This window comes from Rhodopseudomonas sp. P1, from assembly GCF_039642825.1.
GTDB classification, from domain to species: domain Bacteria; phylum Pseudomonadota; class Alphaproteobacteria; order Rhizobiales; family Xanthobacteraceae; genus Rhodopseudomonas; species Rhodopseudomonas palustris_H.
The window spans coordinates 1-56,732 of record NZ_CP088006.1 but is presented as its reverse complement, the minus strand read 5'-3'; the positions used below and the strand labels follow the sequence as shown (position 1 = coordinate 56,732).

The window sequence follows — 56,732 nt, the reverse complement described above, 5'->3', positions numbered from 1 at the left end:
AGGTAAAGCCGGCGCACATCCGGATCGTTGACGATGTCTTCGGGCGTACCTTCGGTCAGGATCTCGCCCGCATAGACGATGTAGGCGCGATCGGTGAGGCCGAGCGTTTCGCGAACGTTGTGATCGGTGATCAGCACGCCGATGCCGCGATTGGTCAGGTGTCGCACCAGGTCCTGAATGTCGCCGACCGCGATCGGGTCGATACCGGCGAACGGCTCGTCGAGCAGCATGTAGTTCGGGCGGCTGGCGAGTGCGCGGGCGATTTCGACGCGGCGGCGTTCACCGCCCGACAGCGCGATTGACGGTGATTTGCGCAGCCGTTCGATGTTGAATTCCTGCAACAGATTGTCGAGCTGCGCTTCGCGCTTGCGCTTGTCCGGCTCGACCGCTTCCAGCACCGCGCGGATGTTCTGCTCGACGGTGAGGCCGCGGAAGATCGAGGCTTCCTGCGGCAGGTAACCGATACCGAGCCGGGCGCGCTGATACATCGGCAGCTTGGTGACGTCGTGGCCGTCGAGTTCGATCGCGCCGTTGTCGGCCTTGATCAGCCCGGTGATCATGTAGAACACGGTGGTCTTGCCGGCGCCGTTGGGGCCGAGCAGGCCGACCGCTTCACCGCGGCGAACATAGATGCTGACGCCGCGCACGATCTTGCGGGTGCCGAAGCTCTTCTCGACGCCGTGCACCGCCAAGTAACTGGATGCCGGTGCGGCCTGCGGCGCAGCCGCCTGCGGGGCGACGGTGCGGCGCGGTGCTGCAGCCGCGGCCGGTTGTCGCGGCGGAGCCGCGTACGACTCGCTGCGTGCGATCGGCGGTGCGTCGCGCACCGGCGTAGCGAGCAGATCGCCGACGTCGTCGCTGTATCCGGTAATGTCGTTGCGCGCGCTGCCGAACCCGGGAGCTTTCGGGCGCCGACGGAACATGCCGCGAAGATCCACCATGCGCTACCGAACCTGTCCCGTGAGGTGCGCCCCCGCAAGGCTCGCGGTGACGTCATTGGCGTTTGCCGAGGCCGTGCGGACGCGGCAAAGCGACGCTTCGCCGGCGCTGTTACAGGCGGCCGCCGTCCGGTTCAACACTCGCGGTGCGTGCTGGTGATCCGGTACGATCACTTCGGCTTGCCCGAACTGGTCGGCGGGCCGAGCGGCAGCGGACCGCCGCCATTCGCGCCCGAGGATTGAAACAGGCCCTGCACCCGGCCGCTGTCCGATTCCACGCGCGACACGCCGGTGGTCATGTCGACCAGCAGCCGGTCGCCGCGCACCACGTTGCGGGCCTGGGTCAGCACCACGTTGCCGGTCATCGTCACCAGGTTGGTCTTGGTCTCGAACACCGCCTTGTCGCCGGTGACGACCTGATCCTTCTGGGTGACCACGACATGGCCCTTGGCTTCGAGTCGCCGGATCGAGGAGGCGCCGTCCGGGCCCGGCGCGGCCGCCGGCATCGGCTTGCCCTTGGCGCCCTTCGCCGGAGTCTGATCCTGGTCGTAGAACACCACCAGCGTCTGCGACGTCATGGTGGTGTCGCCCTGCACGACTTTGACGTTGCCGGTGAAGGTCGCTTCCTTGTTCTTGTCGCGCACTTCCAGGGTGTCGGATTCGATCTGGATCGGCTTGTCGCGGTTCTGCGAGAAGCCCTGCATCGCGTTGGGCACGCCCTGCACGGCGCTCTGCGCCGCCGCCGGCACCGTGCCAGCAACCGACAGAGCAACCAGCGCGGCACTGGCCAGCGCGGCCGGGCCACGAAGCCGGCGAAACCAAAAAGCAATGTGCATTGTCGAGATCACCTCGCGACGGCCCGCTGGCCGGAATTGGGAGCCGCCCGCGACTTGGTCGGGGCGGGCGGCGGCGCGGGCTGCGCGGCGGGCGCCGGCTCTCCGAGCGAGGCGTTGTCGATGTTCATCACCACGCCGCCTTCGAACCGGATCAGGTCGCCCTTTTCGGTAATCCGCATCCGCTGGCCGCGCAGCGTGCCGCCGTCCCATTTGACGTCTACCGGCGAGTCGGAGGTGACGGTGCCTTTGCCCATGTCGATGTCGGCCTGGGTCATCCAGGCCTCAGTGCCGGTCGAATTGTGCAGATAGACGTCCTTGTTCAGCTTCAAAAGCTGCGCCTTGGTCTCAAACTGGCCTTCGCGCGACTCGATGATGACGGTGGACTGGTCCTCCGACTGCACCTTGGCGCGCAGCGTGTGCAGATCGACGTGGTCCTGGCTGGTCAGATCCTGGGTGGCGGTGCGGGCCCACATCTCGTAGGGGCGGCCGTCATTGGTGAAGCCGGCCAGATGCGGCGACTCCATCGTGATCTTGGTGCCCGAAACCACCAGGTCGCCGACGTCGATCGGCAATTTCGACAGATAGCGGAACGGGTTGAACACCGAGATCGCGATGATCACGGCCATCGACAACACCACGACCAGCGGCACGGCGAGCCGCAGCGTGCGCACCAAACGGCTGTGGCGCGCCGCTGCCGCGAAGCGCGCCTCCATTCCGGTCTGATAGGACGACAACTGAACCGCTGTCACCGCTGCTCCCGAGCTCGTCTCGCGCGTGTTACGGAGCCGTGCGCTCCGTCCTCCGGAGCGCCGCTTCGAACGCGGTCTCCAGTCTGCAATACATCCTTAAGCTTATCTTAATCACCCCGGCAGGGGAGGGCCATGGCAGGCCCCGGCCCATCAGACCGAGGAGTATGACCGAAACGCGGCGCAGAGTGCCGCTCGACCGCAGGAACCGCCGGGCGGGCCGTCCAGCCGGTCACGAATGAGCGAAAATGTCCTCTTCGCTCCAGCCGTCGAGGTCGAGCCGGGCGCGGACTGGCAGGAAGCCGAAGCAGGCGGCCGCCAGCTCGGTGCGATTCTCCCGCGCCAGCATGGTGTCGAGCTTGTCGCGCAGCGCGTGCAGGTGGAGCACGTCGGAAGCGGCGTAAGCGAGCTGCGCGTCGGTCAGGGTATCGGCGCCCCAGTCGCTGGACTGCTGTTGCTTCGACAGATCGACGCCGAGCAGTTCGCGCACCAGGTCCTTCAGGCCATGCCGGTCGGTGTAGGTGCGAGTCAGACGCGAGGCGATCTTGGTGCAGTACACCGGTTGCGGCATCACGCCGAACGCCTTGTACAGCGCCGCCAGATCGAATCGGGCGAAGTGGAAGATCTTCACCACGGCCGGATCGCCGAGCAGCTTCTTCAGGTTCGGCGCATCGGTCGACCCCTGCGGGATCTGCACCACATCGGCGCTGCCGTCGCCGTTCGACAATTGCACCACGCACAGCCGGTCGCGATGCGGATGCAGCCCCATCGTCTCGGTGTCGATCGCCACCGAATTTGTATAGCGGGAAAGATCCGGCAGGTCGCCGCGATGCAGGCGGATCGTCATGTGTCGCAAACCTTTGGGCCATGGAGGAGAGCGCCGAACGCCCCGAATCGGCAGCCCAACCTATCGCCCCGATCCGCGCGACGCGAGGGGCGGCGCCACCTTGCGGTGGACGTCTCGAACCGATGTCGATGTGAAGAGATGCGGATACGAGAAGAAGGGCGTGGGCAATGGTGCCCAGGAGAGGACTCGAACCTCCACGGTGTTACCCACTGGTACCTGAAACCAGCGCGTCTACCAATTCCGCCACCTGGGCCCGGGGCGCTTGATAGGGAGGCGTTACGGAAAAGTCAAATGGCTTCCGCCAACCAAATCCGCTGTACACCGGAAGGTTGATGGCGTAACGCGAAACCGCCAGAATGTCCGCGAATTCCCGGACGTCTAAAGACGCTCCTCCGCGATCAGGATCAGCCCGCATGACTTCGAATATCGACACGCTCGTCACGGTTTTCGGTGGCTCCGGCTTCCTCGGCCGGCACGTCGTCAGCGCGCTGGCGCGGCGCGACTATCGGATTCGGGTCGCGGTGCGCCGGCCGGAGCTCTCTGGGCATCTGCAGCCGCTCGGCCGCGTCGGCCAGATCCACGCCGTGCAGGCGAATCTGCGTTACCCCGAATCGGTCGCGGCGGCGATGCGCGGCGCGCATGTGGCGGTCAACCTGGTCGGCATTCTCGCCGAAGGCGGCGCGCAGAAGTTCGACGCAGTGCAGGGCAGCGGCGCCGCCAACGTGGCGCAGGCCGCGGCGGCCGCCGGCGCCCGGATGGTGCATGTCTCGGCGATCGGCGCCGATCCGAACTCGCCCGCCCGCTACGCCCGCAGCAAGGCGGCCGGCGAACAAGCGGTGCTCGCCGCCGTTCCGCAGGCCACCATCTTCCGTCCGTCGGTGGTGTTCGGTCCCGAAGATCAGTTCACCAATCGATTCGCGGCGTTGGCGCGGTTGTTGCCGGTGTTGCCGCTGGTCGGGGCCGATACCAAGCTGCAGCCGGTCTATGTCGGCGATGTTGCGACCGCGATCGCCGATGCGGTCGACGGTCTGGCCAAGCCGGGCGCGACCTACGAACTCGGCGGCCCGGAACAGCTGACGATGCGCGAAATCATGCGCATCATTCTGCAGACCACCGATCGCAATCCGCTGCTGGTGCCGCTGCCGTTCGGCCTCGCCAGCCTGCAGGCGATGCTGCTGCAGTTCGCGCCGGGCGCCTTCAAGCTGACGCCCGATCAGGTGCGGATGCTCGAGGTCGACAACGTGGTGTCGGAAGCTGCCAAGTCGGCCGGGCTGACGCTGCAGGGCCTCGGCATTCAGCCCGATTCGCTGCAGGCGATCGTGCCGTCCTATCTGTGGCGGTTCCGCAAGACCGGCCAGTTCGCGCGCAAGACCGCGTAAGCGAACCGCAGCGGCGTCCGTCAAGGACGCCGCGTTCCGAGAGAGTTTGTTACCGCCCCAGCGCCAGCGCGATCAGGCCGAGCGTGCCGACGATCACGCGCCACCAGGCGAACAGCTCGAAGCCGTGGCGGGTGACGTAGCTGAGGAAGGTCTTCACCACGATGATCGCGGTGATGAACGACACCACGAAGCCGATCGCCACGATGATCAGGTTGTCGGCGGTCATGTCGGCGTGGTTCTTGTAGAGATCGTAGACGAACGCGCCGAGCATCGTCGGGATCGCCAGGAAGAACGAGAATTCGGCCGCCGAGCGCTTGTCGGTGCCGAGCAGCATCGCCGCCACAATGCTGGCGCCGGAGCGCGACACGCCCGGGATCATCGCGGTGCACTGTGCGCAGCCGATATAGAAATAGGTCAGCAGCGGGAACGCGGTGGCATCGTGATAGCGCGGCTTCAGGTCGAGCTGGTCGACCCACAGCAGGATCGCGCCGCCGACGATCAGCGAAAAGCACACCACCCACGGATTGAACAGGTAGTGCTTGATATAGCCGCCGAACGCCGCGCCGATCACCGCTGCCGGGAGAAACGCCACCAGCACCCCGATGACGAAACGGCGAGCGTTGGCATCGGTGAACATGCCGAGCGCGATTCGCCACAATTTCACGAAATACAGCGCCAGAATTGCCAGGATCGCTCCGAGCTGGATCAGCACCGCGAAGCTCTTCCAGAAGTTGCCTTCGCCGAGATTGAAGAACCGCTCCGCCAGCAACAGGTGGCCGGTCGAAGATACCGGCAGGAATTCAGTGACACCCTCGACGATGCCGAGAATGACGGCTCTGATGATATCGATGAGCATGGAATTGTCCGCTGCAAGGGATCGGGCGCCCGCGAGGCCGGACCTTGTCGCCTATTCCCCAAGGGGTCGCAACGTCAAAAATGCGCCTTTCGGTGCCTTGCGTCCGCGTCGCATGAGACTAGTTTGGCCGCCTCCCGAAGAGCCTTTTCGATGCGATCCGCCACGGTTTGTTAAGCTCTTCGAAACTATCTAGGTCAGCATGTACACCCTGTTCCACCACCCGTTCTGCCCGCTGTCGCGGTTCATCCGCCTTGCGCTCGGCGAACACGGTCTCGATCTCAGGTTGGTGGAGGAGCGGTCCTGGGAGCGGCGAACGGCCTTCCTGGCGCTCAATCCGGCGGGAACCACGCCGGTCCTGGTCGCAGAGGGGCGCCCCCCGATTCCCGGCGCCGGTGTGATCGCCGAGTTCCTCGACGAAGTGCACGGCGTTGAAATGGGTGACCGGCGGCTGCTGCCGCAGTCCACCGCCGAACGCATCGAAGTGCGGCGACTGCTGTCGTGGTTCAATGACAAGTTTTTCGAAGAGGCCTCCGGCCCGCTGATGACCGAGCGCATCTACAAGCGCTTCATGAGCGAAGAGGACGGCGGCGGGCCGCCGGCGATGGACGTGATCCGCGCCGCCAACGCCAATGTGCGCTATCATCTGGCCTATATCGGCTGGCTGGCGCGCACCCGGAACTTTCTCGCCGGCGATCGCATGACCTATGCGGATCTCGCCGCCGCGGCACACCTGTCGGCGATCGACTATCTGGGCGACGTGCCATGGATCGAGGACGAGGCGGCAAAGGCCTGGTACGCGCGGATCAAATCGCGCCCCTCGTTCCGTCCGCTGCTGAGCGAATGGCTCGCAGGCGTGCCGGCGTCGCGGACCTACGTGGATCTGGATTTCTGACCTTCGCCGACGGACAGCCCGCATCGGCCGCACCCGGCGATGCGTTGAAGGCGGAAATCGCCGACCAGGCACGCGCGCTCGGCTTTGATGCGTTCGGAATTTGCGCGCCGGACTCGATCCCCGAAGCACCGGCACGACTGCGCGCGTTTCTCGACGCCGGTTATCACGGCGACATGGCCTGGCTTGCCGATCGTCCCGAGCGCCGCTCCGATCCGCGGGTGATGTGGAGCGAAGTCCGAAGCGTCATCCTGCTCGGCTTCAATTATGGTCCTGATACCGATCCGCGCGCCGTGCTGACGCGAAAGGATCGCGGTGCGATCTCGGTCTATGCGCAGGGCGACGATTATCACGATGTCATCAAGGCCCGGCTGAAGCAGTTCGCGCGCTGGCTGGTCGCCACCGCCGGCGGCGACGTCAAGGTGTTCATCGATACCGCAGCGGTGATGGAAAAGCCGCTGGCGCAGGCCGCTGGCCTCGGCTGGCAGGGCCGGCACACCAATCTGGTGTCGAAAGGCCGCGGGTCCTGGATGTTTCTCGGCGCGGTGTTCACCACGCTCGATCTGCCGCGGGATGCGGCCGAGCACGATCATTGCGGCTCGTGCCGCGCCTGCCTGGACGCCTGTCCGACCGGCGCGTTTCCGGCGCCGTATCAGCTCGATGCCCGGCGCTGCATCTCGTATCTGACGATCGAACACAAAGGCCCGATCCCGCGCGAGTTTCGCGCGCGCCTCGGCAACCGGATCTACGGCTGCGACGATTGTCTCGCCGCCTGCCCCTGGAACAAGTTCGCCCAGGCCGGGCGCGAGGCCAAGCTCGCCGCCCGCGACGGCTTGCGCGCGCCGGCGCTCGGTGAGTTGGTGGCGCTCGATGACCCATCATTCCGGGCGCTGTTCACCAAATCACCGGTCAAGCGCATCGGCCGCGACCGCTTCATCCGCAACGTGCTGATCGCGATTGGCAATTCGGGCCATGGCGAGCTGGCGCCGGAGGCCGAGCGGCTGCTCGCCGATCCGAGCCCGACGATCCGCGGTGCTGCGGCTTGGGCGCTGGGGCAGCTTCTGCGGCCGGAGCGCTTCGCGGCCCTGAAGGCGGCGCATCTTGCAGCCGAGGCCGATGACGGCGTGCGGGCGGAGTGGGGCGGGGTCGCTGCTGAGTAGGGCGCTACCCCCCAACAGATCGTCATCCCTCGCGAAGGCGAGGGATCCAGTATCCCAGGGCGCCCACGACCCGATCTCTCTGGAATACTGGTTCGCCCGCCTGCGCGGGCGATGACGACTTATGATGCGGCTGGGCGACGCCGGGCGGCCCCTGCCGTCAGCTGATCTCCTCGACCGCGGCCAGCATCCGGGCGATGTCCTGCGGGCGGCTGAGCCGGTGGTCGCCGTCCTGGATCATGGTCAGGACCACGTCGTCGGTCGGCAGCCGCTCCGCCAGCTCGAAGGCGTGGCGCCACGGCACGTCTTCGTCCTGTTTGCCTTGCAGGATGCGCACCGGGCAGCCGACCTCGATCATGCCGCCGAGCACGAGGTGATTGCGGCCGTCTTCGATCAACGCCTTGGTGATCGGGTAGGGCTCGCCGTATTCCGAGGGGCGATGCCAGACGCCCTTGGTTTCGATCTCGGCGCGAATCTCGGGGGAAAACCCCTTCCACATCAGCGCTTCGGTAAAATCCGGCGCCGGCGCGATCAGCACCAATCCGGCCAGCTTGGCGGCCGACTCGCCGCCGCGGCGGCGCAGGGCGCGGGCCAGCAGCAGCGCCATCCAGCCGCCCATCGAGGAGCCGACCACGATTTGCGGACCGCGCGCGTAGGCGTCGAACACCGCCAGGCTTTCTTCCAGCCAGCGGCCGATGGTGCCGTCGGCGAAGCTGCCGGAGGACTCGCCATGGCCGGAATAATCGAACCGGACGCAGGCGCGGCCGCGCGCTTCGGCCCATTGGTCGAGCGCGGTCGCCTTGGTGCCGGTCATGTCGGAGTTGAAGCCGCCGAGCCAAAACAGCCCAGGGGAGGTGCCCGGCCGGGGGCGGACCGCAATCCGCCGCGCCGCAGCGCCATCGCCCACGGTGATGAAGTCCGGCGCCGGTTCGGATGGTTTTGTCATGGATCAACAACCTCGTTGCCGGGTTGGTTTGCAGTACACGGCGAGGCGCCGTCAATGCCGGCGCCTCAGGGCGTAGCGCGACGGAAGCCGCGCGGCGAATTGGCCGGCTTTGCGTTTATGCGGAAGTCGGCTTGCCGCTCGGCGGTTCTTCCGCCACACTGCGCGCGGATCAAAAAGGGCATTGACCCTGGTATCGACGCTGAGTGGTTTTGCGTCGGATCGCGCTTCGACCTATATGAAGCGCGCGGATCCGACCAGCAGCCGTACCTGCCTCGATCCCATCGTTCGCCGTCAACGTTCACAAGTGTGGAGAAGAACCCATTCGCCGTCCCAACAGAGCGCCGCCCCCCGTAGCCAAGGACGGGCCGCGCACCAACGATGAAATCCGCAATTTCGAGATCCAGCTGATCGACCAGACCGGTGTGAACCAGGGCAAGGTCGAGACCATTGTCGCGATCAAAATGGCAATGGACGCAGGCATGGATCTGGTCGAGATTTCGCCGACCTCGTCGCCGCCGGTCTGTAAGATCATGGACTACGGCAAGTACAAGTATTCGGCGCAGAAGAAGGCCGCCGAGGCGCGCAAGAAGCAAAAGATCGTCGAGATCAAGGAGATCAAGCTCCGCCCGATGATCGACGACCACGATTACAACGTGAAGATGAAGGCGATGCTGCGCTTCTTCGAGGAAGGCGACAAGGTCAAGATCACCTTGCGCTATCGGGGACGCGAAATGGCTCACCAGGAGATCGGCACCAAGCTGCTCGAAAAGGTGAAGAACGACGTCGCTGAAATCGCCAAGGTCGAGCAGGACCCCCGCTTCGAAGGCCGTCAGGTCGTGATGGTGCTGGCGCCGCGCTGACGCGGATCCGGGTTTTCGATTTCAGAACGAACAAGGCCCGCCAGCGATCTGACGGGCCTTTTTCTTTGCCGCTTTCTTTGCCTTGGCGTTCACCCGTCGTTCGGCAGGACGCGTCGGCGGCGCTCGATCTTCCGCCTTACACGTTGCCAACGGGCCTCCGCTCTGCCATAAGCGCAGCCTTCATCGCCCGGCTGATCAAGGGCTGCCGTGGCGATGGCCCTGCCGACCTGCCTCGATCTTGAGAATGGTCGTGCAATTTCAACGCTCTAACGAGCATGTCCGCCGCCGCAGAGCGCCCCCGGGGCGCTTTTCGCGCGTGGCAAAGGAGAGCCAAATGCCCAAGTTGAAGACCAAATCGGGCGCCAAAAAGCGCTTCAAAGTGACCGCCACCGGCAAGGTGATGTCCGCCCAGCGTGGCAAGCGCCACGGCATGATCAAGCGTACCAAGAAGCAGATCCGTCAGCTTCGCGGCACCCGCGCGATCTTCAAAACCGACGGCGACAACATCAAGAAGTATTTCTTGCCGAACGCCTGACCGTTCACGCCGCGCCCTGCGCGGCAGCCTCATCGGGCCGCATCGCGGCCGTCCAAACCAAATTCAGATGAAGGAGATCAGTCATGGCTCGCGTTAAACGCGGTGTGACGGCTCACGCCAAGCATAAGAAGGTCTACAAGCTCGCCAAGGGTTATCGCGGTCGTCGGAAGAACACGATCCGCACCGCCAAGGCTGCGGTCGACAAGGCCGGCCAGTACGCGTTCCGCGATCGCAAGCGCAAGAAGCGGACGTTCCGCGCGCTGTGGATCCAGCGCCTCAATGCCGCGGTGCGTCCGTTCGGCATGACCTACAGCGTGTTCATCAACGGCCTGTCGAAGTCCGGCATCGTCGTCGACCGCAAGGTGCTGTCGGATCTCGCGATCAACGAGCCGGCGGCGTTCCAGGCGATCGCCGAGAAGGCCAAGGCTGCGCTCGCGGCCTGAGGTTCATTCGAGGCCGCATCGGCGGCCCCGACGTTCAACGGGTTGACCGTCATCGCCGGGCTTGACCCGGCGATCCATCTTTCGAGAAGCGATGGATGCCCGGGTCAAGCCCGGGCATGACTTCTTGAGGGGAACGGCGGCTCATGTCCAATCTCGAAAACCTGCAATCCCAAATCCTCGCCGATATCGCGGCGGCTTCAGACGAGGCCGCGCTCGAAGCGGTCCGTGTCGGAGCGCTCGGCAAAAAGGGCTCGATCTCGGCACTGCTCGCCACGCTCGGCAAGATGGACCCCGAGCAGCGCAAGACCGAGGGCGCGGCGATCAATCGGGCCAAGGAAGCGGTGACCGAGGCGCTGACCGCCCGCCGCGACGTGCTGAAGGCAGCCGCGCTCGACGCCAAGCTCGCCGCCGAAACCATCGACGTCACCTTGCCGATGCGCGAGCCCGCCGCCGAGCAGGGCCGGCTGCATCCGCTCAGCCAGGTGTGGGATGAGCTCACCGCGATCTTCGCCGACATGGGCTTCTCGATCGCCGAAGGTCCGGACATCGAGACTGACGACTACAACTTCACCAAGCTGAACTTCCCCGAAGGCCATCCGGCCCGGGAGATGCACGACACCTTCTATTTCAACCCGAAGGAAGACGGCTCGCGCCTCTTGCTCCGCACCCACACCTCGCCGGTGCAGGTCCGGACCATGCTGTCGCAGCGGCCGCCGATCCGGGTGATTTGTCCCGGCCGCACCTATCGCAGCGACTCGGACCAGACCCACACGCCGATGTTCCATCAGGTCGAAGGCCTGGTGATCGACAAGGGCAGCCATCTCGGCCACCTGAAGTGGATTCTGCACGAGTTCTGCAAGGCGTTCTTCGAAGTCGACAACGTCAATATGCGGTTCCGGCCGTCGTTCTTCCCGTTCACCGAGCCGTCGTTGGAAGTCGATATCCAGTGCCGCCGCGGCAAGGACGAGATCCGGTTCGGCGAAGGCGAAGACTGGCTGGAGATTCTCGGCTGCGGCATGGTGCACCCGAACGTGCTCACTGCCTGCGGCCTCGATCCGGACGAGTATCAAGGCTTCGCCTGGGGCATGGGCATCGATCGCATCGCGATGCTGAAATACGGCATGAGCGACCTGCGGCAACTGTTCGAAGCCGACGTGCGCTGGCTCAATCACTACGGCTTCAAGCCGCTCGACATCCCGACGCTGGCGGGCGGATTGAGTTCGTGAGTTGGATGTGCGCTGGCGCCGTGCTCGGCGCAAGTGCCCTCACCCCAGCCCTCTCCCGCAAGCGGGAGAGGGGGCCGGCCGCGGCCTGTGGGAGCTACGCGGCTGAACTCGGACGCTGATAGTTGAAAACGATCTGTTGTTGAAATGATTGAAGCCCTCGCAACCCGGCACGGCGAACTCCCTCTCCCGCTTGCGGGAGAGGGTTGGGGTGAGGGCGAGGCGGGGACGGAGCTTGCGATGGACGATTCGAAGCAGCCGACGCCGAAACCGAGCTGGAACGTCTCCCCGGGCCAGCGCCGCCACGCGCGCGAGCTGCGCAAGAAATCCACCGATGCCGAGCGGCTGATGTGGGGCGAGCTGCGTGACAAGCGCCTCAACGGCTTCTCGTTCAAGCGCCAGGTGCCGATCGGGCCGTACATCGCCGACTTCGCCTGCCACGCGAAAAAGCTGGTGGTCGAGATCGACGGCGGGCAGCATTTCTCGGACGACAGTGAGCGCGAAGATGCCGCGCGCACTGCGGCGATCGAGGCGCGCGGATTTCGGGTAATCCGCTTCAGCAATGCCGAGGTGATGGGCAATCGTGAGGGCGTATTGCAGAGCATTGCGACCGAGCTTGCGGTAAGGGCCCTCACCCCAACCCTCTCCCGCAAGCGGGAGAGGGAGCGCGCCGAGCGCGAGGAGAAATCGCGGCCTACACAAAATGCTTCAAAGCGACGGCCTACACGCAGCACGCAGCACGCAGCACCCGTCATCCGACGATTCGGACTAACCATATGACCCGCAGCCCCTCCATTCGGCATGGCCGGCTCCCTCTCCCGCTTGCGGGAGAGGGGTGGGGTGAGGGTGACGCGGGCACGACCTTGAGCATTCAGCACGACGCGCGCACCGCGCTGCCAGACGGAAGTAACAACCGATGAAACTCACCCTCTCCTGGCTGAAAGATCATCTCGACACCGACGAGCCGCTGGAAAAGCTCGCCGACAAGCTCACCATGATCGGGCTCGAGGTCGAGGGCATCGAGGACAAGGCGAAGGTGCTGGCGCCGTTCATCATCGCCAAGGTGCTGACCGCCGCCAAGCACCCCAACGCCGACAAGCTGCAGGTCTGCACCGTGGACGTCGGTGACGGCGGCGCGCCCGTGCAGGTGGTTTGCGGCGCGCCGAATGCGCGCGCCGGCCTCGTCACCGTGTTCGCGCCGCCCGGCACCTATATTCCGGCCAAGGACTTCACGCTCGGCATCGGCAATATTCGCGGCGTCGAAAGCCGCGGCATGCTGTGCTCCGCGGCCGAGCTGGAAATCTCCGAAGATCACGACGGCATCATCGAGCTGCCGGCCGATGCGCCGGTCGGGACGCCTTATGCCGCCTGGGCCGGGCTCGGCGATCCGGTGCTCGACATCAACCTGACGCCGAACCGGCAGGACTGCGCCGGGGTGCATGGCATCGCGCGCGATCTCGCCGCCGCCGACATGGGCAAGTTCAAGGACCCGGGCATCAAGCAGATCAAGGGCGAATTCCCTTGCCCGGTCAGTGTCACGGTCGAAGACAGCAAGCTGTGCCCCGGCTTCGCGCTGCGGTTGGTGAAGGGCGTCAAGAACGGCCCGTCGCCGGAATGGCTGCAGAAGCGCCTGACGGCGATCGGGCTGCGCCCGATCAACGCACTGGTCGACATCACCAACTACCTGACGTTCGATCGCTCGCGCCCGCTGCATGTGTTCGACGCCGCCAAGGTGAAGGGCAATCTGGTGGTGCGCCGCGCCAAGGACGGCGAGACGCTGCTGGCGCTCGACGGCCGCACCTACACGCTCGATTCGTCAGTCTGCGTGATCGCCGACGATCACGGCGTCGAATCGCTCGCCGGCATCATGGGCGGTGAGGTGTCCGGCTGTTCGGCCGAGACCACCGACGTGCTGATCGAATCGGCGCTGTGGAACGAGATCAACATCGCCCAGTCGGGCCGCAAGCTCGGCATCAATACCGATGCGCGCTACCGCTTCGAGCGCGGCGTCGATCCGGCCTTCATGCTGCCCGGGCTCGAACTCGCCACCAAGCTGGTGATGGAGTTCTGCGGCGGCACGCCGTCGGACGTGGTCGTGGTCGGCAATCCGTTCGCCGACGACAAGATCATCGACTTCCCGCTCGCCGAGGTGAAGCGGCTGGCCGGCATTGAAGTGTCGCTCACCGAGATCCGCCGCATCCTCAATCATCTCGGCTTCACGGTCGTCGGTCAGGCGCCGGTGGTGAAGGTCGCGGTGCCGTCGTGGCGCAGCGACGTCCACGGTAAGGCCGATATCGTCGAGGAAATCGTCCGGATCGTCGGCGTCGACAAGGTGCCGCTGACGCCGTTCGAGCGTGGCGATGCCCCGCGCAAGCCGGTGCTCACCCAGATCCAGAACCGCACCCGCCGCGCCAAGCGTGCGCTGGCGGCGCGCGGCCTGACCGAGGCGGTGACCTGGTCGTTCATCTCCAAGCCGTTCGCCGAGGCGTTCGGTGGCGGCCAGCCGGAGCTTGCGCTCGCCAATCCGATCGCCTCCGATCTCTCCGACATGCGGCCGAGCCTGCTGCCCGGCCTGATCGCAGCCGCCCAGGCCAACGCCGATCGCGGTTCGGCCGATCTGGCGCTGTTCGAAGTTGGGCAGGTGTTCAAGGGCGACCGGCCGCAGGATCAGTTCATGGCTGCGAGCGGCGTCCGCCGCGGCGTTGCGTCCTCCGCAGGCCTCGGCCGGCATTGGTCGGGCTCGGCGCAGGCGACCGCGCTCGATGCCAAGGCCGATGCGTTCGCGGTGCTGGCTGCGGCCGGTGCGCCGATGGCGGGTCTGCAGATCGCCACCAACAAGCTGCCGGCCTGGCTGCATCCGGGCCGCTCTGGAGCGATCCAGATCGGGCCGCAGAACGTGCTCGGCTATTTCGGCGAGCTGCATCCGCGGGTGCTCGAACAGCTCGGGGCCGACGGCCCGCTGGTGGCGTTCGAGGTTATCCTGGAAAAGATCCCCGATCCGAAGCAGCGGCCGACCCGCGCCAAGCCGGCGCTGGAATTGTCTGCGTTCCACCCCGTGTCGCGCGACTTCGCCTTCATCGTCGATCGCAAGGTTGCGGTTGCCGATATCGTCCGCGCCGCGCAGGGCGTCGACAAGAAGCTGATCACTTCGGTCAGCGTGTTCGACGTCTATGAAGGCAAGGGCATCGATCCCGACAAAAAGTCGGTGGCGATCGCCGTGACGCTGCAGCCGCGCGACAAGACCATGACCGATCAGGAGATCGAAGCGGTCGCGGCCAAGATCGTGGCGGAAGTCACCAAGAAGACCGGCGGCAGCCTGCGCGGCTGAGGCCGCTCAGCGCCACCACGACGGCGTGCCGCTCGCGGTGGCGGGCGGGCGCTGCTCGCGCTGACGCTGCGGTTCGCGCCGCGGCTTCTGTTTGCGTGCGGGCTTCTCCGGCGCGGGCTCCTTGACGGCGCCGATCTTTTTCAGCGCAGCGTCGGCGGCGCGCTCGCCGGATTCCCAGGCGCCCTGCACCGTGCCGAACAGCGTTTCGTGGGTCGCTTCGCCGGCAAAGAACAGATTGCCGAGCGGCTCGCCCAGCACCTTGCGCGACGGCTGGCCGCCGGGCTCCGCAGCCGACATTGCGCCCAGCACGTAGGGCATCTCGTTCCAGCGCGTCACCGCCTTGCGCTCGACGGCGCCCGCGATGTCGCTGCCGAACAGCTTGCCGAGCCATTCGATCGCGAAATCCTGCATCGCGGCTTCGCCCTGCGCGGCGAGCTGGCGCCCGAACGAGCCGGCGACGTCGACCGTGCACAGCGAGGTCCCGCCGATATTGCCCATCAGCGTCGCGGTGCGGATGTCGTCGGCGCGTTCGATGATGGTCTCGTCCCGCGACAGCCCGAGCGGGTTACCTTTGAACTGCAGCGCGATCCGGTCGGTGCTGCCGAGGCTCAGCCGCGCTGCGGCGTCGAGCTGCCGTTTCGGCAGTTCGGGCGAGAACGCCAGATTGCCCGAGGTCAGCACGTTGGTCGATGCGGTGACGATGATGGCGCGCGCGCCAATCCGGCCGGCCGCGGTTTCGACCGCGAGGTCGCGCCCGCTCCAAACGATCCGTTTCACCGGCGTCGACAGTGCAATCGGCAGCGAGGAGGCGAGCTGAGTCAGCAGACTGCCGACGCCCTGCGGGCAGCCGAGCAGCGCGGTGCGGTCCAGCGTCCGCGCCGCATCCATCGCCGACAGCGCGCGCAGGTCCTTGCTGGTGGTCGCAGGGCCCAGCACATATTCGATCGTCGCGGCCCAATCGCCGAGATCATTCGGCAGCGCGGCTGCGCAAGAAATATCGGCCTTGCCGCGTGACGCATCGCTGATGGCGCGGCTGGCACGGACGTAGGCCGCGAGAAAATCCTCGGTCTCGCGCGAGCGGGCGTTGCGGCGTCCGATCCTGACCTTCTGGCCGGGGGCGACCGGTGTCACCGCAAAGCCGGAGCTGCGTGCCAGCCGGACCAGCGGGTTGCTGTCGGGGTTGTGCAGCCAGCGCGCGCCGCGGTCGAACGGCGCTGCGAAGCTGGTGGTATCGGTGACGCAGCGGCCGCCGATCTCCGAGGCGGCCTCGACCACGACCACCTTGCGGCCGGCCGCCACGATCCGCCGCGCCGCCGCGATTCCGGCGGCGCCGGCGCCGACCACCACCACCTCCGCCTCGCGCGGCAGAGCGGCGTTCGCCCGCCCGCACAACACGGGCAGCAACGCAAGGCCGGCAGTGGCGCCGAGCAGGCCCTCGAGCAGGCTGCGTCGCGAAATCGTCATGGCATGGTTTCCGAAAGCTTGGAGGCGGCCGAGGCGATCGACCGAAGCGGCCAATGGCGGCCGGCGCGGCGACTATCCGGTGGGGCGACGGCACGGCGTCCCGCGACTGTGACCAATGTGTTGAACTCCGTCGCGTTTTGCGTCGTCCGCCGACTGTTTCGGCGGTGCCGCACTGCCCGGCCGACCGCGTCAACTTGCCGGAATCGCCTCCGACCGGCAACCGTTCGTGGTGAACGATGCGTAACTGCGCGAGGAACCAGATGAACTAAACTGCAACGGCTTTGCTCGACGATCGTCCACGAACGCGATGTGACGATGTCGCAGTAGGGATCCCGCAGGAGCGCAGCAATGGGTGTGGTGCTCGAGACCATCGGCAAGTTGATCGCCAGCTACTTGCAGAAGGAAGAGCCCGGCTATGAGCCGTTCACCCCGAGCGATCCCGACCATCTACGTACCATCATGGAGCCGGGCGATGTCCTGCTGGTCGAGGGCAACAGCCGGATCGCCGGCATCATCAAGTATCTGACTCAGTCGACCTGGTCGCACGCCGCGCTCTATGTCGGGCCGATCGATGGCGTGACCGAGCCGGACGGCGAGCCGCACGTGCTGGTCGAGGCCAATATCGGCGAAGGGGTGAGTTCGTCGCCGCTGTCGCGGCACCTTGCCTACCACACGCGGGTGTGTCGCCCCGTCGGCCTTTCTTATGAGGACCGCCACACGGTGTGCCGCTACGCGATCAATCGCATCGGCTTCGGTTACGACACCAAGAACATCATCGACCTGATGCGCTATCTGGTGCCACTGCCGCTGCCGCAGCGTTGGCGCCGCCGCATGATTGCGCTCGGTTCGGGTGACCCGACCAAGATCATCTGTTCGGCGCTGATCGCGCAGGCGTTCGAGGCCGTGCGCTATCCGATCCTGCCGAAGATCACCAAGGCCGGTAGCCGTGCCGCACGTCGCGAGATCCTGCACATCCGGCACTCGTCGCTGTACATGCCGCGCGATTTCGACATCTCGCCGTATTTCGAGGTGGTGAAGCCGACCATCGTCAACGGCTTCGACTACACCGCGCTGCATTGGGCCGACAAACCGAAGCCGGTCGCAGAGAATGACGGCCCGTTCACGCCACCGATCGATGAGTCCGAAACTGCGCCGTCGCTGGTGACGCAGACCGCCGAGGCCGATGCGACCCTCGATCTCGCCGGGCCGCAGCAGCTCGGCGCAGTCGCCTAAACCTCAGCGGCCGTCGCACCAGCCATCGCGATGTCCGCCGCCATAGGCGCGGGCATAGCCGCCGTCGAGCAGTGCGTTCGACACGCTGGCGGTGCGTTTGGTCGCAACGTCCGCCACGACGCGGCCCTGATATTTGTCGGGGCCGATGTTGTAGATCGCGACCTCGCCCTCGGCGAGCAGCCGGCGCAGCGCCTCGGCGGCGGCTTCGGCCATCCGCAATTCGCGGGCACATTGCGCCTTCAGCTCCGGCGCATCGATGCCGCGCAGCCGCACCCGCGTGCGCAGGTCCGTGCCCGGCCACAGATGCACCCGCGCATCGAAGGTGTCGCCGTCGATGGTGTACAGCACGTCGACCGGATGCCGGGTGGCCGGGTTGCCGGCGCGCCGCCACACCGTCTCGCTGTCGTTATCGATCCCCTGCGAGGCCGGCGGCTGCAGCCACGGCAGGTGCAGCCAATGCCGTGCAGGCAGCATCGTGCCGGCAGCAACGCCGAGAACGAACACCCACGGCCACAGCCGGCTGCGCCAGGGCAGCCGCGAAATCCGGACCGGATTCGTTCTCGGGTGTGGGGACATATTCCTATGATAGCCCGAGTCGGCAGATGCCGCAACAATCCCGCGCAATCACCGGTTGCGGTGGCCCGTGACGCCCTGCCAAAGCCTCAGAAGTCCGACGCGATGCCTTTGACTTCCCAGTCGCCGTAGCGGGTCGGCTCGGGCCCCTTCGGACCCTGGACTTCCTTGGCGCGCGCTTCGGCGTGCTTGGCGGCTTCGACGCGGCGGGCTTCGGCTTCGGCGAGGGCGCGCTTGGCCGCTTCGGGGAGATCCTTGCGCGGCGGGGCGGCATCCGTCGGGGCGGATTTCGGATCGGGGTTTGTCATCGGCGGACGCCTTTCTTCATCGCGCGGGGCGCAGGCCATCACCGGCAGGTGCGACGGCGATTCTTACATTTGGCATATTCGAATGCCATCCACGGCAGACCAGCGCGCGGCCTCGCGCGGCGTCTCTCCTCCTGCTGTGATACCCTCAATCCATGCCTGCTCCAAGATTCGCCCAAGCTTCCGAGGTGCCCGGCCTCGCTGCGCGCCGCATTGCCGCGGACATTCTGGATGGGGTGCTGCAGAAGCGCCGTATGCTCGACGACCAGCTCGAAGGCCCGGCTGCGCATCCGGGTCTGAAGACGCTGTCGGATCGTGACCGTGCGCTGATGCGCCGGCTGGTGGCGACCATCCTGCGCCGGCTCGGAACGCTGGAAGGGCTGCTCGCCAAGCTGCTCGATCGCGGCGTGCCGACCGACGCGCCGCGCGCCAAGAGCGCGTTGTTGATCGGCGCCGCGCAAATTCTCTGGATGGACGTGCCGGACCACGCCGCCGTCGATCTGTCGGTAAGGCTGGTGCAATCCGACCGTCGCGCCGCCAAATATGCCGGCCTCGTCAACGCCGTGCTGCGCCGTTGTGCGCGTGAGGGCCTGCCGCTGGTCGAGGAACTGGCGGCCGGCACGCCCGACGTGCCGCAATGGCTGCTGGCGCGCTGGAGCGAACATTATGGCGCCGACACCGCGCGCGCGATCGCGCAGGCGATCAGCCACGAACCTTCGCTCGACCTCACGGTGAAATCCGACCCGGCGCATTGGGCAACCCGGCTGCATGGCGAAGTGCTGCCGACCGGCACCGTGCGCACGCTGCTGCAGGGCTCGGTGCGGATGCTGCCGGGCTTTGATGAAGGCCAGTGGTGGGTGCAGGACGCTGCGGCCGCGCTTCCGGCCCGGCTGTTCGGCGATATCGTCGGCAAGAGCGTCGCCGACCTTTGTGCGGCCCCCGGCGGCAAGACGGCGCAACTCGCCGCTGCCGGTGCCCGGGTCACGGCGATCGACCGCTCGCCCGCGCGCGTGGCGCGGTTGCGCGAAAATCTGGCGCGGCTGTCGCTCGAGGTTGAAACCGGCGTGGCCGATGCGGCCGAATGGCGGGGCGATGCGACCGCCGAGTTCGACGCGGTGCTGATCGACGCGCCCTGCGCCTCGACCGGCACGATCCGGCGCCATCCCGACGTCGCCTGGCTGAAGCAGGAGAGCGACATTGGCGCGCTCGCTGCGGTTCAGAACCGGCTGTTGAAGAAGGCGGCGTCGCTGCTGCGGCCCGGCGGTACGCTGGTGTACTGCACTTGCTCGCTCGAGCCCGAGGAGGGCGAGCAGGCGATCGCCGCGCTGCTCGACGCCGACCCGTCGATGCGGCGGCAGCCGATCGATCCGGCGGAAGTCGCCGGTCTCACCGAGATCGTCACGGCTGACGGCGCGCTGCGGACCCTGCCGTGTCATCTGCCGCACAGCGATCCGCGGCTCGCCGGGCTCGACGGCTTCTACGCTGCACGGCTGGTGAAGTCGTTGTAATCCTTCGAGATTAGCCGCCTGTGGAACGTGGCGCAGCAGCGCCCGTCCACATTCGCCTATCGCCAGGGTGTGTGAACGCCAATTCCAGATTAAAAGGATTCGCAACGAATTTTCGTTAACTTGAGGTTGCTTTGGTCCAGAACAATCTTTCGTCTCCGCTGCGCGCATGTCTGCAGAGCCGTTTCAGTCGAAGCTGTACCGGACTGGACGATTGTCCGACGTCTTGCGCGGACTGACGTCGGCCGTCCGCAGGGGGCAGCAACGTGATGCGTACCAACGACCCGGGGCTCTAGCGCAGGTGTCGGCCGCGCCCCGCAGAGGAATTTCGACGCTGATCGTGGGCCGCTTCGCGCGGACCGTGATGGCGCGCGCCTCCAGTGGTTCGGTGGCGGTGACCCGGTTGTGGCCCGGTCGCACCGATCGGCTGATCATCGCGCCGCATGATTTGCGCACCGCCGATGCGACCCGCGCCGCCGAAATCTATGCGGGCCGCTTCGTGTTTGCGGGCAAGATCGTCACCTGCCACGGCCGCTCGATTTTCGATCTCGAACCGCCTTCCGACGATTGGGAAGCCGCGCTGCTTGGATTCGGCTGGCTGCGCCATCTGCGCGCCGCCGACACCGCGATCACCCGGGCCAACGCCCGTTCGCTGGTCGACGACTGGCTCAGCAACATGTCGCGCACCGGCCCGGTCGGCCGGCGGCCGGACGTGTTGGCGCGGCGGGTGATCTCGCTGCTGTCGCAGGCGCCGCTGGTGCTGTCCGACACCGACGGCAAGTTCTATCGCCGTTACTTGCGCGGCCTGACTCGCGAAATCCGCGCGCTGCGCTACGCGCTGCTCGATGTGCAGGACGGTGTGCCGCGGCTGCAGGTGCTGATCGCGCTATGCTATGCGTCGCTGTGCCTCGCCAATCAGGCACGTCAGATCCGCGGCGCCACCAAGAAGCTGTCGGACGAGCTGCAGCGCCAGATCCTCCCGGACGGCGGCCATATCTCGCGCAATCCGAGCGCGCTGATCGAATTGTTGATCGACCTGTTGCCGCTGCGCCAGACGTTTGCGGCCCGCAACATCGCGCCGCCGCCGGCGCTGCTCAACGCGATCGACCGGATGATGCCGATGCTGCGGTTCTTCCGGCACGGCGATGGCAATTTCGCGCTGTTCAACGGCATGAGCGCGACGCCGTCGGACCTGCTGGCGACGCTGTTGGCCTACGACGACAGCCAGGGCACGCCGCTCGCCAGCATGCCGCATTCCGGCTACCAGCGGATCGATGCCGGCACCACGCTGGTGATCGTCGATGCCGGCACCCCGCCGCCCGCCAATGTCAGCCAGGAGGCGCACGCCGGCTGCCTGTCGTTCGAATTGTCGTCGGGCCCGTGCCGGATCGTGATCAACAGCGGCATGCCGACCACCAATCGCGAAAGCTGGCGCGGCTTTGCCCGTTCGACGGTGGCGCACTCCACCGTCACCTGCCACGACACCTCGTCCTGCAGCTTCGTCGAGCGCACGGCTATGAAGCGCTTCCTGCACGGCGCGCCGGTGGTCGGCGGTCCGCGCCAAGTCGAGAACCGCCGCGAAGAAGTCGCCGGCGGCGTGCTGCTGACGACGTCGCATGACGGCTACCGCGACAAATTCGGCGTGCTGCATCGGCGCGTCCTGGTGGTGAAGCATGACGGCAGCCGGGTCGACGGTGAGGACAGCCTGTCGCCGATGCAGGGTGGCCGGCACCGCGCCGCGCAGGCCGATTACGCCGTGCGCTTCCATTTGCACCCGCTGGTCAAGGCCAGCCGTCTGCACGATGCCCGCGGTGTGATGCTGGTGTTGCCCAATCGCGAGGTCTGGACCTTCGAGGCGGCCGACGACAAGGTCGATCTCGAAGAGACCGTGTTCCTGGCCGGCAATGACGGACCGCGGCGCTCGACCCAGATCGTGATCCGGCAGAATTCGATCGAGGCGCCGAACGTGCGCTGGAGCTTCATCCGCTCCAATGCGTCGCCGCAGGCGACCAGCGCCCGCCGCGCCGCCCGCCACGAGCCCGAGCTGCCGCTCTGAGGCGTTGTCCCGGCGACGGGAATAGCGGTTCGCCAGCAAAACCCGACAAATCCGCAAGGCTGAACGACCTTGGTCGCCGTTGTGGCAGTCGGCGAAAACTGCTAACCAACGCCCGCCTCGCGCGACTGGCGACCTAGGATGGAGCACCATCGGGAAGCGCGGGACGTATCCGCCGCGCGCCTGGGCATATGTTTCCTTCCATCAGAGGATCTTGCCCCATGACTAAGCCGCGCCGCGTCACCCGTGCCCTTCTGTCCGTTTCCGATAAGACCGGTCTGATCGATTTCGCCAAGGCGCTCGTTGGCCACGGCGTCGAGCTGGTCTCGACCGGCGGCACCGCCAAGGCGATCGCCGCCGCCGGCCTGCCGGTGAAGGACGTCTCTGATCTGACCGGCTTCCCCGAGATGATGGACGGCCGGGTCAAGACCCTGCACCCCAAGGTGCATGGCGGCCTGCTGGCGATCCGCGACAATGCCGAGCACAACAAGGCGATGGCCGATCACGGCATCGCGCAGATCGACCTGCTCGTCGTCAACCTCTATCCGTTCGAAGCCACCGTCGATAAAGGCGCCGGCTACGAAGACTGCATCGAGAATATCGACATCGGCGGTCCGGCGATGATCCGCGCCGCGGCCAAGAATCACGACGATGTCGCCGTGGTGGTCGAGGCCAACGATTATCAGGCGGTGCTCGACGAGCTGACCGCCAACAACGGCGCGACCACGCTGAATTTGCGCAAGCGCCTCGCCGCTAAGGCCTATGCCCGCACCGCGGCTTACGATGCGGCGATCTCCAACTGGTTCGCGCTGCAGCTCAAGACCGACGCGCCGGACTTCCGCGCGATCGGCGGCCGGCTGATCCAGTCGCTGCGCTACGGCGAAAACCCGCACCAGACCGCGGCGTTCTACGCCACCCCGGAGAAGCGTCCGGGCGTTGCCACTGCACGCCAGGTGCAGGGCAAGGAGCTGTCCTACAACAACATCAACGACACCGACGCCGCGTATGAGTGCGTCGGCGAGTTCGATGCCAAGCGCACCGCGGCCTGCGTCATCGTCAAGCACGCCAACCCCTGCGGCGTCGCCGAAGGCGCCAGCCTGCTCGATGCCTATCGCAAGGCGCTGGCCTGCGATTCGGTGTCGGCGTTCGGCGGCATCGTGGCGCTCAACCGCACCCTCGATGCGGAAGCCGCGCGCGCCATCACCGAGATCTTCACCGAGGTGATCATCGCGCCCGATGCCACCGAGGAAGCGATCGCGATCGTCGCGGCGAAGAAGAACCTGCGGCTGCTGCTGGCGGGCGCGCTGCCCGACCCGCGCGCCAACGGCCTGACCTACAAGACCGTCGCCGGTGGCCTGCTGGTACAGAGCCGCGACAATGCGGTGGTCGATGACATGGCGCTGAAGGTCGTCACCAAGCGGCAGCCGACCGAAGCCGAGCTGCGCGACCTGAAGTTCGCGTTCCGCGTCGGCAAGCACGTCAAGTCCAACACCATCATCTACGCCAAGGACCTCGCCACCGTCGGCATCGGTGCCGGTCAGATGAGCCGCGTCGACTCCGCCCGCATCGCCGCCCGCAAGGCGCAGGATGCGGCGGCCGAGCTGAAGCTCGCGGCGCCGATGACCAAGGGTTCGGTCGTCGCTTCGGATGCGTTCTTCCCGTTCGCCGACGGCATGCTGGCCTGCATCGAAGCCGGCGCCACCGCGGTGATCCAGCCCGGCGGCTCGGTCCGCGACGACGAAGTGATCAAGGCTGCGGACGACGCCGGCATTGCCATGGTGTTCACCGGCACCCGGCACTTCCGGCACTAACACGCTCCGACGGCTTTCCGTCTCACTTGGTTGCTCCCGAACTCCGTCATGGCCGGGCTTGTCCCGGCCTCCACGCCTTGTCTGAGTTTCAGTCAGCAAGGCGTGGATGCCCGGCACACGGCCGGGCATGACGTGGGGACGCGAAAGTGCCCGCTGCTGAAGATCGCAGTTCGGGGTAGCTGCGAACGGTTGCCTTCCGCTTAGCTGATCACGCCGCAGCACCTTCCTGCTGAGCGGCACGGAGCGTAGCTCGCCGGCTCTCGACCGCTTCCGCCAGCTCGTGCAGCACCGTCTCCGTGGTCGCCCAGTCGATGCAGCCGTCAGTGATGCTCTGGCCGTATTGTAGCGGCCGACCCGGCACCACATCCTGCCGACCAGCGACCAGATTGCTCTCGATCATCACGCCGATGATGCGGTTCTCGCCCGCCGCCAATTGGCGTCCGACATCGGCCGTGACCTTCGGCTGGTTGTCCGGCTGCTTGCTGCTGTTGGCGTGGCTGGCGTCGATCATCAGTCGCGGCGCCAGGCCGATCTTGCCGAGCACTGCCGCGGCGGCTTCCACACTTGCGGCATCGTAGTTCGGCGTGACGCCGCCGCGCAGAATGACGTGGCAGTCGCTGTTACCAGTGGTGGCCGCGATCGCATTGCGCCCGCCCTTGGTCACCGCCATGAAGTGATGCGGTTGCGCCGCGGACTTCACCGCCTCCGCGGCGATCCGGACATTGCCGTCGGTGCCGTTCTTGAAGCCGATCGGGCAGGATAGCCCCGACGCGAGTTCGCGGTGGATCTGGCTTTCGGTGGTACGCGCGCCGATCGCGCCCCAGGCGACGAGATCCGCGATGTACTGCGGCGTGATCAGATCGAGGAATTCGGTGGCGGCCGGCAGGCCGAGATTGTTCACGGCCGACAGCACTTCACGCGCCAGCCGCAGTCCCTTGTCGATCCGGAAGCTGCCATCGAGATCCGGGTCGTTGATCAGGCCTTTCCAGCCCACCGTGGTGCGCGGCTTTTCGAAATACACCCGCATCACGATCTCGAGCCGGTCGGCCAGGGTCTCGCGCAGCGCCGCCAGACGATTGGCATAGTCCATGGCCGCGGCCGGATCGTGAATCGAACAGGGGCCGACGACGACGAGCAGCCGGTCGTCGGCTCCGGCCAGGATGGCGTGAATCGCGCTGCGGCTTGCCGCGACGGTGCGTGTCGCGGTCAGTGTGCGCGGAATCTCGCCCATCACTTCGGCGGGCGTACTCAGTTCGGTGATTTTCTGAAGGCGAAGGTCGTCTGTTGTGGTCAACACGGCAGTTTGCTCCTGTTCAGGAGACCTGCCGGCTCAAACGAAAAAGCCGCCAGGTCTGGCGGCTTGTCGGATCTCTATGCTGCAATCTTCAGATCGCGCGAAATCCTCCCGCCGCCAGCGAGCTGCTAAAATAAAAGTACCAGTACGAGGCGGTCAGGTGGATCATGCCCGCTCCTATAGACCAGGTCGGCGTGTTTGTCCACGCACCGGCGCGATCAGTCCGCCGAGCCCCGAACCTGGGTCAGCAGCGCCAATCCGGCGACGAAGAACAGCACCAGCACGGCCATGCCGGCCTTCTGGCTGCTCGCCAGCGCCGTGACGGTCGCGATCAGCAGCGGGCCGATGAACGAGGTCACTTTGCCGGTGAGGGCGAACAGGCCGAAATACTGGGCGATCCGGTCCCGTGGGGCGATCCTGATCAGCAGCGTGCGCGATGCCGCCTGCAGCGGTCCGCCGGCGATGCCGATCAGGCAGCCGAGCAGCAGGTAGGCGCGTTCGGCAGGTGAGGCGAACAGCGCCGCGCCCGGTTGCGGCGGTGTTACTTCGATCAGCAAGACACGGCTGGGATCGATCAGCAGGATGCCGGCAATTGCGACCAGCAGGAGGAGCAGCGAGCCGGCAATCACCCGTTTGGACCCGAACGCATCGTCGAGTCTGCCGCCGACGAATGCGCCGATGGTGGCGGCGATCGCCAGGATGATGCCGAAGGTGCCGATCTGGATCGTGGTCCAGCCGAAGGTGCCGGTGGCGTAGATGCCGCCGAACGCAAACAGCGACACCAGGCCGTCGGTGTAGATCATGTTGGCGAGCAGAAAGATCGCCAGCGAGCGCCGTCGCGGCAGGTCGCGCAGCGTTTCGGCGAGCTCGCGCAGGCCCTCGCGGATCGCGGCGCGCGGCGCCAGCTTGGCGGGGAAGTCCGGCGTCAGCAGAAACATCGGCAGCACGAACACCACGAACCACGCCCCGGTGAGCGGGCCGCTGATCCGGTCGCCTTCGTGCTGCGCCGGATCAAGTCCGAACCACGGCGCAAGGCCGAGCAAAGTCTTGCCGGTCTCCGGGCTGGCGGCCAGAAAGCCGAGCACCAGGACGAGCGACACGATGCCGCCGACATAGCCGGTCGCCCAGCCGGTCCCTGACAGGCGGCCGATCTTCTCCGGCGGCACCAGGTTGGGCATCATCGCGTTGTTGAACACGGTGGCGAATTCAACACCGATGGTGGCGATCGCGTAGGCGATCAGCAGCGGCAGAATCGTATGTGGTTCGCCCGGCTTGCCGAACCACATCAGCATCGATCCAATCACCAGCATGGCGCCGAACAGCGCGATCCACGGCTTGCGCCGGCCGCTGGCATCCGCGATCGCGCCGAGGACAGGCGATGCCAACGCGATGACGAAACCGCTGGCGGCGGTGGCGAAGCCCCACAGCGATTGGCCGGTCGCTGGATCGGGCGCCACGTAGGTGGCGAAATAGGGCGCGAAGATAAAGGTCGTGATCAGCGTGAAGTACGGTTGAGCCGCCCAGTCGAACAGGATCCAGCCGATGACGGCGCCCTGCGACGGATAGCGGATCGGTTCACGAGTTTGCGCGATGCCTTCCGCGACAGATGACGACATCTTGTTCCTTCCGCGGGCCGGACCGCGTTTTGCCTCGCGGCTTCGATTGCCTATAGGATTCGTCCGGCGCGTGGCAGCCTGCGCCGCAGAAATCGGAGCCGCTCGATGATCACACTGCGCGTCCCGCAACGCATTTTGATGACGCTGGCCGTGCTGGTGCTGGTGCTGAGCCCGCTCGCCGCGCCGGCGCAGGATATGCGCAGCGGCATGGCGCGCGGGCCGGCCCAAGCGGTGATCGCCAAACACGGCATGGTAGTGGCGCAGGAACGGTTGGCTGCGGAAATCGGCGCCAGCTTTTTGTCCCGTGGCGGCAATGCGATCGATGCCGCGGTGGCGACCGGCTTCGCCATGGCAGTCACCTATCCGCGCGCCGGCAATCTCGGCGGCGGCGGCTTCATGGTGATCCATTCCGCGGCGAAGAATGAGGACGTGGCGATCGACTATCGCGAAACCGCGCCGCAGGCCGCCACCCAGGACATGTTCCTGACGGGCGGCAAACCCGACCCGGACAAATCGCGCAAATCCGCGCTCGGCATCGGCGTTCCCGGCACCGTGGCTGGGTTGGCCCTGGCGCTCGACAAATACGGCTCCGGCAAGTTCAAGCTCGCGGACGTGATCGCGCCAGCGATTGCGCTGGCTCGGGACGGCATCATCATCGCCGACGACACCGCCGATACGCTGCCGGATTGGCACGCCTGGCTGTCGCGCTGGCCTTCCACCCGTAGGGTGTTCGCGCGTCCCGACGGCTCGCCGCTGCAGGCCGGCGACAGACTGCTGCAGCCGGATCTGGCTGCGACGCTCGAAGCCATCGCCAAACAGGGACCGGACGGGTTCTATCGCGGCCCGGTCGCCGGGAAGTTATCGCGCGGCATTCGCGAGGCCGGCGGGTTGATCACGCCGGAGGATCTCGCCGGCTATCAACCGATGCTGCGCCCGCCGCTGCGTGGCAGCTACCGCGGCTACGATATCGTGGCGATGCCGCAGCCGTCGTCCGGCGGCGTGGTGCTGATCGAGAGCCTGAACATCCTGGAAGGCTACGCGATGCGCGACCTCGGGCAGGGCACGCCGCCGTCGCTGCATCTGTTGATCGAAGCGATGAAGCGCGCCTATGCGGATCGCGCCCGCTATCTCGGCGATCCCGCCTTCAGCGCGGCACCGGTCGCGAAGCTGTTGTCGAAGGACTACGCAGCCAGCCTGCGCGCCGGGATTGATCCGCAACGGGCCACGCCGGTCGCTGAGCCGCTGCCGCAGCCGCGCGAGGGCCAGAACACCACGCACTTCTCGGTCGCCGATGCCGACGGCAATGCGGTCAGCAACACCTACACGCTCAACTTCTCTTACGGCGTCGGGCTGGTGGCGGATGGCACAGGCGTCTTGCTCAACAACGAACTCGATGATTTCACCGCGGCTCCTGGTGCGTCCAATGCCTATGGTCTGGTCGGCTTCGCCGCCAACCTGCCGGCGCCCGGCAAACGGCCTTTGTCATCGATGTCGCCGACGATTCTGCTGAAGGACGGCAAGCCGGTGCTGGTCACCGGCTCGCCCGGCGGCAGCCGGATCATTTCGGCGGTGCTGCAGGTGATCGTCGACGTGATCGATTACCGGATGAATGTCGCCGACGCCGTCGCGGCGCCGCGGCTGCATCATCAGTGGCTGCCGGACGAGGTGCGGGTCGAAGGCGGCTTTCCCGACGCGACCCTGGACGCACTCCGCGCCATGGGCCACCGCGTCGTCACTCCGCTGGGCCAGACCTCGGCGAACTCGATCCTGATCGACGCTGGCGGCTTCCACGGCGCGCCCGATCCTCGCACGCGGGGCGCGACGGCGGCGGGGAATTGATCGCTGGTAGGTAGTAACCGAGGCGACACCTCTCCGCACGCGCTGTACGCTCCCTCTCCCGCAAGCGAGACCTCTGCAAAACCTGACTGTTCTATCCAGATGTGATTCACTTGCGCTTAGTCGGAGGTGAACGGGATGGCGCAGGACAGTTTCATTGAGGCTTTGCTGCCGGCGGGCTTTGGGCGCAACGAGCGGCTGGAGCGCATTTCGGGCCTGCTCGATTGGGGCCGTCTTGCCGTCCTGATCCGGAAGGTGCGGCCGGGCGAGACCGGTCGGCCGCCCTACGAGCCGCTGACAATGTTCAAAGCCTTGTTGCTGCAGCAGTGGTACGGACTGTCCGACCCCGGTCTCGAAGAGGCCCTGCTCGACCGAGTTTCGTTCCGGCGCTTCTGCGGGTTCGCGCTGGATGCGCAGACACCCGACGAGACGACGCTTTGCCGGTTTCGCAATGCCTTGCAGCAGGCCGGCCTGGGAGACGCCCTGTTTCAGGAAGTTCTCCGGCAGCTCGAAGCGGCTGGATATGTCTTGAAGACAGGGACTTTGATCGACGCAACCCTGGTTCAAAGTTCAGGGCGGACGCCTGCCTCGGGATCGACCCCGCGCGAGGTCGAGAGCCGCTCGTCACACGATCCGGAAGCCAACTGGACAAGGCAGGGCCCCAAGCGCCAGCTGTTCTTCGGCTACAAGGCGCACATCGCAATCGATCAGGGATCGGGGCTGATCCGGGCCCGCAAACTGACCGGGGCGAAGACGTATGAGAGCCAAGTCGCCGACGATCTCGTCCTCGGCGACGAGAAGGCGGTCTATGCCGACAAGGCCTACGAGAAGCGTGCGCGCCGCCAAGCCCTCAAAGCTCGTGGCATCAAGGATCGCATCCAGCATCGTCGCAACAAACACCAGAAGACGCTGCCGCGATGGCAGGCCGTACGCAACAAGCTGATCGGGCGCGTGAGGCAGGCGATCGAACGGACCTTCTCGCAACTCAAAGGCCGCTACGGCTTCACCCGCATGCGCTACGCCGGCATCACCGCCAACGCATTCCACCTCGATCTAATCTCGATCGCCTACAACCTGCGAACCGCAGCCGCCATCCGCTGACCAATCTCCGGCCACGGCGGCCGAAACCGCCGCTCGCAGCCAAATCGCATCACGCCATCACCCCTCCAGCTGCCAACTCGCCAAATCAACAAGTTTCGCAGAGGTCTCGCTTGCGGGAGAGGGCCGGGGTGAGGGTGCCCCAGGCAATGAGCTAACGACTTGCTCAATCCAAGATCGAAGCGCGCGCTGCGACTCGCGGCTGCCCTCACCCCAACCCTCCCCGCAAGCGGGGGAGGGAGCTCGCCGCGTGGGCGCCGAAGGCTTCGGCTTGCACGGGTCGTTCAACGTCTCGCCGCAAGCGGATGCAGCGGCGCCCTGCTAATCTGTTCGGCCATTCGATTTGGGCGACCAGGAGGCTGCATCAGATGGCATCACTGCAAGGCAAGACGCTGTTCATCACCGGGGCGAGCCGGGGTATTGGGCTCGCGATCGCGCTGCGGGCGGCGCGGGATGGCGCCAATGTGGCGATCGCCGCCAAGACCACCGAGCCGCATCCGAAGCTGAAGGGGACGATCTACACCGCCGCCGAGGAGATCGTTGCGGCTGGCGGCAAGGCGCTGCCTCTGGTGTGTGACATTCGCGATGAAGCGCAGGTGATCGACGCGATCGGCAAGACGGTGGCGGAGTTCGGCGGCATCGACGTCTGCGTCAACAATGCCAGTGCAATCAGCCTGACGAATTCGCAGGCCACCGAGATGAAGCGCTACGACCTGATGATGGGGATCAACACCCGCGGGACCTTCATGGTGTCGAAATACTGCATTCCGCATCTGAAGAAGGCCGCCAATCCACACATCCTGATGCTGTCGCCGCCGCTCGACATGAAGGCGAAGTGGTTCGCGGCGTCGACCGCCTACACCATGGCGAAGTTCGGCATGAGCATGGTGGCACTCGGTCTCTCGGGCGAACTGAAGCACGCCGGCGTTGCGGTGAATGCGCTATGGCCGCGCACCACGATCGCCACGGCGGCGGTCGGCAATCTGCTCGGCGGCGACGCGATGATCCGCGCCAGCCGCACGCCGGAGATCATGGGCGACGCCGCCCATGCGATCCTGACCAAGCCGTCGCGCGAATTCACCGGCCAGTTCTGCATCGATGACAGCGTGCTGTATGAGGCCGGGTTGCGCGACTTCGAGCCATATCGCGTCGATCCGAGCGTGCCGCTGATGTCGGACTTCTTCGTGCCGGATGACAGCGTTCCGCCGCCCGGCGTCACCGTCACGCCGCTGCCGATGGGGTAGGCTCTCCCCAAGCACAGCGCGCTCCCTCTCCCGCCTGCGGGAGAGGGTTGGGGAGAGGGCGACGCGGACGACGACCTCTCGATGTCGATGAAGAGAGGTGCGGCAGGTGCTGTGCCTGGGGCGCCCTCACCCCCGCCCTCTCCCGCAGGCGGGAGAGGGAGCTGTCGTGCTTGGCGCGTCGGTCGTTGCTCTATTCGAAGCTGCTATTACGCCTTGCCGATTTCGTACGGCCCGCCTTTTTCAAGCGCGCGGTTGTAGGCGGGGCGGGCGTGGATGCGGTCGAGCCAGGCCTGCGCCTTGGGGTAGCGCTGATCGAGGCCGCCGCGTGAGGCGGCGGCTTCCAGCGGGAAGCTCATCTGGATGTCGGCGGCGGTGAATTCGTCGCCGGCGAAATACGCGGCCTTGCCGAGTTCGCTCTCCCAATAATCCATGTGCAGCTTGAGCTGCGGATCGACGAAGCCGGTCAGCGCGCCGGACGCCACCATCTTCACCAGCGGCCGCACCAGCGCCGGGGCGCGCTGCGGCATCATCGAGAACAGCAGCTTGAGCAGCAAGGGCGGCATCGCCGAGCCCTCGGCATAGTGCAGCCAGTAGGTGTAGCGCAGCCGCTCCGGAGTGTTCGGCGGCGGGATCAGCCGGCCGTCCCCATAGGTGCCCACGATGTATTCGATGATCGCGCCGGACTCGGCGATGGTATTGCCGTTGTCGGTGATCACCGGGGATTTGCCGAGCGGATGCACGGCGCGCAGCTGCTTCGGCGCCATCATGTCCGGCTGACGCTGATAGCGCTTGATCTCGTAAGGGGTGCCGAGCTCCTCCAGGAGCCACAGCACGCGTTGCGAGCGAGAGTTGTTGAGGTGATGGACGGTCAGCATGTCGCGAAGATCCCGGATGTCTGTCAGTGATTGAAGCGGCACCAGCCGTGAGAACGCGCTTCGCCTTAGCAGAGTTTCCGCGGCGCGGGACATCACAGTTCCGAAGGTCGCGAACGCCGCTTGCGACCCGGTTGATCGGTCGCAGCAGACGCGCTACGGTTGGTATGGAATGACGATAATCATATAAGGCGACCTCGCCGCTGCCGGAGGAGATCATGACCCAGCCCGCCCCGCAATTCCTATTCGACTTCGGCAGTCCCAATGCTTTCCTGGCCCACGAGGCAATCCCGGCGATCGAGCGGCGGATCGGCGTCAAGTTCGACTACGTGCCGGTGTTGCTCGGCGGTATCTTCAAGGCGACCAACAACAAATCCCCGGCGGAGACGCTGGCCGGCATCAAGAACAAGCGCGAATTCCACGCGCTCGAAACCGAGCGCTTCCTGAAGCGCTACGCGGTCAAGCCGTATGTCTGGAATCCGCATTTCCCGGTCAACACCCTCAACCTGATGCGGGCCGCGGTCGCAGCGCAGCTCGACGGCGTGTTCGACCAATACGTCGAGGCCGCGTTCCACCATATGTGGGTGGAGCCGAAGAAGATGGACGATCTCGAAGTCGCCGCCGCGGCGCTGTCGTCGTCGGGGCTCGACGGCAAGGCGCTGCTGACCCGCGCGCAGGAGCCGGAGGTGAAGGCGAAGCTGATCGCCAACACCGAAGACGCCGTCCAGCGCGGCGCGTTCGGCTCGCCGACCTTCTTCGTCGGCACCGAGATGTTCTTCGGCAAGGAACAGCTCCGCGACGTCGAAGAGATGTACGGCTAGCGTCAATCGATCTCCCGTCAATGCGAGGAGCGAAGCGACGACGCAATCCAGTCGCTCCGTGCTGAGAACGTGGATTGCTTCGCTTCGCTCGCAATGACGAGCTTGAGGGAGACGCCAGCATGACGCCACGCAACGCAACCGTCGCGGTGATCGGAGCCGGCGATTACATCGGGGCGGAGATCGCCAAGAAGTTTGCCGCCGAGGGCTTCACGGTGTTCGCCGGCCGGCGCAACGGCGAGAAGCTTGCGTCGCTGGTGGCGGAGATCGAGGCGGCCGGCGGCCGCATCGTCGCGCGGTCGCTGGATGCCCGCAAAGAGGACGAGGTGACGGCGTTCTTGAACGATGCCGACGCTCATGCGCCGCTCGAGGTGACGATCTTCAATGTCGGCGCCAACGTCAATTTCCCGATCCTGGAGACGACCGATCGGGTGTTTCGAAAAGTGTGGGAGATGGCGTGCTGGGCCGGCTTCGTGTCGGGACGGGAGTCGGCGCGGCTGATGCTGGCCCGCGGGCAGGGCAAGATCTTCTTCACCGGCGCGACCGCGTCGCTGCGCGGCGGCTCAGGCTTTGCGGCATTCGCCTCCGCCAAATTCGGGCTCCGCGCGGTGGCGCAGTCGATGGCGCGTGAGCTGATGCCGAAGAATATCCATGTGGCGCATCTGATCATCGATTCCGGCGTCGACACCGCCTGGGTGCGCGAGCGCCGCGAGCAGATCTTCGGCAAGGATGCGCTCGCCAACCCGGATCTGCTGATGCCGCCGGCGGCGGTCGCCGGTGCGTACTGGCAGCTTTATCAGCAGCCGAAGAGCGCCTGGACGTTCGAGATGGAAATCCGTCCCTACGGCGAGAAGTGGTGAGGGGTATGCCGGCATCGCGCTCGTAGCGGCTGCGCGATCCGGCTAAGACTCGCGAAAATTCGGGAGGACGTGATGCGGATTCTGATCGTTGGTGCCGGCGCGATCGGCGGATATTTCGGCGGGCGCCTGCTGCAGGTCGGCCGTGACGTCACGTTTCTGGTACGGCCGGGCCGCGCGGCGGAATTGGCGCGCGACGGGCTGGTGATCAAGAGCCCGCACGGCGACGCGCAAATCGCAAATCCGCCTGCGCTGCAGGCTTCGGCGCTCGCTCCCGACTACGATCTGGTGGTCCTGAGCTGCAAGGCATTCGACCTCGACGACGCGATCGCTTCGTTCCGGGGCGGTGTCGGGCCTCGCACCACGATTCTGCCGCTGCTCAACGGCATGAAGCATCTCGATGTGCTGGACGCTGCATTCGGCCGCGACCGCGTGCTCGGTGGCCAATGCGTGATTGCGGCGACGCTCGATGCGCAGCGCCATGTCGTCCAGCTCGCGCCGATGAGTGCGATCACCTTCGGCGAGCGTGACGGCGCGATGTCGGAGCGCGTGACGCAGATCGCCGCCGCGCTCGGCGGCTGCGACTTCGGCGTCAACGCCTCGCCGGTGATCATGCAGGAGATGTGGGAGAAGTGGGTGTTTCTGGCGACGCTCGCCGGATCGACCTCACTGATGCGGGGCGCGGTCGGCGACATTCTTGCCGCCCCCGGCGGTGCCGACTTCATGCTCGGGGTTTTCGACGAGATCACCACGATTGCGGCGGCGGCCGGCCATGCGCCGCGCCAAGCCTCGGTCGAACGCACCCGGGGCATGCTGCTCGCCGAAGGCTCGACGCTGACGGCTTCGATGTTTCGCGACATCCAGGCCGGCGCCCGGATCGAAGCCGATCACGTGATCGGCGACCTCATCGTCCGCGCCGATGAGGCGAAGGTTCCGGTACCGCGGCTGCGGGTGATCTACACCCACCTCAAGACCTATGAACGGCGTCGTCCCTGACGACCGCCAGACGGGTTTTCCCGCACTGCGGAAGCGAATGAAAGTCATTCGCTGAGTCGCGCCTCATTCTTTGGTCGAACGTTCCATTTGGGGTGTTCGTCCGTCCTCGTACGCAGCCGAGGGCAGCCCACGCAAGTCGCGATGGTTCTTGCAATTTCGAGGCATTTCATCGAAAAGCAGCAAGTGTCGATCGCACCGCACAAAACGCGCGTCGTCGTGGCGCAAATTTGGGCATTTTGATTTCAATCAAACGTGCGGTCCCGAAACCGGGGATGGTGCAGTCACCTGCCCGCCGAAGAAAAGATTGATCAGATGAATCAAGCCCTGAATTCGAAGCGGATCACCCTTGGCGAGGGTGGTCTCACGGTCGTGTTCGCATTGACCACGATCCTGTCCATCTACGCGGCGATCTACGCCAAGGATGCTCCCTTCGCATTTCATGCCGCGCTCGCGGCCGCGTTCAGCGCCTGGGCGGTGTTCGCGATCATCGTTCGGCATCGCAGCCGTTCGGGCCTGCCGCCGCAGGAAATCAACGGCGCTCCGAATTACAATCTCGGGCCGATAAAGTTCCTCTCCTTTATGGCAATGTTTTGGGGCATCGCCGGTTTCTCGGCTGGCCTCTACATCGCCCTGGAACTCGCCTATCCGGGCCTGAACATCGCCCAGTGGGTCAATTTCGGCCGGCTTCGTCCGCTGCACACTTCGGCGGTGATCTTCGCGTTCGGCGGCAACGTGCTGCTGGCGACCTCGTTCTACGTGGTGCAGAAGACTACCCGGGCCCGGCTCGCCGGTGACCTCGCGCCGTGGTTCGTGGCGATCGGCTACAACTTCTTCATCGTCATCGCGGGCACGGGCTATCTTCTGGGCGTCACCCAGTCGAAGGAATACGCCGAGCCGGAATGGTACGCCGACCTGTGGCTGACCATCGTCTGGGTCACCTATTTGCTGGTGTTCCTGGCCACCCTGATGAAGCGCAAGGAACCCCACATCTACGTGGCGAACTGGTTCTATCTCGCCTTCATCATCACCATCGCGGTGCTGCATCTCGGCAACAACCCGACTCTGCCGGTCAGCTTCCTCGGCTCAAAGTCCTACATCGCCTGGTCGGGCGTGCAGGACGCGATGTTCCAGTGGTGGTACGGCCACAACGCGGTCGGCTTCTTCCTCACCGCCGGCTTCCTTGCCATCATGTACTACTTCATCCCGAAGCGGGCTGAGCGGCCGGTCTATTCCTACCGGCTGTCGATCATCCACTTCTGGGCGCTGATCTTCCTGTACATCTGGGCCGGTCCGCACCACCTGCACTACACCGCGCTGCCCGACTGGACGCAGACCCTCGGCATGACCTTCTCGATCATGCTGTGGATGCCCTCATGGGGCGGCATGATCAACGGCCTGATGACGCTGTCGGGCGCCTGGGACAAGCTCCGCACCGACCCCGTGCTGCGCATGATGGTGGTGTCGGTCGCCTTCTACGGCATGTCGACCTTCGAAGGTCCGATGATGGCGATTAAGGCGGTCAACTCGCTCAGCCACTACACCGACTGGACCGTCGGTCACGTCCACTCCGGCGCGCTCGGCTGGGTCGGCTTCGTCTCCTTCGGTGCGCTGTACTGCCTGGTGCCGTGGGTCTGGGGCCGCAAGCAGCTTTACAGCATCCGCCTGGTGAACTGGCACTTCTGGATCGCGACCCTCGGCATCGTCCTCTACATCTCGGCGATGTGGGTGTCGGGCATCCTGCAAGGTCTGATGTGGCGTGCTTACACCTCGCTCGGCTTCCTCGAATACTCGTTCATCGAGTCGGTCGAAGCGATGCACCCCTTCTATGCCATCCGCGCCGCCGGCGGCGGCCTGTTCCTGATCGGCGCGCTGATCATGGCCTACAACCTCTGGATGACCGTCCGCGTCGGCGAACGGTCCGAGGCCCAGCCTCGCGTCGCCCTGCAGCCTGCCGAGTAAGGAGAGCAAACAATGTCAATCTGGGCTCGGCACAAGATCTTCGAGACCAACTCGGTCGTCCTGATCGTCGGCATCCTGCTCGTGATCGCGATTGGTGGTCTCGTCGAAATCACTCCGCTGTTCTACCTCAAGAGCACCATCGAAAAGGTCGACGGGGTGCGTCCTTACACCCCGCTCGAACTGGCAGGCCGCAACATCTACATCCGCGAGGGCTGCTATCTGTGCCACTCGCAGATGATCCGTCCGCTGCGTGACGAGACCGAGCGTTACGGCCATTACTCGCTGGCCGCGGAGTCGATGTACGACCATCCGTTCCAGTGGGGTTCCAAGCGTACCGGTCCGGATCTCGCCCGGGTCGGCGGCAAGTACTCCGACGATTGGCACGTCGCGCATCTGAAGAATCCGCGTTCGATCGTGCCGCAGTCGGTGATGCCGAACTACGCGTTCCTCGCCAACAGCAAGGTCGATCTCGCCAGCCTGTCGGATCACCTCAAGACCAACCGCACCCTCGGCGTGCCTTACAGCGACGAGGACATCGCCAAGGCGGCGGCCGACGCCAAGGCGCAGGTCGATCCGGAAGGCGCCGACGCGGCCGATCTGCAGAAGCGCTACCCCAAGGCGGTGGTGCGCAACTTCGACGGCCAACCGGGTGACCCGACCGAGCTCGACGCGCTGGTCTCGTACCTGCAGATGCTCGGTACCCTGGTCGACTTCAAACTGTACGACGAAAAAGCGAACCTTCGCTGAGGCGGCGACATGAAAGCGATCATCTACTTCGACAACATCGCGTCCAGTCTCGTCACGACATGGTGGACGCCGCTGTTCATGGCCATCTTCGTCGCCATCGTGGTGTATGCGCTCTGGCCGAAAAACAAAGAGGCGTTCGACGAGGCCGCCCAGATGCCGCTTCGAGAGGACTGAGACGACCATGGCTGACCATGCACATCACGGCGAAATCGACAAAGTCACCGGCACGGCCACGACCGGCCATGAATGGGACGGCATCCAGGAACTGAACACGCCACTGCCGCGGTGGTGGATCTGGACCTTCTACGCCACCATCATCTGGTCGATCGGCTACTTCATCGTCTATCCGGCGTGGCCGCTGATGAACGGCTACACCCGCGGCCTGTTCGGTTACTCCTCGCGTGCCGAACTCGACGTCGATCTCGCCAAGCTCAACCAGGTTCGCGGCGAGAAGATGCAGGCGCTGGCGACCGCCTCGCTCGAAGAAATCGAGAAGAACCCGGCATTGCTCGCTCTGGCCCGCGCCAAGGGCAAGGTGGTGTTCGGCGACAACTGCGCCCCGTGCCACGGCTCGGGCGCTGCCGGCGGCAAGGGCTTCCCGAACCTCAACGACGACGATTGGCTGTGGGGCGGTTCCCTCGAGCAGATCGAAAAGACCATCAAGTACGGCGCGCGCTCCGGTAACGACGAAGGCCACATGGGCAACATGCTGGCGTTCGGCAAGGACGGCACGCTGACCAAGGACCAGATCGTTCAGGTCGCCAACTTCGTTCGTTCGCTGTCGGGCCAGTCGACCCGTCCGGGCGTCGATCTTGCGGCCGGCAAGCAGATCTTCGCGGAGAACTGCGTCGCGTGTCACGGTGAAGACGCCAAGGGCAATCCCGAACTTGGTGCGCCCAACCTGACGGATAAGATCTGGCTGTACGGTGGTGACGAAGCCACCATCATCGAGACGATCACCAACGGCCGCGGCGGCGTGATGCCGGCGTGGATCGGTCGCCTCGATCCCACCACCATCAAGGCGATGGCGGTGTACGTCCACTCGCTCGGCGGCGGCAAATAGCCGACGCTCGCGGGCGCGCAGAACCTTGTGTGTTGGGGGACACGCGAGGTTGTGATCTGCGCGCCCGGAATTGAGCTTGCGCTCGACGATAGAAGAAGTGGAAAAGAACCCTCGATATGAACAAGCCCCTGCGCGCGACGGACCTGCAGCCGGACGACGACGGACCGCTGTACACGGCCCAAAAGAAAATCTTCCCCCAAAGCGTATCCGGCCCGTTCCGGCGAACCAAATGGATCCTGATGGCGGTCTGCCTCGGGATCTATTACTTTTTGCCCTTCGTGCGATGGAACCGCGGTCTCGGCGCCCCCGATCAGGCGGTGCTGATCGACCTCGCCAATAACCGGTTCTACTTCTTCGCCATCGAGCTGTGGCCGCAGGAAATCTATTACTTCACCGGCCTGTTGATCGTCGCCGCTATCGTACTGTTCCTGATGAACGCGCTCGGCGGCCGGGTGTGGTGCGGCTATCTCTGCCCGCAGACGGTTTGGACCGATCTGTTCTACGCGGTCGAGCGGTTCGTCGAGGGCGATCGCCGCGAGCGGATGCGCAAGGCCGGCGAAGGCTTCAAGATGCAGCGCGCCGCGGAACTCGCGCTCAAGCACTCGATCTGGCTGATGATCGCGTGGTGGACCGGCGGCGCCTGGGTTCTGTACTTCGCCGACGCTCCGACCCTGATCAAGGAGCTGGTCACCTTCGACGCGCCGATGGTGGCGTATATCTGGATCGGCATCCTCACTTTCACCACCTACACGCTGGCCGGCTTCATGCGGGAGCAGGTCTGCGTCTATATGTGTCCGTGGCCGCGCATTCAGGCGGCGCTGACCGACGAGTGGGCGCTCAACGTCACCTATAAGTACGACCGCGGCGAGAAGCGTTCGTCGCTCAAAAAGGCGGCGCAGCTCCGCGCGATCGGCGAGCCGGTCGGCGATTGCGTCGACTGCAACCAGTGCGTCGCCGTGTGCCCGACCGGCATCGACATCCGCAACGGACCGCAGCTCGACTGTATCCAGTGCGGCCTGTGCATCGACGCCTGCGACAACGTGATGAAGAAGATCGGCCGCCCGACCCGGCTGATCGGCTATGACAACGACATCAACATCCATCGCCGGATGGAGGGCAAGCCGGAGGTCTTCAAGCCGGTCCGCGCCCGTACCGTGATCTACTCGCTGATCATCGTCGCGATCGGTGGTGCGATGGTGTACAAGCTGGCGAACCGCAGCCTGCTCGACGTCAACGTCCTGCACGACCGCAACCCGGTCGCGGTGCGGCTGTCCGACGGCTCGGTCCGCAACGGCTACACCATCCGCTTCCTCAACAAGCGCGGCTTCGACCGCGTGGTGGCGGTCGACGTCGAAGGTCCGCCGAATGCGATGATCCACATCGTCGGTGCGGACTCGATCACGCCGGCCCGGCCGATGATCATCCTCGGCCGCGACACCACCACCGAACTGCGGGTGCTGGTCGACTCCAACGCAAACGATGACGTGCCGCAGTCGGTGCCGGTGACCTTCCATGTCACCGATATCGGGCTGGGCGAGGTCGCTTCCACCAAGGACGTCTTTGTCACGCCCTGATCCGAACCGGAGCCTTATGATGAGCCGTTCGCAATCATCGCCGCGTCCTCTCACCGGCAAAGTCGTTCTCGCCGTCCTGGTGGCGTTCTTCGGCATCGTGTTCGGCGTCAACGGACTGATGATGACGCTGGCGATCAAGACGCTGCCGGGCACCGAGGTCGACAGCGCCTATGCCGCCAGCCTCGCTTACGAGCGTGAGATCGCAGCCGCGCGTGATCAGGATCAGCGCGGCTGGAAGGTCGAAGCCAAGGTCGAGCGCAAGCCCGATGGCGCCGCCGTGCTGCAGGTCGAGGCCCGTGACAAGGCCGGCCTGCCGCTGGCCGGTCTGAACTTCTTCGGCCGGCTGGAGCGGCCGTCCGACAAGCGCTACGACCGCGAGGTTGCGCTCGCGGAGGTCGGCAGCGGCGTGTACCGCGGCGACGCCAATGGCGTGCTGCCGGGCCGTTGGGATCTGGTTCTGGAAGGGGATCAGGGCGGCGTTCGCATGTTCCTCTCCAAGAACAAGCTGCTGTTGAACTAAGCGCCGATCCGGCAGGCGTGACGAGGATCGCCGAATGCTGCAGACGCGGGATTTCTCTCACTACGTCAAAGACGTCGACGGCCGGATCGCGCATCTCGACCTCGCGGTAGAGGGCGTTCACTGTGCCAGCTGCATGGCCAAGATCGAGCGCGGCCTGCAGTCGATCCCGGACGTGACGCTGGCCCGCGTCAATCTCACCGATCGCCGTCTTGCGGTGGAGTGGAATAAGGGCAGCACGCTGGAGCCCGGCCAGTTCATCGATCGCCTCGCCGAGCTCGGCTACAAGGCTTACCCCTACGAGCCGGTGCGGGCCGAAGTCGAAGAGGCCGAGCGCACCAAGTTCCTGCTGCGCTGCCTCGGCGTTGCCGTGTTCGCCACCATGAACGTGATGATGCTGTCGGTGCCGGTGTGGTACGGCGGCGATCTCAGTCCTGAGGCACGCGACTTCTTCCATTGGCTGTCGGCGCTGGTGGCGCTGCCCTGCGCCGCCTATGCGGGGCAGCCGTTCTTCCAGTCGGCATTCCGCGCGCTGAAGGCCAAAAGCGTCAACATGGACGTGCCGATCACGATCGGCATCACGCTGGCGCTCGGCATGTCGCTGGTCGAGACCATCAATCACGCCGAGCACGCTTACTTCGATGCCGCCGTGATGCTGATTGCGTTCCTGCTGGCGGGACGCTTCCTCGACCAGAAGATGCGGCAGAAGACCCGCGCGGTTGCCGGCAATCTCGCCGCCCTGAAGGCCGAGACCGCCACCAAATTCGTCGGCCCCGATGAGATCAGCGAAGTGCCGATCGCCGCCGTCCGCGCCGGTGACATCGTGCTGCTGCGGCCCGGCGAGCGCTGCGCTGTCGACGGCACGGTGATCGAAGGCCGTTCCGAGATCGACCAGAGCCTGATCACCGGCGAGACGCTGCATGTGCCGGCTGAGCGCGGCACCCAGGTTTATGCCGGCACGTTGAACATCTCCGGTACGCTCCGCGTTCGCGTCGCTGCGGCCGCAGAGGGCACGCTGCTGTCCGAGATCACCCGGCTGCTCGACCACGCGCTGCAGGCCCGCTCGCGTTATGTCCGGCTCGCGGACCGCGCCTCGCAGCTCTATGCGCCGGTGGTGCACGCCACCGCGCTGCTGACGATCATCGGCTGGGTGCTGGCCGGTGCGGGCTGGCACGATTCCATCGTAATCGGCATCGCGGTGCTGATCATCACCTGCCCCTGCGCGCTCGGCCTCGCTATTCCGGCGGTGCAGACCGTCGCATCCGGCGCGATGTTCCGGGCCGGCGTGCTGCTCAACGCCGGCGACGCGATCGAGCGCGCCGCATCGGTCGACACCATCGTGTTCGACAAGACCGGCACGCTGACGCTGCCCGAGCTGGATGTCGTCAACGCCGCTGGCATCCCGCCCGAGGTGTTCGAGCTTGCCGGCCGGCTAGCGCTGGCCAGCCATCATCCGGTCGCCGCTGCGGTGGCGCGGGCCGCGCATGCCAAGTCGCCGTTGCCGAACGTGGTCGAAGAGCCCGGACGCGGCGTCCGCACCATCTTTGACGGCGAAGAATTGAGGCTCGGCAGTCCGGCGTTCTGCGGCGCCGATGCCGAAGCCAATCAGATCCTCAGCGAGGACCCCGAAGTCTCCGTGGTGGCGTTCAGCCGCGGCGAACAGCGGGTGGTATTTGCGGTGCGCCAGTTGCTGCGTCCCGATGCCGCCAAGACGATCGACGCACTGATGAATCGCGGCATCGCGGTGGAGCTGCTGTCGGGCGACCGAGAACCGGCGGTGCGCCATGCAGCCGATGCGCTCGGCGTGTCCGCCTGGCGTGCCGGGGTGAAGCCGGCCGAGAAGATCGCCCATATCGAGGCGCTGAAAAAGCAGGGCCGCACCGTGATGATGGTCGGCGACGGCATGAACGACGCACCGTCGCTGGCCGCTGCGCACGTCTCGATGTCGCCGATCAGCGCCACCCATCTCAGCCAGGCCACCGCCGATCTGGTGTTCCTCGGCAAGGAGCTTGCGCCGGTGCTGGCCGCGGTCGATTATTCGCGCAAGGCGATGGCGGTGATGCGGGAGAACCTCGGTCTGGCCATCGGCTACAATGTGCTGGCGGTGCCGATCGCGATCGCAGGCTATGCCACACCGCTGATCGCGGCGCTGGCGATGTCGGGATCGTCGCTGCTGGTGATGCTGAATGCGATGCGGGCCCGCCGCGTTCGCCGGGGAGCCGCGGCATGGAAGTAATGGTGATCCTGGTCCCGCTGGCGCTCGGGCTCGGCCTGCTCGGACTGATTGCGTTTCTGTGGTCGCTGAAGAGCGGCCAGTACGAAGATCTCGACGGAGCCGCCTGGCGAGCGATCGCCGACGACGATCCGCCCTTGCCACCGCCGGCGACTGCGCCGGCAGAAAAGCGAGGCTGATATGGCGATGCTCACTTATGACGACCGGCCGCGGATCGCGGTCGCGTTCGACGCTCCGGCCAAGCCCGCTGCCCCACCGGTGATCGATCCGGCGCCCGTACCTGCCGCCACCGAAGCGCCGATCGAGCCGGACGAGGACGCTCAGGAGCGCTGGCTCCAGGCGCAGCCCTGGCCGCGCCGCTGGTTTGCCCGGTTCTACCGCGCGCTGCGCAAGCTGCAGCCGGCATTTCCGCCGATGTCCTGCTGCTGACCGGCCGGTTCCCTCCCGCTCAGCAGATCGACGTAAGATCAAAGCTTTAAGCGCGCTTCATCTGGGTGAAACAGAGCGCGGCTATCAGGCCGGCGTACCCGCTCCCCCGAGCGAGTCGACGACCAACGAAGTGCCGCCATGTCCCATGCCTTCATAATCGAAGTGAATTCGCGCGCCGCCGGTATCGTGGTTCGCGACGGTCGCAGTTTCCGTTTCCACGCCGCTAGCGACGACTTCTCCGGGCTCGAAGGGCAGGGCTTCCGCTCGCCCGGCGACGCGCAAAAAGCGGCGGTCCGTCATCTCGAAACCTCACCCAGCGGCCGCGGACCCAAGCTGAGGGTTGCTTAACCACCTCAACTTGCTGGCGTTTCGATCAAGGAGGCTCAGGTCACAGCTGGCTTCCTGGGCCGGAACCTAGTGCTTGCGAGAAATTTCTTTCCATATAAGATGCGTCATACCATCGAATTTGGAAGAAAGTTCTCCCGTCATGACCGACATCGACAGCGTCGTCGCCGAATCCAGCCGTCGGCTCGATGCGATTGACCGCAAAATTCTGACCGTGCTGCAGCAGGATGCCTCGCTGTCCGTGGCCGAGATCGGCGATCGGGTCGGGCTGTCGTCGACCCCGTGCTGGAAGCGTATCCAGCGGCTCGAGGCCGACGGGGTGATCATCAAGCGGGTCGCCCTGGTCGATCAGGACAAGATCGGCCTAGGCCTGTCGGTGTTCGTCTCGATCGAGAGCGGCGACCATTCCGACGCCTGGCTGAAGACCTTCGCCGACGCCATCAGCGCGATGCCCGAGGTGATCGAGTTCTACCGGATGGCCGGCGACGTCGACTACATGCTGCGCGTGGTCGTCGCCGACATGCGCGCCTACGATCAGTTCTACAAGAAGCTGATCGGCACCGTGCCGCTGAAGAACGTCACGTCACGCTTTGCGATGGAGAAGATCAAATCGGTGACGGCACTGCCGGTGCCGCCGATGCCGGTATCCTAACCGCCTGGGTCGTTGAGGCGGCTGTTGCTAATAGAGCCGCGTAAATTTGGATATCGACGAGCGGGGATCCAATCTGAGGCACTTCGGGCGACAGCCGAGGTGCCTCAGCCCCCTTCCAGCTCAAGCCGGGCTCCGAAGCCTATCGTGAGCTCGGCTGTGATGGGGTGATCTCGGTGCCGGGCTGATCGATCCTGATCGTGATCTGTTTCGAGACACCAACGCCGCGCACCAGCCACGACACCGTCAAGTTAGTTTGACAGTCAGGCAAGGTCAGCCGCCGCAACGCAGAAAGCCCCGTTTCGTTCCCGCGCCGGACACCAGGATTTTCGCAGGGCTTCCACTAGGCAGCGAGTTCCTGTTCTCCTACAAATCGCAAAACGGCCTGGGGTACGATGGCGGACGGCATATCCAAATCTCTGACGGGGATCGAAGGGTTCGACGATCTCACCCTTGGCGGCTTGCCCTCAGGGCGACCCAGTCTGGTGTGCGGCTCGGCCGGCTGCGGCAAGACGCTGTTTGCATCCACCTTCCTGATCAACGGCGCGCGCTTCTATGACGAGCCCGGCGTATTCGTCACCTTCGAAGAGCGTCCGGTCGACATCGTCGATAACGTCGCCTCGCTGGGCTTCGATCTGCAGGGACTGATCGAGCAGGAGCGGGTGCTGATCGAGCACATCGCGATCGATCCGACCGAGGTTGCCGAAGTCGGTGACTACGATCTCGAAGCGCTGTTCTTGCGGCTGGAGTTCGCGGTCGACCAGATCGGCGCCAAGCGGATCGTGCTCGACACCATCGAGAGCCTGTTCTCGGCGTTTCAGAATCCCGCCGTGCTGCGCGCCGAAATCCGGCGGCTGTTCGACTGGCTGAAGCAGAAGGGGCTGACCGCGGTCATCACCGGCGAGCGCGGCGATGGCACGCTGACCCGGCAGGGGCTGGAGGAGTACGTCTCCGACTGCGTCATCCTGCTCGATCACCGCGTCGACAATCAGATTTCGACCCGCCGGCTGCGCATCGTTAAATACCGCGGCACTGCGCACGGCACCAACGAATATCCGTTCCTGATCGATGAAGAAGGCTTCAGCGTTCTGCCGGTGTCGTCGCTCGGGCTGTCACATAAGGTGCACGAGGAGCGGATCTCGAGCGGCGTTCCCGACCTCGACGCGATGCTGTCCGGCGGCGGGTTCTATCGCGGCACCAGCGTGCTGATCACCGGCGTCGCCGGTTCGGGCAAGAGTTCGCTGGCCAGCATGATGGTCGACGCCGCCTGCCGGCGCGGCGAGAAGGCGTTGTATCTGTCGTTCGAGGAATCCGAGGCGCAGACCGTCCGCAACATGAAGTCGGTCGGCACCGATCTCGGCCGCTGGCTGAGCAGCGGCCAGCTTCGCTACATCGGGGCGCGGCCGACGTTCTACAGCCTGGAAATGCATCTGGCGGTGATGCTGCGCGAAGTCGCGCGTTTCAAGCCCGACCTCGTGGTGCTCGATCCGATCTCGGCGTTCACGGAAAGTGGGCAGATCGGCGAAGTGCAGTCCATGCTGCTGCGGATCGTCGACTATTTGAAATCCAACGGCATCACCGGCGCCTTCACGCATCTTGCGCACGGCGCTCAGACCGAAACCGATGCCGGGTTGTCGTCACTGATGGACGCCTGGATTCTGCTGCTCAATCGCGAAGCGCACGGCGAATTCAATCGCGAGCTCTATCTGCTCAAGGCACGCGGCATCGCGCACTCCAACCAGGTGCGCGAGTTCGTGATGTCGAACGACGGCATCCATCTGTTGCCGCCCTATCTCGGCGAAGGCGGCGCGCTGACCGGATCGGCACGCCGGGCCGAAGAAGCCAAGGCGCGCCGCGCCGAACGCGAGCGCCGCGTCGAGGTGGCGCGGGTGCAGGATCAGATCGAGCAGCGCCGCCGGCGTGCGCTCGCGCAGATCGAGGCGCTGAAGGCCGATCTGGCGGTCGACGAGGCCGAGCTGCAGCGGCTCACGCAAGATGAAGTCAGCTTCCGGGCGCAAAGCGAGCGCGATGTCAGCGAGATGGCGCGGAGCCGGGGCCTGATCGGCTCGCCCGACGACACCGAATAGGGGACGACGATGGCCGATCCGATCAAACTGGTGCTGTACGTCGCCGGCGAGACGCCGAAATCCCTCGCGGCGATCCGCAACCTCGAGAAGATCTGTGCCGAGCATCTGGCCGGCAAGTACAAGGTCGAGGTCATCGACTTGAAGAAGCAGCCGCAGCTCGCCCGCGAGCACGGCATCGTGGCGATCCCGACGCTGGTGAAGGAGTTGCCGGTGCCGATCCGCAAGATCATCGGAGACTTGTCCGACACGCCGAAAGTCCTGGTGCACCTGGCGGTGGAGGAGTCGTCCTCGTGATGTCGGCGGTCTCGGCGCTGAGCAGGGCGGAACTGGAAGCCCGGCTTGAAGAGGCCGAGGAGACGCTGCGGGCGATCCGCGACGGTGAAATCGATGCGGTCGTGGTCCGCGGCGCCGATGAAGAGCAGGTGTTCACGCTCGAAGGCGGCGGCCAGTCGTATCGCACCTTCATGGAAGCGATGGACGTCGGGGCCGCGGCGTTCGATCAGGACGGCCAGCTGCTCTACGCCAATCAGGCGCTGTGTGCGCTGCTCGACTGCGCCCATGGCTCGCTGACCGCATCGGCGCTGATCGGACTGCTCGATCAGGTGAACCAGGCGGCGTTCCGTCGCCTGTTGGCGCAAGCCCAGCGCGAGCGGCAATCCGCCGAAATCCACCTGCGGGTCGGCAGTGCCGAACGCAGCATGCTGCTCACCGGCACGCCGCTGGAGTTCGGCGTGGTCCGCGGCGCGGCGATCACCTTCACCGACATCAGCGAGCGCGAGCAGGCCGCCGCCGCCCGCGAGTCCGAGCGGCTGGCGCGCGCGATCCTGGCCTCGGCCAATGAGGCGGTGATCGTCTGCGACCGCGCCGGCCGCGTCACCCATCTCAACGGCGCCGCGATGCGGATCTGCGCCGAGGCGCCGGTCGGCAAGACCTTTGCCGAGGCGATCGCGCTGAGCTTTCCCGAAGCTTCCGAATTGATGAGCAGCGACGACATCGTCGTGATGGCGACCGCGGGCTTGCCGGTGCAGGGCCTGGAGGCGGCGGTGCGCATCCCCTCGGCCGCGATCACCGACGTGATGATCAGTGCGGCGCCGCTGGTGGTGTCGGGCGAGCGCACTCAAGGCTGCGTCGTGACGCTGGTCGACCTGTCGCAGCGCAAGGCCGCCGAGCGACACCAGGCGCTGCTGATGGGCGAGCTCGACCATCGGGTGAAGAACACGCTGACCATGGTGATGGCGATCTGCGCCCGCACCGCCGCGCACGAGCGCACCATCGAGGATTTCCAGAAATCCTTCACCGGCCGGATCCAGGCGCTGGCTGCCACCCACACGCTGCTGTCGAATGCCTCGTGGCAGAACCTGCAGATCCGCGATGTGCTCGCCGCCGAGCTGGCGCCGTTCGCCTCGCTGTCCAGCGGCCGTATCGTCACCGACGGTCTCGACATTGCCGTCGACGCCAAGACCGCTGTCTCGCTCGGTCTGGTGTTTCACGAACTCACCACCAACGCGGTGAAATACGGTGCCTTGTCGGTGCCGTCGGGGCGGATCTCGGTGCGCCGGGTCGGCGCCACCGACGAGGCGCTCACGATCGAATGGCAGGAGCACGACGGCCCGCCGGTCACGCCGCCGCAAAGCTCTGGCTTCGGTCAGACGCTGATCTCGCGCAGCCTCGGCAATGGCGGCGCCAAGCTGGAGTTTCCTCCCGCCGGCGTGGTGTGCCAGATCTCGATTCCGAGGAGCTGATCGACCACGGTCGAGCCCGCATCCGATCGCTGTTGTCCAAAAGAGTCAGCCGTCCGTGAGCCGTTTCAGCGGAAGCCGTGCGCTTTCCTTGAGGCGATCGAGCACAATTGACGAGCGCACATGCGCGACGCTCTGGTGCGGCATCAGCACGTTGTTGACGAGGTCGGAGAGGCCTTTCAGGTCGCGGAGCACGGCCTTGAGCACGTAGTCCGCATCGCCGGTGAGCGAATAGGCTTCCTGCACTTCATCGATCCGCCCGACCAACGATCGGAACTTCTCGGCATTGCCCGGCGAATGCGTCGCCAGCGTGATCTGGATGAAGGCGACCACGCCGAAGCCGAGCGCGTCGCCGGACAGTTCTGCCCGATAGCCGGTGATGATGTTGTCCTGCTCCAGCCGCATCCGCCGCCGCGAGCATTGCGACGGCGACAGCTGCACCCGGTCGGCTAGCTCCTGGTTGGTGAGGCGGCCATCGTCCTGCAGCGCGCTGAGGATCTTCAGGTCGAACGCATCGACAGCTATCATGCGCGAAAGCCCGGTTTGATGCACGAATCGTGCACAGGCTAGCGCGACCGGCTCGCATTTGCACGCCTCTTGCGGGCGGTCCCGACGATACTAGCGACCCAAAGAACCAATCTGGAGGAGCCGCCGATGGGACCATTTCCGCACGATGCGCAGCCGGCCACGATCAGCGCCGACAATCCGATGGGCACGGATGGCTTCGAATTCGTCGAATTCGCCCATCCGGATCCGGCGCAGCTTCATCGCCTGTTCAAGCTGATGGGTTTCAGCCTGGTTGCGAAGCATCGCACTAAGGCGATCTCGGTCTATCGCCAGGGCGACGTCAACTATCTGGTCAATGAGCAGCCCGGCACTCACGGCACCGACTTCGTCACCGCGCACGGCCCTTGCGCACCGTCGATGGCGTTCCGGGTGGTCGATGCCAAGCAGGCCTATGAGCGGGCGATCGCACTCGGCGCTGAACCGGCCGGCGTCACGGCCGCGCAGGCCACGCTGGACGTCCCGGCCATCAAAGGTATCGGCGGAAGTCTGCTGTATTTCGTCGATCGCTACGGCGCCAAGGGCTCGGCTTATGACGCCGAGTTCGACTGGGTCGGCGCCCGTGATGCCCGGCCCATAGGGGCCGGCCTCTATTACATCGATCACCTGACCCACAACGTCCATCGCGGCCGCATGGACGTATGGACGGAGTTCTACGCCAGGCTGTTCAACTTCCGGCAGATCCGCTTCTTCGACATCGAGGGCCGCGCGTCCGGCCTGTTCTCTCGCGCGCTGACCAGTCCGGACGGCAAGATCCGGATTCCGATCAACGAGGATGCCGGCGACTCCGGCCAGATCGAAGAATATCTCAACCTGTATCGCGGCGAGGGTATTCAGCACATCGCCTGCGGCTGCCGCGACATCTACAGCACCGTCGAAGGCCTGCGCGCCGCCGGCCTGCCGTTCATGCCGTCGCCGCCCGAGACGTATTTCGAGCGCGTCGATGCACGGCTGCCAAAGCATGGTGAGGATGTTGCCCGGCTGCAGCGGAACGGCATCCTGATCGACGGCGAAGGCGTTGTGGACGGCGGTCAGACCAAGGTGCTGCTGCAGATCTTCTCGGCCAATGCGATCGGCCCGATCTTCTTCGAATTCATCCAGCGCAAGGGCGACGACGGCTTCGGCGAAGGCAACTTCAAGGCGCTGTTCGAGTCGATCGAAGAAGACCAGATCCGCAGAGGCGTGCTGAAGACGGGGGAGGCGGCTTAGGCGTGGGACTCGGCGTTGCCGGGCTCCCCAAAGCTTAGCTCAGTAAGCGCACTCGACTCACAGCATCTTTGTAGGTCACTTAGTTCGCCACGAATGCCGTGATGGCCGGGCTTGTCCCGGCCATCTATGCCTTTCGCGCATGCACGTCGGTAAGGCGTGGATGCCCGGCACAAGGCCGGGCATGACGCGTGGAGACGGACGCGCTGGATTTCGTAGGGCGCGTGTCGGGTATTAGGGCAAAGGCGCAGTGTCTCGGAGATCGCTGCGATCGACGACTTAAGTTACACGTCCACGGTTGCGTGCAGCGAGTTCTCCTGGATGAACTCGCGGCGCGGCTCGACGACGTCGCCCATCAGCTTGGTGAAGATGTCGTCGGCTTCGTCGACTTCGCGCACCTTCACCTGCAGTAGCGAGCGGGCGTTGGTATCGAGCGTGGTCTCCCACAGCTGTTCCGGGTTCATCTCGCCGAGGCCTTTGTAGCGCTGCAGCGTCACGCCCTTGCGGCCGGCGTCGGTCACCGCCTCGAACAGGCTGACCGGACCGTGGATCGCGGTTTCGGCGTCCTTGCGACGCAGCAGGCCGGGCCGCGGATACACTTCCTGCAGGATGGCGGCGTATTCGTCGAGCTTGCGCGCATCGGCCGAGCCGAGCAGCGCATCGTCGATGGTCGCGACTTCCTTGACGCCGCGCACCGTGCGTTCGAACGCAAAGCCTTCGCCTTCGATGAAGCGGCCGACCCAGCCGCGTTCGACCTCGTCGGCCAGCGCATCGAGCCGCCGCGCGATATAGGCGGCAGCTTCATTGGCGGTGGCGATATCGGTGGTGATCCGCGGGCTGAGCACGCCGGCGATCGCCGCCTGCTCCACCACGCTGCGGTTATAGCGGCTGTGCAGATTGTGCAGCGTGCTGCGGATCACGCGCGCATCCTCGACCAGCTTCAACAGGTCGCGGCGGCCGCGCTCTTCGCCGGTCGCCAGCTTGAACACGCAATCGTCGAGGCCGGTGGCGATCAGATAGTCTTCGAGCGCGCGTTCGTCCTTGAGATACTGCTCGGACTTGCCGCGCGTCACTTTGTAGAGCGGCGGCTGCGCGATGTAGAGATAGCCGCCCTCGATCAGCGCCGGCATCTGCCGGAAAAAGAACGTCAGTAGCAGCGTGCGGATGTGCGCGCCGTCGACGTCGGCGTCGGTCATCAGGATAATCTTGTGGTAGCGGAGCTTCGACAGGTCGAAGTCTTCGCGGCCGATGCCGGTGCCGAGCGCGGTGATCAGCGTGCCGATCTGCTCGGAACTCAGCATCTTGTCGAAGCGCGCGCGCTCGACGTTGAGGATCTTGCCGCGCAGCGGCAGCACGGCCTGGAATTCGCGGTTGCGGCCCTGCTTGGCGGAGCCGCCTGCCGAGTCACCCTCGACGATGAACAGTTCGGATTTGGCCGGATCGCGCTCCTGGCAGTCGGCGAGCTTGCCGGGCAGCGAGGCGATGTCGAGCGCGCCCTTGCGCCGGGTCAGTTCCCGCGCCTTGCGGGCCGCTTCGCGCGCCGCGGCGGCTTCGACCACCTTGCCGATCACGATCTTGGCTTCGGACGGATGTTCTTCCAGCCAGGCCGCGAGCGCTTCGTTGATGACGTTTTCGACCACCGGACGCACTTCCGAGGACACCAGCTTGTCCTTGGTCTGCGACGAGAACTTCGGGTCGGGCACCTTCACCGACAGCACGGCGGTGAGGCCTTCGCGGCAGTCGTCGCCGGTCAGCGCGACTTTCTCTTTCTTGGAGCCGGCTTCGGCATAGCCGGTGATCTGCCGCGTCAGCGCGGCGCGGAAGCCGGCCAGATGGGTGCCGCCGTCGCGCTGTGGGATGTTGTTGGTGAAGCACAGCACGTTCTCATGATACGTGTCGTTCCACCACAGCGCGGCTTCGACCGCGATGCCGTTCAGTTCGGCGCCGATCACCACCGGGGTCGGCACGATCGGCTTCTTGTTGCGATCGAGATATTTGACGAATTCGGTGACGCCGCCCTCGTAGCGCATCTCTTCGCGCTTCTCGACCGCGTGGCGCATGTCGGACAGCACGATGTAGACGCCGGAATTGAGGAACGCGAGTTCGCGCAGCCGGTGCTCCAGCGTGGCAAAGTTATATTCGATGTGCGTGAACGTTTCGGCCGAGGCGTAGAACGTCACTTCGGTGCCGCGCTTGCCATTGGCGTCACCGACGACTTTCAAAGGTGCCACCGCGTCGCCGTGGGCGAATTCGATGTAGTGCTCCTTGTCGTTGCGCCACACCCGCAGCATCAGCTTGCTCGACAGCGCGTTGACGACCGAGACGCCGACGCCGTGCAGACCGCCCGACACCTTGTAGGAGTTCTGGTCGAATTTTCCGCCGGCGTGCAGTTGGGTCATGATGACCTCGGCTGCCGACACGCCTTCGCCCTTGTGAATGTCGACCGGGATGCCGCGGCCGTCGTCGCGCACCGTCACCGAGCCGTCGGCGTTGAGGATCACCTCGACGCGGCTGGCATGGCCGGCGAGGGCTTCGTCGATCGCGTTGTCGACGACTTCGTACACCATGTGGTGCAGACCGGAGCCGTCGTCGGTGTCGCCGATATACATGCCCGGCCGCTTGCGAACGGCATCGAGGCCCTTCAGCACCCGGATCGATTCCGCGCCATATTCGGCCGGCGCGGGATGCACGGATTCGGCAGAGGGCTGCCGGGCAGGTTCAGTCATGCAGGGACCTTCAGGATTGCGATCGAATCGGCGTGCGCCATTCGTTGCGAAGCGCTCTTTTGTGCCATGAAAGGTGGGTCGTCACCAGCGCAAAGTCGCGCCGTTCAACCCGTTGAAGAGATAGAGATTTTAGCCGCGTTCGCAAGCCTCGCGAAGGCCGATTCGACGGCCGCTGCAAACCGCGGCCAAGCTGCCGATTTTGCGCGTCTCAGCGCCTCATCCGCGCGGCCTGATTCGCCCGTTGTCGACGTCGAAAATGCCTGCTGCCGGACCGATCTCGGCAAACGCCAAAGGATCGGCGCCAGTCATCCAAACCTGTGCGCCGAGCTTGCCGAGTTCGGTGAACAGCGCTGCGCGGCGACCGGGGTCGAGGTGCGCCACCACTTCATCGAGCAGCAGCAGCGGCGTGATCGAAGTGGTTTCGGCGACGAGCTGCGCGTGCGCCAGCACCAGGCCGATCAGCAGCGCTTTCTGCTCGCCGGTGGAGGCGTCGCGCGCCGGCATCGTCTTGGGCGCGTAGATCACTTCGAGATCGGTAAGGTGCGGGCCGTCGAGCGTGCGGCCGGCGGCGGCGTCGCGGCCACGGCTGTCGCGCAGGATGGCGCGGTAGCGGTCTTCCACCGCGGTCGCCGGCTCGGACGTCAGCGCGTTCTCCATCCAGCCGTCGAGCATGATCTTGGCGGACGGAAATGCCGAGGTGGCGCCGCGAGCGTCGAGCATCGCGGCGAGTTTGAGCGCGGTCTGGCCGCGCTGGGCTGCCACCGCGATCGCAAGCTCCGCGGTTTCGCGCTCGATGGCGTCGAGCCAGTGCGAGTCGGCGTTGCGGATGTCTTCGAGAAGCCGGTTGCGCGACCGCAGGCTGCGATCGAGCGCCGAAACCCGGGCCGAGTGACCACTGTCGATCGCAAGCACCAGGCGGTCGAAGAATCGCCGGCGTTCCGAGGCCGCGCCCATGAACAGCCCGTCCATCGACGGGGTCAGCCACACCATCCGCAGATGATCGCCGAACGCGGCCGCCGACCCGACCGGCTCGCGGTCGATCCGGCAGCGCCGCGTCGTGGTGGTGTCGCCGCGTGGCGGCTCGATCCCGGTGCCGAGCGTCGCCAGCCCGAGCGCGCCTTCGACCTCGGCCGACACCGCCCACGAGCCGTCGCCCTCATGATCGGCGACGTCTTCCAGCGTCGCGCGCCGCAAGCCCCGGCCCGGCGACAGAAACGAGATCGCCTCCAAACAGTTGGTCTTGCCGGCGCCGTTCGGCCCGACCAGCACCACCTGCTCGGCCGTCGTGGTCAGCGACGCCCCGCGATAGTTCCGAAAATGCGTCAGCGTCAGGCGTGTGATGCGGGCGGCGGTCATGATGCGAGTGTCATTGCCGGGTTTCACCCGGCAATCCAGCGTCCGCGCCAGCGGACAAAATTATCGTCGAGATCCTGCGACGTCTTCGCTGGCCGCAACGCTTGGGTCACACGAAGAAGATGGATTGCCGGGTCAAGCCCGGCAATGACGAAATTCGGCTCCAACCGTGCGATGACGATGGTGCTATTGAAGCGGCTCGTATTACACCCGCATCGGCATCAGGACGTACAGCGCATTCTTGGAATCGCGGTCCTGGATCAGGGTCGGCGAGCCGGGATCGGCGAGCTTGAGCACGGCGACTTCGCCTTCGATCTGCGCGGCGATGTCGAGCAGATAGCGCGAGTTGAAGCCGATATCGAGCGGATCGGACGCGTATTCGACTTCGAGTTCTTCGGTCGCGCTGCCGGAATCCGGATTGGTCACTGACAGCACCAGCTTGCCGGCGGACAGCGCCAGCTTCACGGCGCGGCCGCGTTCGGAAGAGATCGTCGAGACGCGGTCGACCGCGGCTTCGAAGTCCTTCTTGTCGACCAGCAGTTCCTTGTCGTTGTTCTGCGGGATCACCCGGCCGTAGTCCGGGAAGGTGCCGTCGATCAGCTTGGAGGTCAGCACGACGTTGCCAAGCGTGAAGCGGATTTTGCCGGTCGACAGTTCGATGCCGATCTCGGCTTCGGTGTCTTCGATCAGCCGCTGCACTTCGCCCACGGTCTTGCGCGGCACGATCACGCCCGGCATGCCGTCGGCGCCGCTCGGCAGCGTCAGGTCGAGCTGCGCCAGCCGGTGGCCGTCGGTCGCAACCGCGCGCAGGCTCGAAGCCTTGGGGCTGCCGGCGGTGTGCAGATAGATACCGTTGAGATAGTAGCGGGTCTCTTCGGTCGAGATCGCGAACTGAGTGCGATCGATCAGCCGCTTGACGTCGGAGGCCGGCAACCGGAAGGCGTGGCTCATCTCGCCGGCGGCAAGATCCGGGAAGTCGCTCTCCGGCAGCGTCTGAAGCGTGAACCGCGAGCGGCCGGCGCGGATCGCCAGCACCGAACGGTCGCCGTCGCTCTCGAGCACGATCTGCGAGCCGTCCGGCAGCTTGCGGACGATGTCGTAAAACATGTGCGCCGGCACGGTCGTCGAACCCGCGGTCGCGGTTTCGGCCGGCAGCGTCTCGGTGACCTCGAGGTCGAGGTCGGTCGCCTTCAGCGCGAGCTGCGCGTTTTCGGCGCGCACCAGCACGTTGCCGAGGATCGGGATGGTGTTGCGGCGCTCGACCACGCGATGCACGTGGCTCAACGACTTCAACAGTTGCGCGCGTTCGACCGTGACCTTCATTGCAAAACCCGCCTGCTCCGCGCCCACATCGTGTGATGAAGCTGCCGGATATGATGGAGGTGCCCGGCAGCCGTTGCGGCGCCAAGGCCATTGGCACCCGCTGAGGTCGCCCGGACCCCGCGGGGGGTCCGCAGGGTGGCGTGGTTGAGCGATCGACGCAAGAGCACGCGACCGCCGCCGGCGCAAATTTCCCCGAGATTCGGCCCGAGAATGAAGGCCGGCTGCAGCGAGCGCGAGCGCCTTACTCCTGAAGCTGGCGCTTTAGGGATTCGACCTCGTCCGACAGCGTGGTGTCCTTGGACACCAGCCCTTCGATCTTGCGCACGGCATGCAGCACCGTGGTGTGGTCGCGTCCGCCAAAGCGGCGGCCGATCTCCGGCAGCGAGCGCAGCGTCAGCGTCTTGGCCAGATACATCGCGACCTGACGCGGCCGCACCACATTGGCGGTCCGGCGCGACGACAACAGATCGGAGCGACTGACATTGTACTGCCGCGCGACGATGCGCTGAATGTCTTCGATCTTGATGCGCTTGGGCTCGGACGGGCGGATCAGGTCGCGCACTTCGTGCTCGGCCATCTCCAGCGTCACCGGCTGATTGTTCAGTTTGGAGTGCGCCAGCAGGCGATTGATCGCGCCTTCGAGATCGCGGCCGTTATGCGTGATGGTGCGGGCGAGATATTCGAGCACCGGCTGCGGCACGTCGAAGCTGACGTGATGGGTGCGGGCCGCGACCACGCGCGAGCGCAGGATGCCGAGGCGCAGATCTTCGCCGAGCGGGGCCATTTCGACGACGAGACCACCGGCGAGCCGCGAGCGCACGCGCTCGTCGAGGCTTTCCAGATCGGCCGGCGGCCGGTCGGCGGCCACCACCACCTGGCGGCCGGCATCGATCAGCGCGTTCAGCGTGTGGCAGAACTCGGCCTGAGTGGTCTTGCCCTGCAGGAACTGAAGATCGTCGATCACCAGCACGTCGATGCCGCGCAGCGCTTCCTTGAAGGCGAGCGAGGTCTGCGTCTTCAGCGCCGCGACGAAGCCGTACATGAACTTCTCGGCGGTGAGATACAGCACCTTGCGTTCGGTGCCGGCATTGCCGGCCCAGGTCACGGCCTGCAGCAGATGGGTTTTGCCGAGACCGACGCCGGAGTGAATGTAGAGCGGATTGAACATCACGGGGTCGCCGCGGCGACCTTCGGCCACCTGCTTGGCGGCGGCGTGCGCCAGCGTATTGGAGCGGCCGACCACGAAGCTCGCAAAGGTCAGGCGCGGATCGAGCGGCGAGCCGCCGAGCGCATCGTGATTGGCCGAGACCGGCGTTGCGCCGTTGCTGCGTTCAGCCGACGGACGCTGCTCATCGCGGCGGCTCTCCACCGGCGCCGGCGCTTCCTTGGCGGGCGCTGCACAGCGCACCGGCGAACGTACGGTGAGATCGACGCGATTGACCTCCGGCAGTTCGGCCTGCCAGCACGACAGCACCTTGTCGGAGTAGTGCGTCTGAATCCAGCTCTTCAGGAACCGGGTCGGCACCGACAGGTGCACGCTCTCGTCCTGGACGCTTTCGAGGTCCATCCGCGCGAACCAGCTCGAATAAACGTCCTCGCCGACGCTCGAGCGCAAACGGCCCTTCACGCGTGACCAGCGATCCTGTTCCATGTTCGACAT

Annotated in this window: 51 protein-coding genes, 1 tRNA gene and 1 riboswitch (1 of these 53 running past the window's edge); of the genes, 34 read left to right on the top strand and 18 right to left on the bottom strand. The window is 65.6% G+C overall.

Going from position 1 to position 56,732, the window contains the following annotated elements:
• From lptB to LRC39_RS00240, 5 genes are all read right to left on the bottom strand, one after another.
• Positions 1–941 carry the 5' portion of an LPS export ABC transporter ATP-binding protein gene (lptB, locus tag LRC39_RS00260; RefSeq protein WP_346295975.1) on the bottom strand. 22 nt of this gene lie to the left of the window's left edge, so the window shows 941 of its 963 coding nt (coding positions 1–941); it begins with the start codon at positions 939–941; the stop codon falls past the left edge of the window.
• Between the two features lie 167 nt (positions 942–1,108).
• Positions 1,109–1,774, bottom strand: a complete 666-nt coding sequence (locus LRC39_RS00255) for an LptA/OstA family protein (RefSeq protein WP_346295974.1) — start codon at positions 1,772–1,774, stop codon at positions 1,109–1,111.
• Positions 1,775–1,782: 8 nt separating this feature from the next.
• Positions 1,783–2,523, bottom strand: coding sequence for an LPS export ABC transporter periplasmic protein LptC (gene lptC, locus LRC39_RS00250; protein WP_346295973.1), 741 nt, complete (start codon positions 2,521–2,523; stop codon positions 1,783–1,785).
• 229 nt (positions 2,524–2,752) lie between these two features.
• Positions 2,753–3,367, bottom strand: a complete 615-nt coding sequence (locus LRC39_RS00245; RefSeq protein ID WP_107353692.1) for a ribonuclease D — start codon at positions 3,365–3,367, stop codon at positions 2,753–2,755.
• A 168-nt stretch (positions 3,368–3,535) separates the two neighbouring features.
• A tRNA-Leu gene (locus LRC39_RS00240) sits at positions 3,536–3,620 on the bottom strand.
• Between the two features lie 160 nt (positions 3,621–3,780).
• Here LRC39_RS00240 and LRC39_RS00235 point away from each other — a divergent pair.
• Positions 3,781–4,746, top strand: coding sequence for a complex I NDUFA9 subunit family protein (locus tag LRC39_RS00235; protein WP_346295972.1), 966 nt, complete (start codon positions 3,781–3,783; stop codon positions 4,744–4,746).
• Positions 4,747–4,795: 49 nt separating this feature from the next.
• Here LRC39_RS00235 and LRC39_RS00230 read toward each other — a convergent pair whose 3' ends face one another.
• Positions 4,796–5,602 (bottom strand): undecaprenyl-diphosphate phosphatase, encoded by an 807-nt coding sequence (locus LRC39_RS00230; protein WP_107353690.1) that lies wholly within the window; start codon positions 5,600–5,602, stop codon positions 4,796–4,798.
• Positions 5,603–5,801: 199 nt separating this feature from the next.
• Here LRC39_RS00230 and LRC39_RS00225 point away from each other — a divergent pair, with 199 nt between their 5' ends.
• Both LRC39_RS00225 and queG read left to right on the top strand, forming a co-directional pair.
• Positions 5,802–6,494 carry a glutathione S-transferase family protein gene (locus tag LRC39_RS00225; protein WP_107342317.1) on the top strand — a complete coding sequence of 231 codons (693 nt, stop codon included), beginning with the start codon at positions 5,802–5,804 and terminating at the stop codon, positions 6,492–6,494.
• Positions 6,443–7,651 carry a tRNA epoxyqueuosine(34) reductase QueG gene (gene queG / locus LRC39_RS00220; protein ID WP_346295971.1) on the top strand — a complete coding sequence of 403 codons (1,209 nt, stop codon included), beginning with the start codon at positions 6,443–6,445 and terminating at the stop codon, positions 7,649–7,651. The genes LRC39_RS00225 and queG overlap by 52 nt, the downstream gene beginning before the upstream one ends.
• Before the next feature lie 157 nt (positions 7,652–7,808).
• Here queG and LRC39_RS00215 read toward each other — a convergent pair whose 3' ends face one another.
• Positions 7,809–8,594 (bottom strand): alpha/beta hydrolase, encoded by a 786-nt coding sequence (locus LRC39_RS00215; RefSeq protein WP_346295970.1) that lies wholly within the window; start codon positions 8,592–8,594, stop codon positions 7,809–7,811.
• Positions 8,595–8,914: 320 nt separating this feature from the next.
• Between LRC39_RS00215 and infC the strand changes: the two genes are divergently transcribed.
• The 6 genes from infC (at position 8,915) to pheT (ending at position 14,983) form a co-directional block, all read left to right on the top strand.
• Entirely contained in the window at positions 8,915–9,454 is a 540-nt protein-coding gene (gene infC / locus LRC39_RS00210) for a translation initiation factor IF-3 (protein WP_107342314.1), read from the top strand.
• A gap of 334 nt (positions 9,455–9,788) precedes the next feature.
• Positions 9,789–9,989 (top strand): 50S ribosomal protein L35, encoded by a 201-nt coding sequence (gene rpmI / locus LRC39_RS00205; RefSeq protein WP_011155610.1) that lies wholly within the window; start codon positions 9,789–9,791, stop codon positions 9,987–9,989.
• A gap of 83 nt (positions 9,990–10,072) precedes the next feature.
• The gene (gene rplT, locus LRC39_RS00200) at positions 10,073–10,432 is read left to right on the top strand and encodes a 50S ribosomal protein L20 (protein WP_011155609.1); all 360 of its coding nucleotides are present in this window, start codon (positions 10,073–10,075) and stop codon (positions 10,430–10,432) included.
• A gap of 143 nt (positions 10,433–10,575) precedes the next feature.
• On the top strand, positions 10,576–11,658 hold the full coding sequence (gene pheS, locus LRC39_RS00195; RefSeq protein WP_107342313.1) for a phenylalanine--tRNA ligase subunit alpha: 1,083 nt from the start codon (positions 10,576–10,578) through the stop codon (positions 11,656–11,658).
• A gap of 237 nt (positions 11,659–11,895) precedes the next feature.
• Complete coding sequence (locus LRC39_RS00190) at positions 11,896–12,435, top strand: endonuclease domain-containing protein (protein ID WP_346295969.1); 540 nt, start codon at positions 11,896–11,898, stop codon at positions 12,433–12,435.
• A 136-nt stretch (positions 12,436–12,571) separates the two neighbouring features.
• Positions 12,572–14,983 (top strand): phenylalanine--tRNA ligase subunit beta, encoded by a 2,412-nt coding sequence (gene pheT / locus LRC39_RS00185; protein ID WP_346295968.1) that lies wholly within the window; start codon positions 12,572–12,574, stop codon positions 14,981–14,983.
• Positions 14,984–14,989: 6 nt separating this feature from the next.
• Here pheT and LRC39_RS00180 read toward each other — a convergent pair whose 3' ends face one another.
• Positions 14,990–16,447 carry a flavin monoamine oxidase family protein gene (locus tag LRC39_RS00180; protein ID WP_346295967.1) on the bottom strand — a complete coding sequence of 486 codons (1,458 nt, stop codon included), beginning with the start codon at positions 16,445–16,447 and terminating at the stop codon, positions 14,990–14,992.
• Between the two features lie 348 nt (positions 16,448–16,795).
• On the opposite strand from LRC39_RS00180, the gene LRC39_RS00175 reads away from it, so the two are divergent.
• Positions 16,796–17,680 (top strand): YiiX/YebB-like N1pC/P60 family cysteine hydrolase, encoded by an 885-nt coding sequence (locus LRC39_RS00175; protein WP_346295966.1) that lies wholly within the window; start codon positions 16,796–16,798, stop codon positions 17,678–17,680.
• 3 nt (positions 17,681–17,683) lie between these two features.
• Here the strand turns inward: LRC39_RS00175 and LRC39_RS00170 are convergent, their stop codons facing one another.
• Together LRC39_RS00170 and LRC39_RS00165 are read right to left on the bottom strand one after the other, a co-directional pair.
• Positions 17,684–18,256, bottom strand: coding sequence for a thermonuclease family protein (locus tag LRC39_RS00170; RefSeq protein WP_346295965.1), 573 nt, complete (start codon positions 18,254–18,256; stop codon positions 17,684–17,686).
• A gap of 86 nt (positions 18,257–18,342) precedes the next feature.
• Positions 18,343–18,561 (bottom strand): DUF1674 domain-containing protein, encoded by a 219-nt coding sequence (locus LRC39_RS00165; protein WP_107346360.1) that lies wholly within the window; start codon positions 18,559–18,561, stop codon positions 18,343–18,345.
• A gap of 152 nt (positions 18,562–18,713) precedes the next feature.
• Here LRC39_RS00165 and LRC39_RS00160 point away from each other — a divergent pair, with 152 nt between their 5' ends.
• The 3 genes from LRC39_RS00160 to purH all read left to right on the top strand — a co-directional run bounded on the left by LRC39_RS00160 (position 18,714) and on the right by purH (position 23,927).
• Positions 18,714–20,066, top strand: coding sequence for an RsmB/NOP family class I SAM-dependent RNA methyltransferase (locus tag LRC39_RS00160; RefSeq protein ID WP_346295964.1), 1,353 nt, complete (start codon positions 18,714–18,716; stop codon positions 20,064–20,066).
• A gap of 337 nt (positions 20,067–20,403) precedes the next feature.
• A complete protein-coding gene (locus LRC39_RS00155) occupies positions 20,404–22,119 on the top strand; it encodes a heparinase II/III family protein (RefSeq protein WP_346295963.1) in 1,716 nt (571 codons plus the stop codon).
• Positions 22,120–22,230: 111 nt separating this feature from the next.
• Positions 22,231–22,312, top strand: a riboswitch (ZMP/ZTP riboswitch).
• Between the two features lie 25 nt (positions 22,313–22,337).
• A complete protein-coding gene (purH, locus tag LRC39_RS00150) occupies positions 22,338–23,927 on the top strand; it encodes a bifunctional phosphoribosylaminoimidazolecarboxamide formyltransferase/IMP cyclohydrolase (RefSeq protein ID WP_164572402.1) in 1,590 nt (529 codons plus the stop codon).
• A 208-nt stretch (positions 23,928–24,135) separates the two neighbouring features.
• On the opposite strand, the gene LRC39_RS00145 is transcribed toward purH, so the two are convergent.
• Together LRC39_RS00145 and LRC39_RS00140 are read right to left on the bottom strand one after the other, a co-directional pair.
• Positions 24,136–25,224, bottom strand: a complete 1,089-nt coding sequence (locus LRC39_RS00145; RefSeq protein ID WP_346295962.1) for a 3-deoxy-7-phosphoheptulonate synthase — start codon at positions 25,222–25,224, stop codon at positions 24,136–24,138.
• Positions 25,225–25,439: 215 nt separating this feature from the next.
• Positions 25,440–26,837, bottom strand: a complete 1,398-nt coding sequence (locus LRC39_RS00140) for an MFS transporter (protein ID WP_346295961.1) — start codon at positions 26,835–26,837, stop codon at positions 25,440–25,442.
• A gap of 105 nt (positions 26,838–26,942) precedes the next feature.
• On the opposite strand from LRC39_RS00140, the gene ggt reads away from it, so the two are divergent.
• The 3 genes from ggt to LRC39_RS00125 all read left to right on the top strand — a co-directional run bounded on the left by ggt (position 26,943) and on the right by LRC39_RS00125 (position 31,015).
• Entirely contained in the window at positions 26,943–28,676 is a 1,734-nt protein-coding gene (gene ggt / locus LRC39_RS00135) for a gamma-glutamyltransferase (protein WP_346295960.1), read from the top strand.
• A gap of 135 nt (positions 28,677–28,811) precedes the next feature.
• Entirely contained in the window at positions 28,812–29,774 is a 963-nt protein-coding gene (locus tag LRC39_RS00130) for an IS5 family transposase (protein ID WP_346294990.1), read from the top strand.
• A 365-nt stretch (positions 29,775–30,139) separates the two neighbouring features.
• Entirely contained in the window at positions 30,140–31,015 is an 876-nt protein-coding gene (locus LRC39_RS00125; RefSeq protein WP_346295959.1) for an SDR family oxidoreductase, read from the top strand.
• 206 nt (positions 31,016–31,221) lie between these two features.
• Here the strand turns inward: LRC39_RS00125 and LRC39_RS00120 are convergent, their stop codons facing one another.
• A complete protein-coding gene (locus LRC39_RS00120; protein WP_346295958.1) occupies positions 31,222–31,890 on the bottom strand; it encodes a glutathione S-transferase in 669 nt (222 codons plus the stop codon).
• Positions 31,891–32,105: 215 nt separating this feature from the next.
• Between LRC39_RS00120 and LRC39_RS00115 the strand changes: the two genes are divergently transcribed.
• The 17 genes from LRC39_RS00115 to LRC39_RS00035 all read left to right on the top strand — a co-directional run bounded on the left by LRC39_RS00115 (position 32,106) and on the right by LRC39_RS00035 (position 47,903).
• Positions 32,106–32,708, top strand: a complete 603-nt coding sequence (locus LRC39_RS00115; RefSeq protein ID WP_107353674.1) for a 2-hydroxychromene-2-carboxylate isomerase — start codon at positions 32,106–32,108, stop codon at positions 32,706–32,708.
• Between the two features lie 119 nt (positions 32,709–32,827).
• Complete coding sequence (locus LRC39_RS00110; RefSeq protein ID WP_346295957.1) at positions 32,828–33,565, top strand: SDR family oxidoreductase; 738 nt, start codon at positions 32,828–32,830, stop codon at positions 33,563–33,565.
• Between the two features lie 72 nt (positions 33,566–33,637).
• On the top strand, positions 33,638–34,558 hold the full coding sequence (panE, locus tag LRC39_RS00105) for a 2-dehydropantoate 2-reductase (RefSeq protein WP_346295956.1): 921 nt from the start codon (positions 33,638–33,640) through the stop codon (positions 34,556–34,558).
• Between the two features lie 312 nt (positions 34,559–34,870).
• Entirely contained in the window at positions 34,871–36,517 is a 1,647-nt protein-coding gene (gene ccoN / locus LRC39_RS00100) for a cytochrome-c oxidase, cbb3-type subunit I (RefSeq protein ID WP_107342297.1), read from the top strand.
• Between the two features lie 12 nt (positions 36,518–36,529).
• Positions 36,530–37,264 carry a cytochrome-c oxidase, cbb3-type subunit II gene (gene ccoO, locus LRC39_RS00095; protein WP_164572950.1) on the top strand — a complete coding sequence of 245 codons (735 nt, stop codon included), beginning with the start codon at positions 36,530–36,532 and terminating at the stop codon, positions 37,262–37,264.
• Positions 37,265–37,273: 9 nt separating this feature from the next.
• Positions 37,274–37,438, top strand: coding sequence for a cbb3-type cytochrome oxidase subunit 3 (locus LRC39_RS00090; RefSeq protein WP_011155588.1), 165 nt, complete (start codon positions 37,274–37,276; stop codon positions 37,436–37,438).
• A gap of 7 nt (positions 37,439–37,445) precedes the next feature.
• Positions 37,446–38,327, top strand: a complete 882-nt coding sequence (gene ccoP, locus LRC39_RS00085) for a cytochrome-c oxidase, cbb3-type subunit III (protein ID WP_011155587.1) — start codon at positions 37,446–37,448, stop codon at positions 38,325–38,327.
• A 116-nt stretch (positions 38,328–38,443) separates the two neighbouring features.
• Positions 38,444–39,901, top strand: a complete 1,458-nt coding sequence (gene ccoG / locus LRC39_RS00080; RefSeq protein WP_107353669.1) for a cytochrome c oxidase accessory protein CcoG — start codon at positions 38,444–38,446, stop codon at positions 39,899–39,901.
• Positions 39,902–39,920: 19 nt separating this feature from the next.
• Positions 39,921–40,421 (top strand): FixH family protein, encoded by a 501-nt coding sequence (locus LRC39_RS00075; RefSeq protein ID WP_107346359.1) that lies wholly within the window; start codon positions 39,921–39,923, stop codon positions 40,419–40,421.
• A gap of 34 nt (positions 40,422–40,455) precedes the next feature.
• The gene (locus tag LRC39_RS00070; protein ID WP_346295955.1) at positions 40,456–42,654 is read left to right on the top strand and encodes a heavy metal translocating P-type ATPase; all 2,199 of its coding nucleotides are present in this window, start codon (positions 40,456–40,458) and stop codon (positions 42,652–42,654) included.
• Positions 42,645–42,830, top strand: a complete 186-nt coding sequence (gene ccoS, locus LRC39_RS00065; protein WP_107342292.1) for a cbb3-type cytochrome oxidase assembly protein CcoS — start codon at positions 42,645–42,647, stop codon at positions 42,828–42,830. The genes LRC39_RS00070 and ccoS overlap by 10 nt, the downstream gene beginning before the upstream one ends.
• Before the next feature lies 1 nt (position 42,831).
• Positions 42,832–43,080, top strand: a complete 249-nt coding sequence (locus tag LRC39_RS00060; RefSeq protein WP_346295954.1) for a hypothetical protein — start codon at positions 42,832–42,834, stop codon at positions 43,078–43,080.
• A gap of 138 nt (positions 43,081–43,218) precedes the next feature.
• A complete protein-coding gene (locus LRC39_RS00055; RefSeq protein WP_346295953.1) occupies positions 43,219–43,428 on the top strand; it encodes a hypothetical protein in 210 nt (69 codons plus the stop codon).
• 139 nt (positions 43,429–43,567) lie between these two features.
• Positions 43,568–44,077 carry an Lrp/AsnC family transcriptional regulator gene (locus LRC39_RS00050; protein ID WP_346295952.1) on the top strand — a complete coding sequence of 170 codons (510 nt, stop codon included), beginning with the start codon at positions 43,568–43,570 and terminating at the stop codon, positions 44,075–44,077.
• A gap of 392 nt (positions 44,078–44,469) precedes the next feature.
• Complete coding sequence (gene kaiC / locus LRC39_RS00045; protein WP_346295951.1) at positions 44,470–46,161, top strand: circadian clock protein KaiC; 1,692 nt, start codon at positions 44,470–44,472, stop codon at positions 46,159–46,161.
• Between the two features lie 9 nt (positions 46,162–46,170).
• Complete coding sequence (locus tag LRC39_RS00040) at positions 46,171–46,455, top strand: circadian clock KaiB family protein (RefSeq protein ID WP_107353663.1); 285 nt, start codon at positions 46,171–46,173, stop codon at positions 46,453–46,455.
• Positions 46,455–47,903, top strand: coding sequence for a PAS domain-containing sensor histidine kinase (locus tag LRC39_RS00035; protein WP_205523480.1), 1,449 nt, complete (start codon positions 46,455–46,457; stop codon positions 47,901–47,903). Before LRC39_RS00040 ends, LRC39_RS00035 begins: the two co-directional genes overlap by 1 nt.
• Positions 47,904–47,948: 45 nt before the next feature.
• Here the strand turns inward: LRC39_RS00035 and LRC39_RS00030 are convergent, their stop codons facing one another.
• Positions 47,949–48,428: an Lrp/AsnC family transcriptional regulator gene (locus tag LRC39_RS00030; RefSeq protein ID WP_346295950.1), complete on the bottom strand. Its 480-nt coding sequence runs from the start codon at positions 48,426–48,428 to the stop codon at positions 47,949–47,951.
• A 126-nt stretch (positions 48,429–48,554) separates the two neighbouring features.
• On the opposite strand from LRC39_RS00030, the gene hppD reads away from it, so the two are divergent.
• The gene (hppD, locus tag LRC39_RS00025; RefSeq protein ID WP_346295949.1) at positions 48,555–49,673 is read left to right on the top strand and encodes a 4-hydroxyphenylpyruvate dioxygenase; all 1,119 of its coding nucleotides are present in this window, start codon (positions 48,555–48,557) and stop codon (positions 49,671–49,673) included.
• 281 nt (positions 49,674–49,954) lie between these two features.
• On the opposite strand, the gene gyrB is transcribed toward hppD, so the two are convergent.
• From gyrB to dnaA, 4 genes are all read right to left on the bottom strand, one after another.
• Positions 49,955–52,396 (bottom strand): DNA topoisomerase (ATP-hydrolyzing) subunit B, encoded by a 2,442-nt coding sequence (gene gyrB, locus LRC39_RS00020; RefSeq protein WP_264053742.1) that lies wholly within the window; start codon positions 52,394–52,396, stop codon positions 49,955–49,957.
• Positions 52,397–52,612: 216 nt separating this feature from the next.
• Positions 52,613–53,752 carry a DNA replication/repair protein RecF gene (gene recF / locus LRC39_RS00015; RefSeq protein WP_346295948.1) on the bottom strand — a complete coding sequence of 380 codons (1,140 nt, stop codon included), beginning with the start codon at positions 53,750–53,752 and terminating at the stop codon, positions 52,613–52,615.
• A gap of 201 nt (positions 53,753–53,953) precedes the next feature.
• Positions 53,954–55,072, bottom strand: coding sequence for a DNA polymerase III subunit beta (dnaN, locus tag LRC39_RS00010; protein WP_107342280.1), 1,119 nt, complete (start codon positions 55,070–55,072; stop codon positions 53,954–53,956).
• A gap of 241 nt (positions 55,073–55,313) precedes the next feature.
• Complete coding sequence (gene dnaA, locus LRC39_RS00005) at positions 55,314–56,732, bottom strand: chromosomal replication initiator protein DnaA (RefSeq protein ID WP_107342279.1); 1,419 nt, start codon at positions 56,730–56,732, stop codon at positions 55,314–55,316.

Coding starts and splice junctions, on each gene's coding strand:
- LRC39_RS00255 (WP_346295974.1), bottom strand. CDS start 1,774: ATGCACATTGCTTTTTGGTTTCGCCGGCTTCGTGGCCCGGCCGCGCTG.
- LRC39_RS00245 (WP_107353692.1), bottom strand. CDS start 3,367: ATGACGATCCGCCTGCATCGCGGCGACCTGCCGGATCTTTCCCGCTAT.
- LRC39_RS00235 (WP_346295972.1), top strand. CDS start 3,781: ATGACTTCGAATATCGACACGCTCGTCACGGTTTTCGGTGGCTCCGGC.
- LRC39_RS00230 (WP_107353690.1), bottom strand. CDS start 5,602: ATGCTCATCGATATCATCAGAGCCGTCATTCTCGGCATCGTCGAGGGT.
- LRC39_RS00225 (WP_107342317.1), top strand. CDS start 5,802: ATGTACACCCTGTTCCACCACCCGTTCTGCCCGCTGTCGCGGTTCATC.
- queG (WP_346295971.1), top strand. CDS start 6,443: ATGGCTCGCAGGCGTGCCGGCGTCGCGGACCTACGTGGATCTGGATTT.
- LRC39_RS00215 (WP_346295970.1), bottom strand. CDS start 8,594: ATGACAAAACCATCCGAACCGGCGCCGGACTTCATCACCGTGGGCGAT.
- rpmI (WP_011155610.1), top strand. CDS start 9,789: ATGCCCAAGTTGAAGACCAAATCGGGCGCCAAAAAGCGCTTCAAAGTG.
- rplT (WP_011155609.1), top strand. CDS start 10,073: ATGGCTCGCGTTAAACGCGGTGTGACGGCTCACGCCAAGCATAAGAAG.
- pheS (WP_107342313.1), top strand. CDS start 10,576: ATGTCCAATCTCGAAAACCTGCAATCCCAAATCCTCGCCGATATCGCG.
- LRC39_RS00190 (WP_346295969.1), top strand. CDS start 11,896: ATGGACGATTCGAAGCAGCCGACGCCGAAACCGAGCTGGAACGTCTCC.
- pheT (WP_346295968.1), top strand. CDS start 12,572: ATGAAACTCACCCTCTCCTGGCTGAAAGATCATCTCGACACCGACGAG.
- LRC39_RS00180 (WP_346295967.1), bottom strand. CDS start 16,447: ATGACGATTTCGCGACGCAGCCTGCTCGAGGGCCTGCTCGGCGCCACT.
- LRC39_RS00175 (WP_346295966.1), top strand. CDS start 16,796: ATGGGTGTGGTGCTCGAGACCATCGGCAAGTTGATCGCCAGCTACTTG.
- LRC39_RS00170 (WP_346295965.1), bottom strand. CDS start 18,256: ATGTCCCCACACCCGAGAACGAATCCGGTCCGGATTTCGCGGCTGCCC.
- LRC39_RS00165 (WP_107346360.1), bottom strand. CDS start 18,561: ATGACAAACCCCGATCCGAAATCCGCCCCGACGGATGCCGCCCCGCCG.
- LRC39_RS00160 (WP_346295964.1), top strand. CDS start 18,714: ATGCCTGCTCCAAGATTCGCCCAAGCTTCCGAGGTGCCCGGCCTCGCT.
- purH (WP_164572402.1), top strand. CDS start 22,338: ATGACTAAGCCGCGCCGCGTCACCCGTGCCCTTCTGTCCGTTTCCGAT.
- LRC39_RS00140 (WP_346295961.1), bottom strand. CDS start 26,837: ATGTCGTCATCTGTCGCGGAAGGCATCGCGCAAACTCGTGAACCGATC.
- ggt (WP_346295960.1), top strand. CDS start 26,943: ATGATCACACTGCGCGTCCCGCAACGCATTTTGATGACGCTGGCCGTG.
- LRC39_RS00130 (WP_346294990.1), top strand. CDS start 28,812: ATGGCGCAGGACAGTTTCATTGAGGCTTTGCTGCCGGCGGGCTTTGGG.
- LRC39_RS00125 (WP_346295959.1), top strand. CDS start 30,140: ATGGCATCACTGCAAGGCAAGACGCTGTTCATCACCGGGGCGAGCCGG.
- LRC39_RS00120 (WP_346295958.1), bottom strand. CDS start 31,890: ATGCTGACCGTCCATCACCTCAACAACTCTCGCTCGCAACGCGTGCTG.
- LRC39_RS00115 (WP_107353674.1), top strand. CDS start 32,106: ATGACCCAGCCCGCCCCGCAATTCCTATTCGACTTCGGCAGTCCCAAT.
- LRC39_RS00110 (WP_346295957.1), top strand. CDS start 32,828: ATGACGCCACGCAACGCAACCGTCGCGGTGATCGGAGCCGGCGATTAC.
- panE (WP_346295956.1), top strand. CDS start 33,638: ATGCGGATTCTGATCGTTGGTGCCGGCGCGATCGGCGGATATTTCGGC.
- ccoN (WP_107342297.1), top strand. CDS start 34,871: ATGAATCAAGCCCTGAATTCGAAGCGGATCACCCTTGGCGAGGGTGGT.
- ccoO (WP_164572950.1), top strand. CDS start 36,530: ATGTCAATCTGGGCTCGGCACAAGATCTTCGAGACCAACTCGGTCGTC.
- LRC39_RS00090 (WP_011155588.1), top strand. CDS start 37,274: ATGAAAGCGATCATCTACTTCGACAACATCGCGTCCAGTCTCGTCACG.
- ccoP (WP_011155587.1), top strand. CDS start 37,446: ATGGCTGACCATGCACATCACGGCGAAATCGACAAAGTCACCGGCACG.
- ccoG (WP_107353669.1), top strand. CDS start 38,444: ATGAACAAGCCCCTGCGCGCGACGGACCTGCAGCCGGACGACGACGGA.
- LRC39_RS00075 (WP_107346359.1), top strand. CDS start 39,921: ATGAGCCGTTCGCAATCATCGCCGCGTCCTCTCACCGGCAAAGTCGTT.
- LRC39_RS00070 (WP_346295955.1), top strand. CDS start 40,456: ATGCTGCAGACGCGGGATTTCTCTCACTACGTCAAAGACGTCGACGGC.
- ccoS (WP_107342292.1), top strand. CDS start 42,645: ATGGAAGTAATGGTGATCCTGGTCCCGCTGGCGCTCGGGCTCGGCCTG.
- LRC39_RS00060 (WP_346295954.1), top strand. CDS start 42,832: ATGGCGATGCTCACTTATGACGACCGGCCGCGGATCGCGGTCGCGTTC.
- LRC39_RS00055 (WP_346295953.1), top strand. CDS start 43,219: ATGTCCCATGCCTTCATAATCGAAGTGAATTCGCGCGCCGCCGGTATC.
- LRC39_RS00050 (WP_346295952.1), top strand. CDS start 43,568: ATGACCGACATCGACAGCGTCGTCGCCGAATCCAGCCGTCGGCTCGAT.
- kaiC (WP_346295951.1), top strand. CDS start 44,470: ATGGCGGACGGCATATCCAAATCTCTGACGGGGATCGAAGGGTTCGAC.
- LRC39_RS00040 (WP_107353663.1), top strand. CDS start 46,171: ATGGCCGATCCGATCAAACTGGTGCTGTACGTCGCCGGCGAGACGCCG.
- LRC39_RS00035 (WP_205523480.1), top strand. CDS start 46,455: ATGTCGGCGGTCTCGGCGCTGAGCAGGGCGGAACTGGAAGCCCGGCTT.
- LRC39_RS00030 (WP_346295950.1), bottom strand. CDS start 48,428: ATGATAGCTGTCGATGCGTTCGACCTGAAGATCCTCAGCGCGCTGCAG.
- hppD (WP_346295949.1), top strand. CDS start 48,555: ATGGGACCATTTCCGCACGATGCGCAGCCGGCCACGATCAGCGCCGAC.
- gyrB (WP_264053742.1), bottom strand. CDS start 52,396: ATGACTGAACCTGCCCGGCAGCCCTCTGCCGAATCCGTGCATCCCGCG.
- recF (WP_346295948.1), bottom strand. CDS start 53,752: ATGACCGCCGCCCGCATCACACGCCTGACGCTGACGCATTTTCGGAAC.
- dnaN (WP_107342280.1), bottom strand. CDS start 55,072: ATGAAGGTCACGGTCGAACGCGCGCAACTGTTGAAGTCGTTGAGCCAC.
- dnaA (WP_107342279.1), bottom strand. CDS start 56,732: ATGTCGAACATGGAACAGGATCGCTGGTCACGCGTGAAGGGCCGTTTG.